Genomic DNA, 57,671 nt, shown 5'->3' with positions numbered 1-57,671 from the left:
GAGGAAAATAAAGTACAGGCTTTAGCAGGTTTCGGTAAGAAGACAGAAGAGAAAATATTAGAAGCAATCGATCAAGTAGGCTCTCGTCCAGAGCGTTTACCAATTGCGATGGTATTGCCTATTGCCGGGGAAATAGAGGAGAAATTGTCGAATATTGCTGAAGTAATTCGTTTCTCTCGCGCTGGTAGCTTACGCCGCGCGAGAGAAACAGTGAAAGATTTAGATTTTATCATTGCAACGACAGAACCAGCAGCGGTACGTGAGCATTTACTACAATTCGATAATATGATTGAAGTAATCGCAAGTGGAGATACAAAAGTTTCTGTCCGTCTTCAATATGAATATGATATTTCAATTGATTTTCGTTTAGTAAAACCAGAAGAGTTTATTACAACTCTTCACCATTTCACAGGATCAAAAGACCATAACGTAAAAATGCGTCAAATCGCAAAAGATAAAGGCGAGAAAATTAGTGAGTACGGTGTAGAAAACTTGGAAACAGGTGAAGTGAAAACATTTGAGAATGAAGAAGACTTCTTCGCTCATTTCGGTCTGCCATTTATTCCGCCAGAAGTGCGTGAAGATGGAAAAGAAATTGAATTAATTAAAGAGTATCCGAACTTAATTCAGTTTTCCGATATACAAGGTGATTTACATATGCATACAACTTGGAGTGACGGTGCTTTTTCTATTGAAGAAATGGTACAAGCGTGCCGTGCTCGTGGATATAAGTTTATGGCGATTACTGATCACTCGCAATATTTGAAAGTAGCGAATGGTTTAACGAAAGAGCGTCTTCGTGAGCAAGCGAAAGAAATTGAACGTATGAATGAAAAGTATCCAGACATTACAATTTTACGCGGAATTGAAATGGACATTTTACCAGATGCCTCGCTTGATTTTGATGATGAAGTATTAGAAGAATTAGACTATGTCATTGGAGCGATCCACTCTAGCTTCTCACAAGACCGTGAAACGATTATGAAACGTCTGCGTACTGCACTTGAGAATAAACATGTCACAATGATTGCTCATCCGACAGGACGTCTTCTCGGGCGCCGTGAGGGTTATGATGTAGATACAGATTTATTAATTGAACTCGCAAAAGAGACAAATACAGTTTTAGAATTAAATGCGAATCCGAACCGTCTAGATTTAAGCGCGAAATTATTAAAACAAGCACAAGATGCTGGTGTAAAAGTAGCGATTAATACGGATGCTCATACACTTGAAATGTTAGAAGATATGGAAACAGGTGTAGCTGCAGCACGTAAAGGTTGGATTCAAAAAGATAACGTGATTAACACGTGGGATATTGAACGTTTATTAGACTATATTAAACGTAATAAGTAACACAAGGGGGACCTGCAACATGTTAGAAAGAACGTTGCGTGTATTAGAATACAATAAAGTAAAAGAACAATTACTTGAACATACAGCCTCTTCACTTGGCCGTGATAAAGTGAAGCATTTAGTGCCGAGCACTGATTTTGAAGAAATTGTAGAAATGCAAGATACAACGGATGAAGCAGCGAAAGTCATTCGTTTAAAAGGTAGTGCACCATTAGGTGGCATTACGGATATTCGTTCAAATGTGAAGCGTGCAAAGATTGGAAGCATGTTAAGCCCGAATGAACTACTTGATATTGCGAATACGATGTATGGTAGTCGCAATATGAAACGTTTCATTGAAGATATGGTTGATAATGGTGTCGAGCTTCCGATTTTAGAAACTCATGTCGCTCAAATTGTATCTTTATATGATTTAGAAAAGAAAATTACAAATTGCATCGGTGATGGCGGTGAAGTAGTCGATAGCGCGAGTGATAAACTGCGTGGTATTCGTACTCAAATTCGTACTGCGGAAAGTCGTATTCGTGAAAAGTTAGAAAATATGACGCGTTCTTCAAACGCGCAAAAGATGCTGTCTGACTCGATTGTAACGATTCGTAACGAACGTTACGTAATCCCAGTAAAACAAGAATACCGCGGCGTATATGGTGGTATTGTTCACGATCAATCTGCTTCTGGACAAACGTTATTTATTGAACCGCAAGTCATTGTAGAATTAAATAATGCACTACAAGAAGCACGAGTGAAAGAAAAACAAGAAATTGAACGTATATTATTAATGTTAACAGAAGAAGTGGCAGTAGAAGCTGATATCGTTTTATCAAACGTAGAAGTAGTTGCAAATCTTGATTTCATCTTTGCGAAAGCTTTTTATGCGAAGCGAATTAAAGCAACGAAACCAATCGTAAATAACGAGCGTTATATGGATTTAAGACAAGCTCGTCATCCGCTAATCGATCCAGAAATTATTGTGCCAAATAACATTATGCTAGGTAAAGATTTCACGACAATTGTTATTACAGGACCGAATACAGGTGGTAAAACAGTTACGCTGAAAACAGTTGGTATTTGTGTATTAATGGCGCAATCTGGTCTTCACATTCCAGTAATGGATGAGTCAGAGATTTGTGTATTTAAAAACATCTTTGCTGATATTGGTGATGAGCAGTCGATTGAACAAAGCTTAAGTACGTTCTCCTCACATATGGTGAACATTGTAGATATTTTAGAAAAAGCTGATTTTGAAAGCTTAGTTTTATTTGATGAATTAGGTGCTGGAACAGACCCGCAAGAAGGTGCTGCACTAGCAATTTCGATTTTAGATGAAGTATGTAACCGCGGTGCTCGTGTTGTTGCTACGACGCATTACCCAGAATTAAAAGCATACGGATACAACCGTGAGCAAGTTATTAATGCGAGTGTTGAGTTTGATGTAAATACATTAAGTCCAACTTATAAATTATTAATCGGTGTACCAGGTCGCAGTAACGCCTTTGAAATTTCAAAGCGCCTTGGATTATCTGATCGCGTTATTGATCAAGCACGTAACCACATTAGTACAGATACAAATAAAATTGAAAATATGATTGCGAAGTTAGAAGAAAGCCAGAAGAACGCAGAGCGTGACTGGAACGAAGCAGAGGCACTTCGCAAACAATCTGAGAAACTTCATCGTGAGTTGCAACGTCAAATTATTGAGTTTAACGATGAGCGTGATGAAAAATTATTAAAAGCGCAAAAAGAAGGGGAAGAAAAAGTCGAAGCTGCGAAGAAAGAAGCAGAAGGTATTATTCAAGAACTTCGTCAATTGCGTAAAGCACAGCTTGTAAATGTGAAAGATCATGAGCTTATTGAAGCGAAGAGCCGTCTAGAAGGCACAGCGCCAGAGCTTGTGAAGAAACAAAAAGTAAACGTAAAAAACACTGCGCCGAAACAACAGTTACGGGCAGGTGATGAAGTAAAAGTATTAACGTTCGGTCAAAAGGGTCAATTACTTGAAAAAGTAAGTGATACAGAGTGGAGCGTACAAATCGGTATTTTGAAGATGAAAGTAAAAGAATCTAACATGGAATACATTAACACACCGAAGCAAACAGAGAAAAAAGCAGTCGCAAGTGTGAAGGGTAGAGATTACCACGTTTCATTGGAACTTGATCTTCGCGGTGAACGTTATGAAGATGCAATGATGCGCGTTGAAAAATATTTAGACGATGCCCAGCTTGCAAGTTATCCTCGTGTATCAATCATTCACGGTAAAGGAACAGGAGCGCTTCGCCAAGGTGTACAAGATTACTTGAAGAAGCACCGCGGCGTGAAGAATTACCGTTACGGTGACATGGGCGAGGGAGGCCTAGGCGTAACAGTTGTCGAATTAAAATAGCAAACAACGAAACAAAGGGGAAACCATTATATGTTTATGGACAAACTTGCAAAAGTATTGTTAGCTTGTTGTGGAATATTTTTGGTGATTGGGGTTATTTATTTAGTTGTTTTTGCGAATTGAAAAAGCGTCAATCGTGGCATAATGATATTGCCATAGATTGACGCTTTTAATATATGTGAAAAGGAATAAAACATGAAAATCAACCAATACATAAGCGAAGCAAAATCCTGCTCAAGACGTGAAACAGATCGCCTCATTAAAGCTGGACGCGTGGCTATTAACGGCGAAATATGTACGCACGGTGCACTCGTGAGCGATGGTGATGTAGTAACGATTGATGGGCAGGTTATTGCAAAAAAAGAGAAAGAGAAGGTGTATATAGCCTTTCATAAGCCGGTCGGAATTACTTGTACAGCAGCCGATCATATTGAAGATAATATTATTGATTATATCAATTATCCAGAGCGAATCTTTCCAGTTGGGCGATTAGATAAAGCATCAGAAGGACTTATCTTATTAACGAATGACGGTACGATTGCGAATCAAATTTTACATGGTGATCATGAGCACGAGAAAGAATATGTTGTCACAGTCGATAAACCTTTTACGGACTGGTTTATTAATGAGATGTCCAGCGGTGTAAAGATTAAAGATGGTATGACGAAGCCGTGTAAAGTGACGAGAGTCGATCAATCAACATTTCGTATCATTTTAACGCAAGGGATGAACAGGCAAATTCGTAGAATGAGCCGTGCTTTCGGGTTTACTGTAATAAAGCTAAAGCGAGTACGCATTATGAATATAGAGCTAAATGAGCTTGAAGTAGGAAAGTGGAGGAGCGTTACATCGGAGGAATTAGACATTCTAATAGATCAGTTATAGGGAGGAAAAGTTTTCTCCCAATATTTTTTTGTCAGAAAAAATAAAACTATTGATTTTTTAAAAAATAGCCCATATAATAAAAAACAACAAGTTTCGACAAGATATTTTATAAAAGTAATGATGAGGACATGAGTTGTATTTTACGATTCTCAGAGAGGGGAGCCTTAGGCTGTGAGCTTCCTAATACGAAAAGACAAGCTTACCACCTCTAAACTTCAAGAGTGAACTGCATGCATGATGCATTGTAATTCTTGGCGGATAAAACCGTTATCAATTTACACGAGCTATAAAATGAGCTTATTTCGTTATAAATTCATTTTATTAGAATAAGGGTGGAACCACGATTTCAACACTCGTCCCTTTGTTAGGGACGGGTGTTTTTTGCGTTCTTTTACGGGGAAGTGTGCTTGAAAGAGGATATGTGACGGATTCCTTTTCAGAATATTTTGTAAATTAATTATTTTAGGAGGTTAGTAGAAATGAAATCATCTTTAAAGTTTTCAGAGATGTTTGCAATAAGTTTAATGTTATTTGCACTGTTTTTTGGTGCAGGTAATATGATTTTTCCACCAGCGTTAGGGCAAGGTGCTGGAACGGACGTATGGATCGCGCTGTTTGGTTTTATTGTAACAGGCGTTGGACTACCTTTATTAGGCGTAATTGTTATAGCTTTAAAGGGAGATATTAATGAGCTAGCAGGACGTGTACATCCTATATTCGCACTTGTTTTTATCACTGCCATTTATTTATGTTTAGGCGTATTCGTAAGTGTGCCGCGTACAGGAACAGTAGCTTATGAGATGAGTGTTGCACCGTTTTTACCAAGTGAGATAGCAGGTCAGTCATATCCACTTGTTATCTTTACACTTATTTTCTTTGCAGTAACTTTCTATTTAGCTTTAAATCCTTCGAAATTAGTGGGGCGTATTGGTAAAGTGCTAACTCCAATATTATTAGCTGTTATTGCAATTATCGTAGGTAAAGCACTTATTACACCAATTGGAGAATTTGGTGCACCGACAGAAGTGTATAGTGCTCCTCTCTTCAAAGGATTTATTGATGGATATTTAACTTTAGATGGACTTGCAGCACTTGTATTCGGAAATGTTGTAATTCATGCGTTAAAAGAAAAAGGCATTACAAATAAAAATAGTATTGCAAAAGTAACAATCTTTGCAGGATTTATTGCAGCGCTTGGTCTACTACTTGTGTATTTAGCGCTTGCTTATCTTGGAGCTTCTAGTGTGTCACTTGGAATGGGCGCAAACGGAGGAATTATTTTAACAAATGTGGTGAATCATTTATTTGGCAGTTACGGAACTTTATTACTAGGGATCGCAATTACAGCAGCATGTTTAACAACTTCTGTAGGTATTGTTGCAGCTTGTGGTGATTACTTCTCTTCCTTATTACCAAAGCTTTCTTATCAAAAAGTCGTTTTCATTTTCTGTGTATTAGCATTTATGGTAGCAAATCTTGGGTTAACTCAGTTAAATGCATTAGCATTACCAATCTTAATCGCTATTTATCCAATTGGAATCGTACTTATCGTATTATCACTTGTTGAAAACTACGTTCGTCTTCCATTAGCGATGTATGTGGGGGGGATTGTAGGAGCATTTGCAATCAGTTTCTTTGATGGATTACACAATGCAAACCTTCAAATTGCAGCGCTAGCACCTATTTTAGATAAGATTCCATTATATAGTGTAGGAATTGGTTGGTTAGTTCCAGGCATAATCGGTATAGGATTTGGTTATATAGTTTCTAAGTTTCAAAAGCAGGAAATTGCTGTAGAAAAATAGAGAAAAGAGGCTTTCTATAATAGAAAGTCTCTTTTTTTGTAGAAAAAGCCATATATAGAGAAATTCAGATATTAAAAATTTTATACGTAATATAGTTGACAAAAAAATTATGAGTAGGCTAAGATTGACTTAGTTGTGGAAATATTGGAAGGGAAGTGAGGGATAAGGGGTTTCTATAACTATAGTGTTGTTATGGGAAGAGGTGAAAGAAGAGGCGAAGAGATAGTTTATTTTTTTTGATTTATATTGAGAATGATAATCAATAAAAAAGTTTTATAATTTTTTCTCAGTTTCTATGCCTTTGTATAAGGAATAGGGTGAGATATTATTTTTAATATTCAATGAGAATGATAATCAATAATACTTATGTTACATAAAAGAATGCTAATTAAATAATAGGTAAAAGAGATTATTTTTTTCTTATAAATTGAGAATAATTATCATTTTCAAAAAGTGAAATGAAAGATAACCAAGGAGGAAACAAGAAAAATGAAAAAGGTTTCTGTATTACCCGCTTTTATTATAACGTTCGTATGTATGCTAGCTTTTCTTGTAATGCCATACGGAAATGCTTCAGCAAAACTAGCTGATGGTACTTACGATATTAATTACGTAATTCAAAAAGCGGAAAATGATTCAGCTTCAATGGCAAATGACTATTTTGAAAAGCCAGCAAAATTAGTAGTGAAAAACGGTGAGATGAGAGTACAAGTTCCGATGAATCATAGTGCTTGGATTACAGAATTTAAAGCACCAGAGAACGGGGATTTTGTTGATGCGAAAGTTGTTAGTAAAGATGAATCGGCAGATAAAAGAACAGTAGAGTTTAAAGTAGATGATTTATCCAAACCGGCAGCTGTAAAAATTCATGTTGTTGTACCAAATGCAAACTATGACCACCACTACACAATTCGTTTTGCTTTTGATGCAAATGTAAAAGCTGTAGGTGGCGATAACGGCATAGCTGCTACTACAAAAAATAATGATCAAGCGAAAACAGATACACAAGTAAAAGAAGAGAAAACAAAAGTAGAGAGTAAGGAAACAGCTAAAGAAGTGAACAAAGAAACAAAAAATGAAAATGGAAAAGCTGAAAAAACAGATAATCCAAAAACAGGCGATGAAGCACGTATTGGATTGTTTGCAGTGTTAATTCTTATTTCAGGTGCTTTCTTAATTCGTAAAGTGAAGTTGAGTAAATAAATCTTTTGAAGGGTGATGAATATATGTTTAAACAATTTAAAATGATTATTGCCGTATTTGCTGTTTTATTTACGTTTATCGCAACACTAGGTTTACAAGATGCAAAGGCTGCTACAAAACTAGCTGATGGAAAATATAATATTGCTTTTACTGTATGGAAAGGCGATAAAGATGAATCGTCTAGAATGAATAGTTATTTTGAAAGCCCAGCAACATTAACAGTTAAAAATGGAAAACAATATGTTTCATTTAAAGTGAAAGATAGTGCTTCTATTAAAAGTTTCCAAGTAGAAAAAGGTGGTCAATTTGTAGAAACAACCGTGTTAAGTGAAAACAAAAAAGATAATACTAGAGTTGTAGAATTTGAAGTTGCTGACTTGTCAAAAAAACTAAATGGCAAGGTGAAAATTAATATTCCAATTATTAATTATAATGCTTCGTATGATATTCGCTTTGTATTTGATGGGAATAGTATTAAATAATTTTCAAAAGGGAGAGTCGTTCCATTGAACAGGTATACAAAAATTATTGTTGCTATGTTTTTAATGATATTTACATTCGTATCAACATTACAACCACTTGCAGTTCAAGCAGCTACCAAGTTGGCTGACGGTGAATATTCAATTGGCTTCAAAGTTTTAAAAGATACATCAGATGAAGAATCAATGATGAATCAATATTCAGTAAGCCCGGGAACTTTAAAAGTGAAGGATGGGAAAAAGAAAGTATCCTTTACATTAACAAATAGTTCATGGATTACGAAGTTTGAAACAGAAAAAGCAGGTAAGCTAGTTGCGACAAATGTAATTAGTGAAGATAAAGAAAAAGATACAAGAGTAGTAGAATTTGATGTAGAAGATGTAGAGAAGGTATTAAATGCAAAAGTAAAAGTAGATATTGATTTTTTAAATTATCATCATGAGTACGACGTTCGTATTGCATTTGATCAAAATAGCATTACACCAATTCATGTAGAAAAACCAAATGAAAAAGAGGACCCAGCTAATAAGCCAGATCCAAATGAAACTACCGATCCAGGTCAGAAGCCCGACCAAAAGCCTGACCCAGATCAACAACCAAATTCTAACACAATTACAGATGGTGCGTACAGCATTCCATTTAAAGTGTTAAAAGATCAAACAGATGAAGAATCTAAGATGAATACTTACATGGTAAATCCAGGAGTATTAAAAGTAGAAAACGGTAAGAAAAAAGCAATTGTAACACTAAAAAGTAGCTCATTAATTAAAAATTTCCAAACGGAAAAAGATGGCGTATTTGTTGATGCAAAAGTAGTGAGTGAGGATAAGGAAAAAGATACAAGAGTAGTAGAGTTTGAAGTAAACGATTTATCTAAAAAACTAAATACAAAAGTATTTATCGAAATGGCATCAAGAAATTATAAGCAAACGCATGATGTACAACTTTTATTTGAACAAGATAAACTTGAACAAATTAAAAATGAAGAGAAAAAACCAGAAGTAGAAAAACCGGAAGCAGAAAAACCAGATGAAAATAAAAAACCAGATGCTGAAACAATTAAAGATGGTGAATACAGCATCAATTTTAAAGCGTTAAAAGATCAAACAGACGAAATTTCAATGATGAACACATATACAAAAAGTCCAGGTGTGCTAAAAGTAAAAGATGGTAAGAAGTATGTATCATTTACGTTAACGAACAGTTCTTGGATTACAAAATTTGAATTTGAGAAAAATGGTTCGTTTGTTGATGCAAATGTAATAAGTGAAGATAAAAAAGCTGATACACGCGTAGTGGAAGTAGAAGTGCCAGATTTATCGAAAAAGTTAAATGCAAAAGTAAAAGTAGATATCGATTCAATGAATTATCACCATTTTTACGATATTCAATTTGCATTTGATAAAGGTAGCATTAAGCCGTTAGATAACCAAGGTGGAAACGACAATCAAGGCGGAAACAACAACCAAGGTGGAAATAACAACCAAGGCGGAAACAACAACCAAGGTGGAAACGACAATCAAGGCGGAAATAACAACCAAGGCGGAAACAACAACCAAGGTGGAAACGACAATCAAGGTGGAAACAATAACCAAGATAATAACACAACAATTGATCCAAAAGCTCTTAAAGATGGTGAATACAGCATTGGCTTTAAAGTGTTAAAAGATCAAACAGATGAAATCTCAATGATGAACACATACACAAAAAGCCCAGGTGTATTAAAAGTAAAAGATGGTAAGAAATACGTATCGTTTACATTAACAAATAGTACATGGATTACGAAATTTGAATTTGAGAAGAATGGTTCTTTCGTTAATGCAAAAGTGTTAAGTGAAAATAAAGAACAAAATACAAGAGTAGTAGAAGTAGAAGTAAACGATTTGTCTAAAAAATTAAATGCAAAAGTAAAAGTAGATATTGATTCAATGAATTATCACCATTTCTACGATGTTCAATTTGTATTTGATCAAGACAGTATTAAAGCTTTAGGGAACCAAGGTGGAAACGACAACCAAGGCGGAAACGACAACCAAGGCGGAAACGACAACCAAGGCGGAAACGACAACCAAGGTGGAAACGACAACCAAGGTGGAAACAACAACCAAGGTGGAAACAACAACCAAGGTGGAAATAATAACCCGAGAGTAATAGTTGATCCGAAAAATTTAGTAGATGGCCAATATGATATTACATTTAAAGTATTAAAAGATAAAACAGATGAAATTTCAAAGATGCATGACTATGTTGTAAATCCAGCGAAATTAATCGTAAAAGATGGTAAAAAATACATTGAGATGACGCTGAAAAATAGTGCGTGGATTACGAAATTCCAAACGGAAAACAAGGAACTATTCGCTGATGCGAAAGTAGTAAGCGAAGATAAAAATGCAAATACGCGAGTAGTACAGTTTGAAGTAGAAGATCTATTTAAAAAATTAAACGCAAAAGTAAAGGTAGACATCGATGAGATGAACTATCATCATTTCTACGATGTACAAATTCAATTTGATACAAATAATATCGGCGCGTTAGGAACTATTAAAGAGGAACCGAAGAATGAACCGGAAAATCCAGTGACTACACCGAAAGTAGATAATGTAAAAACAGTAGGTACTCCTGATTTTAACCGAAATGCAGATGGTCAGAAGAAAAAAGAAGATACAAAAAATGATTCAAAAAAAGAGAAAAACTCAAAAACTGCAGATACAGCACAACTTGGTTTATATATGGTGTTACTGCTAGGTTCACTTGCTTTACTAGTTCGTAAATATAGAGCAGGTAGATTGTAATTTTTGGAGTCTTGATGCATGTTCGCGTGCATCAAGACTTGTTTCATATTGTATGGAAGGGAGTGGTGATTGAGAGTGAAGAAAATCGTAAGTGTACTAATGGCTATCATTTTGTTAATGAGTATAGCCGGGTGCTCGTCACCAAAAAAAGAAACAGCAAAGCAGGTAAAGAGTGAGAGTAAAGAGCGCGTTGTTGCAACAACAGTGGCTGTTACTGAAATTATGGATGCGTTAGAAGTAGATTTAGTCGGTGTTCCAACAAGTTCTAAAACTTTACCGAAGCGATATAAAGGTTTACCTGAAGTTGGGAATCCAATGAGTCCAGATATGGAAAAGGTAAAGTCATTAAAGCCTTCAGAAGTGTTATCTGTGACAACACTTGAATACGAATTAAAGCCGGTTTTTGATGGTGTGGGTATGAAAGCAAACTTTTTAGATTTAACGAGTTTAAAAAATATGCAAAGTTCTATTAGCGATTTAGGTAAGAAATATGGACGTGAAAAACAGGCTGAAGCAGTAGTAACTAAGTTAGATAAAAAGGTTGCTAGCATTCAAAAGGAAGTAAAAGGAAAGAAAGAACCGACAGTGCTTATTTTATTAGGTGTGCCGGGAAGTTATTTAGTAGCAACAGAGCATTCTTATATTGGAGATTTAGTAAAACAATTAGGTGGTAAAAATATTGTGCAAGGTGAACAAGTAGAATATTTAGCTTCTAATACAGAGTATTTAAAGAAAGCTGATCCAGATATTATTTTACGAGCAGCTCATGGTATGCCTGATGAGGTTGTAAAAATGTTTGATAAAGAATTTAAAACAAATGATATTTGGAAACACTTTGCTGCGGTTAAAAATAACCGTGTTTATGATTTAGAAGAGCGTTTATTTGGAACGACAGGCAATTTAGCAGCAATTGAAGCTTTAGATGAATTGAAAAAAATGATGTATCCGTGATGCATTTTAATATAAAGGAAGAGTAGAATGAATAAAAAAACTTGGAGTTTCCTCATTGTTACTGCATTGCTCATTGTTATGACATCATTGTCAGCGATGAAAGGGAGTTTAGAAGTAGGTATTGTTGAACTTGTACAAGGGATATTTATAGGTGGAAATGAAGATGTTGAAGTCATTAAAGATTTACGTTTCCCTCGTATTATTATTGCGCTGTTCACTGGAGCGGCTCTTGCTGTTTCAGGGGTGCTTTTTCAAGCTGTTATGAAGAATCCACTCGCTGATGCTGGGGTAATCGGTATATCTTCAGGAGCAAGTTTTATGACACTCGTTATTATTACTTTGTTCCCGCAATTCTTTTTCTGGACCCCCGTATTCGCCTTTTTAGGTGGTGCGCTTGCGTGTTATCTCGTTTATTCGTTTTCATGGAAGTCAGGGTTAAGCCCACTTCGCATTATTTTAATTGGTATTGCCATTAATGCGATGTTTACTGGATTAAATGAATCATTCGTTACGATTTGTGGGTATTTTATTAAAAGTATTAAGCAAACGACGACTTCTAACATAACAATGAAGACGTGGGGCGATGTAGAAATAATGGTGACTTATGGAACGATTGGTCTTATTCTTGCTCTGTTCGTAGGAGCTTGGTGTAACTTATTATCGCTACAAGATAAGACTGCGAAAAACTTAGGCTTGCACGTGACGAGAGTTCGTCTTATTATTTCTGCCATTGCAGTACTCTTAGCGGCAGTATCAACAGCGATTGCAGGTGTTATTGCTTTTGTAGGATTACTAGTTCCGCATATTTCAAGACAATTGGTCGGTTCAGACCATAAAGTATTAATTCCATTTTCTGCTCTTGCAGGGGCGTTATTAATTTTGACGGCGGATACGATTGGAAGGTTAATTGTGCCACCTAATGAAATTCCAGCAGCAACAATTATGGCGGTTATTGGTGGTCCATTCTTAATATTCTTGCTTAGAAAGAGTGATAAAGTTCATGGAAATTAAAAATGTAACCTTTTCATATGATAACGTAACAAATCGTTTAAAGTCTGTTAGTAGTGAAATAGAAATTGGGAAAATTACAACAATCATTGGCCCGAATGGATGCGGGAAATCAACATTACTTAGTGTCATGTCTAGAAATCACGTTCCTAGCAGTGGAGAAGTAATACTTGATGGGAAAGCGATTAGTGAATATAAACCGAAAGAGTTTGCTAGAAAGCTAGCAGTTGTCCACCAACAAAATGAGGCTCCAGCAGATATTACAGTGGAAAAGCTAATAAGCTTTGGGCGTATGCCATATAAAAATATTTTCTCTCCGCAAACAGATGAAGATAGAGAAGCGATAGAGCGTGCACTAGTATGTACGAATTTACAAAGTAAGCGTGATAAGCCAATCTATGCTTTATCCGGTGGAGAGAGGCAGCGAGTTTGGATCGCAATGACATTAGCTCAAAATACACCAATGCTTTTCTTAGATGAACCGACAACCTATTTAGATATTTACTATCAGCTAGAAATATTAGAATTAGTGAAAGAGTTAAATGAAGTGTATGGATTAACGATTGTAATGGTATTACATGATATTAATCAAGCCATTCGTTATAGCGACCATATTATCGTTATGAAAGATGGAGAGATCATTACGAAAGGTAATCCTAATGATGTAATAACAGAAGAGATGGTTAAAGCAATATATGGTGTAGATGTCATTGTAAAACAGGATGAAGATACTGGATTGTATATGGTACCTATGGGAATCTAAAGGCTGAGTATAATCCGTTTTGAGGTGATAATTTGAATAGCAAGAACGGACGGAAAAAGAATTCTTTTTTTCAACGCATACTTACAATTGCGTTTTTAGGAATCTTTTTCTATTCAATGTATGAGTTGGGTGGGATTTTCATGGATTATTATGAAAATCGTAAAGTAATGGCTGAGGCACAACATATTTATAAAAGAAGTCCAATGGAAGAAAAATCGGAAGACGGAGAGGTACGTAAACAGTTTCAGGATCTCCAGAAAATTAATCCAGAGATAGTCGGATGGATTACGATGGATGATACACAAATTAATTATCCAATCGTTCAAGCAAAAGATAATGATTACTATTTATTTCGTAATTATAAAGGTGAAGATATGAGAGCGGGAAGCATTTTTATGGACCATCGTAATGATGTGAAATCTCAAAATCGAAATACGATTTTATATGGCCATCGTATGAAAGACGGTTCTATGTTTGGTAGTTTAAAAAAAATGTTGGATGAAGACTTTTTCATGTCCCATCGTAAATTATATTACGATACATTATTTGAAGGATACGACGTTGAAGTTTTTTCAGTATATACGACAACAACGGACTTTTATTACATTGAAACGGATTTTGAAAATGATGCAGTATATACATCGTTCTTAAAGGAAGTTCAAGAAAAATCACTGTACAAAACGGATACGGAATTGACGGCTAATGATGAAATCGTAACACTTTCTACTTGTGACTATGCGCTTGATCCAGAGGCTGGAAGGCTAGTTATACACGCAAAGTTAGTAAAAAGAAATTAAAGAAAAAAGTATAGAATATGAGAAGTGATAGATAACGCTTCTCATATTCTATACTTTAAAAAAGAACTGTTTTTACTGTGCTGCAGCCATTGGCATACGTACAACTTTTACATCATAGTAAGCAATTTTATTATCAAGAATATATTCTGGCATTCCACCTTGATGTGAGTGAGCATCTTTAAATGCGGCGCTCTTTGTCCAACCTTGGAAATCTTCTTTTGCATTCCATCGAGTGCTAATTGTTACCTCATCATAATCAACTGTATTTTGCGTTAAAAGAACTTCTAGACCTAAAAAGCCTGGCATCGTTTCAACTTTACCTACTTTATTAAAACGCTCAATTAATTTATGTCCATTTCCCTTTGTAATTTTAGCTGTATTTGTAACAATAATCATGTTTATTCCTCCTATAAATGTAGCTATATTTTCAAGAACTCATATACATTAAATGATAATGAAAATCATTATCATTGTCAATGGTAAATGTGAAATATATAATTTTTTTCTATTATTTTGGACAGTGAGATTTCCATTTCAAAACGTAGTAAATATGTGGCGGTTAAGTGCGAGAATGAGCGAGTTGTACTAGCAAAGCAATAATATGGTATAGTGAAACGAGGCTGTTTTTTCAGGCTCGTTTTTTAAATGCTTCCTATAGAGAAAGCATGCAAATGGAAAGGAAGTTATTATATGCGATCAGAAGTAACTATAAAAATAAAACCGAAATTTATAAAAGAAATTAAAAGTGGATATCCACTTATTTTAAAAGATGCAATTCAAAATTTAAACGATGTTCGTGAAGAAGGGACAATCATCAAAGTAGTAGATGAGAAGAACAACTTTGTCGGAAAAGGTTATTATGGAAAACAAAATAAAGGATACGGCTGGATTTTAACGAGAAAAGAGAGTGAACAAATTAATCAATCTTTCTTTGAAAGTAAAATCAAATCTGCCTTACATAAACGAAAACAATTTTATAAATCAAGTGATACGACAGCATTCCGCGCCCTAAACGGTGAAGGTGATGGTCTTGGCGGACTAATTATCGATTATTATGACGGCTACTACGTAGTAAGTTGGTATAGTGAAGGGATTTATACTTTCAGAGATGAGATTATAGCAGCTCTGCAAAAAGTAGCAAACTTTAAAGGCATTTATGAGAAGAAGCGTTTTGATACGAAAGGGAAATATATTGAGGGTGATGATTTCGTAGCAGGAGAGCGCGGTGAGTTCCCGCTTATCGTAAAAGAGAACGGTGTGAACTTCGCTGTTTATTTAAATGACGGGGCAATGGTTGGTGTATTTTTAGATCAACGTAACGTTCGAAAACAAATTCGTGATAAATATGCAAAGGGAAGAACAGTGTTAAATATGTTCTCTTATACAGGTGCTTTCTCTGTATTTGCAGCGCTTGGCGGAGCGAGTAAAACGACGAGTGTTGACCTTGCAAATCGTAGTTTAAGTAAAACGATTGAGCAGTTTAGTGTCAATGAAGTTGATTATGAAGCACAAGATATTATTGTAGAAGATGTATTTCTTTACTTCAAATATGCAGCTAAGAAAAAGATGAAATTTGATATGGTCGTACTTGATCCTCCAAGCTTCGCCCGATCAAAAAAATATACATTTAGTGCAGCAAAAGATTATAAAAATTTATTGAAAGAAACAATTGCTATTACAGAAAATAACGGTATTATCGTTGCTTCTACAAATTGTAGTGCATTCGATATGAAAAAGTTTAAAGGCTTTATCGATACAGCCTTTAAAGAAATGAATGGCAAATATAAAATATTAGAAGAACATTCTTTACCAGAAGATTTCCGTACCATTGATCAATTTAAAGAAGGAGACTATTTAAAAGTAGTTTTCATCGAGAAAATTAAAGGTTAATAAAGAAAAAGGAGCTCGAGTTTACTTGAGCTCCTTTTCTTATTGAACGATATTTTGTACTCTACCGACTTGCCCGCCCTGCAATCGCACTTTAATGCCATGTGGATGGGAAGGGGAGTTTGTTAAAATATCTTTTACAATGCCACGTGTTAATTTGCCTGTTCGTTGATCTTGTTTTAATACAATATCAACTTCAAGACCGGGTGCGATATTAGAACGTTTTTGTCCGTTCATTTACACACCTGTACGTCTACGTTGGTTGTTTGTCTTCTTTGTTTGTTGGTTTTGTAATTTTTTCGTTTCTTGGTTTTGATTTTTTGTATTTTGACCATTTCCATTTCCTTGCTTTTTCTTAGCAAGTTGTTCACGCATTAAATCAGCTAAGCTTACTTTTTTGTTTTCTGACATGATAAGTCTCCTTTATATAAAGTTAATTATGAACAATCGTAGTGAATTTCATCATATCATTGTTAAGGAAGGAAGGGAAGTTGGTTTGAAAATTCATATAACTGTTTCCAGCATTCATTCGTTGCGATACAATTGATATGTTAATGTTTGTAAAAAAAGGGGATAGACATATGTCACATCATATTTTATTAGTTGAAGATGATATTTCAATTCAAGAGATGGTGGAAAAATATTTATTAAAGGAAGGCTTTCAAGTTACGATGGCGTCTGACGGGGAAGCAGGGGTGCAAACCTTTTTTAAATCATCTTTTGATTTAGTGATCCTTGATATAATGATGCCGAAGTTAGACGGATTAGAGGTTGTACGTATTATTCGTGAAAAAAGTGCTGTTCCGATTTTAATGATGTCGGCAAAAGATACAGATGTTGATAAAGCTGTTGGCTTAGGACTTGGAGCAGATGATTACATTTGTAAGCCATTTTCTATGATTGAATTGGCTGCACGTGTAAAAGCAGGGATTCGGCGGTCTACGAAATACTCGGCTACAGAAACAACAGAAAAGATGATTCAGATTGGCGATTTAACAATCGATCCAATTAATTTTACTGTAGAAAAAAACGGGAACCCTCTCAAGCTCACTTTAAAAGAATTTGAGATTTTAAAACTGTTCGTAAAAAATCAAAATCGTGTATTTACAAAAGCGCAAATATATACGTTAGTTTGGAATGAAGAGTATTACGGTGATGATAACGTTATTAATGTTCATATGAGAAGATTGCGTGAGAAAATTGAAAGTGATCCATCTAATCCAGAATATATTAAAACGTTATGGGGCATCGGCTATAAGTTGGAAGTGATGTAATATGGTCAATTTGTTAATAGGTATTATTTTTATATTGTTATGTGTCATTTATATGCAATATAAAATGAGAAAAAATAGTAGTAAAAATTTACGATACACATATGAAAAGTTAGAAAGTATTGTAAATGACAAAACAGGCGAGACGTTACTCGTTATGACAGATGATCTAGAATTGCAAAAATTATTAGTGGCAATTAATCAATTATTAGATGCAAAACAGAAAACGAATGCAGATCATGCCAAAGTAGAAATTTCGATGAGAAAAATGCTTTCAAATATTTCGCATGACTTGAAAACACCACTAACAGTTATTCTTGGATATACAGAAATGTTAAATAAGGATAAAACGATAAGTGAAGAAGAACAACAAATATTACTTGAAAAAGTGCATACGAAAACATTAGAAGTGATGGAGCTAATTCATAAGTTTTTTGATTTGGCAAAATTAGAATCTGGTGACAAAGCAATTGAAATGACAAAAGTAAATATGAATGAAGTTTGCCGCGAGAAGATTTTATCTTTTTATGATTTAGTGACGACGAAAGGTTTTCAGGTTCATATTGATATACCAGAAAGAAATATATACGCACTTGGAAATGTAGAAGTATTAGGCAGAGTATTGAATAATTTAATATCAAATGCAATTACATATGGAGATGATGGAAAGACACTCGGTATGACTTTAAGAGATGATGAAACGAGTGTGTATATAGACGTATGGGATAAAGGAAAAGGAATTGATGAATCTCATATTGATAAAGTGTTTGAGCGAATGTACACACTTGAAGATTCAAGAAATAGATCGTACCAAGGAAGCGGTCTAGGATTAACGATTACGAAACGGCTTGTGGAAGCGATGGACGGAGAAATACATCTTTCTAGTAAGCCCTATGAAAAAACAATTTTTACAGTTGTATTAAAAAAGATGCTGTTTTAGCTTGTAGAGAAGTAAATTCTACAAGCTTTTTTTCAGCGTAAGGAATTTGTAAGGAACGGGTAAGAAAAAAGAGATTTCTGTTGTCTATTATAGAAATATAGAGTATTGCGAAAGGGGAAAGTAACATGACATATATAGTAAAAACAAACCAGTTAACGAAAGTGTTTAAAGGGAAAGAAGTTATTTCCGGTGTTAACATGCATGTGAAAAAAGGAGAAATTTATGGTTTTTTAGGACCAAACGGTGCTGGTAAAACAACGATTATGAAAATGATTACAAATTTAATAAAACCGACGAGTGGTGATATAGAAATTTTCGGTGAGAAATTAACAGATACATCGTATGAAGTATTAAAAAGAATGGGGACAATTATTGAATACCCAATCTTTTATGATAAATTAACGGCGAAAGAAAACTTAGACCTGCATTGTGAATATATGGGCTACTACGATAAAAATGCAATTGACCATGCTTTACATTTAGTGAAACTACAAGGGGTAGATAATAAAAAAGTAAAAGATTTTTCATTAGGAATGAAACAACGACTCGGTATTGCAAGGGCAATCGTGACAAAGCCAGAATTGCTCATTTTAGATGAACCAATTAACGGTTTAGATCCAATTGGCATTAAAGAGTTACGAGACTTATTTAAAATGCTCTGCAAAGAATACGGTATTACATTATTAGTTTCTAGTCATATTTTAGGTGAGATGGAATTAATGGCCGATACAATTGGTGTGATTCAAAATGGAAAACTAATAAAAGAAGTTTCAATGAAGAGTATTAACGGAAAGCAAACAGAGTACATTGAAATCACTGTTCCTGATGTGAAACGTGCAGCTTATATTTTAGAAGATAAACTTGGTATAAAAAACTACAAAATAATGAGTGGAACCATGATTCGTGTGTATGATACGTCAGTGTCTCAGCAGGCCATTTCAAAAGCACTTATTATGAACGATGTGGAAATTGAAAGTATTAATAAGAAACATAGTTCCTTAGAAGAATATTTCTTAAATGTAATGGATGGAGAAGGTATTCATGCTTAATGGACTGTGGCTGAACCTGGTAAGTGGATTTATCGTAATGCTAATAAGTGGAATTTTATATTATAGAAAACCAGAGCGGAAATGGTTGTTAATTCTACTAGTGATAGGAATGTTAAGCTTCGTTACTGCTGGAATTAGAATGTTAGCAGCATAAAGACAGTTATATAAAGAATGGAGGAGTGGTTTGTATGCTTAGATTAATGAAGCTCGAATGGAAGAAACATAAATTATCTAGTTACTTTAAAGGGGTAGCAATTTGTATAATAGCAATTTTCGCTGCAGTAAGCCTTATGGCGTTGGGAATTAAAGCCGAGGGAGACGTGCTCTTCTTTGACTTCACGCAACAAATGGTTTTAATAAACACTTTTATTAGGATAACATTCATTATTTTTAGTTCGGTCATTTTATCACGGTTAGTAATAGACGAGTATAAGAACAAAACAATGCAACTATCGTTTATGTACCCGCTGCAAAGGAAAATGCTAATGAGGGCGAAATTAACAATTGTTTTTTGTTTTTGTTTTGTGAGCACGATTATCGCTACTTTCATTATTAGTTTGCTCGTTTATTTTGTGAGTCCAATGATGGGACTGATTGAAACACCTGCTACGATAGGCGAAATAATAGCTATCGTTCCAGCTACTATTATAAGTGCATTTATGATATCTGGTATAAGTTTAATTCCTTTATTTTTTGGAATGAGAAAGAAATCGACACCTACAACGATTACTTCCGCAGTAATAATTGGTATGCTGATTAGTGGTAACGTTGGGGCTGGAAACGGTCAAGTAAGTATGTTTGATTTTATAGCTATCCCAATTGTGCTCTGTTTATTAGGGATTTTCATTAGTTATCTATCTTATCGTAAAATCGACAAGGTTGATGTGGCATGAAGTAAGCTTAAAACAACAACGAACTGGGGTATGAATGGTGAAAAAGATAATAGTAATTGCAATTTTACTTATTACAATTGCTAGTGTGGTTTTGGGGGTTAAGGTGTTTCAGGGGAAAGGAGGACTATCATGTTACGTCTTATGAAGCTAGAATTGAAAAAGTTTAAGCTTGGCTGGTACGTAAAAGGGGCAGTTATTGCAAATATTACTATACTGGCATTAATGATCTTTACGAGCATCGTTGCTCAAGTAGAAGGTGATCCGGAAATAAGAGATCCGCAGATGATGTTGTTAACGGCTAGTACATTAGTAAGAGCAACATTTATTGTTTTTGGTAGTGTGTTAATCGCAAGGTTAATAATTGGTGAATATAAAAATAAAACAATAATACTTATGTTTTCTTATCCTATTAATCGGAGAAAAATGATGATTAGTAAGTTGGTCATTACAGCGACATTAACATTTATAACAGTTATTGTATCTAACATTTTAATAGTAGGAGTTTTCTTTGGGATAGATAGCTATTTTTCAATTCTTCCTAATCCATTTACAGTAGATCAATTAGTGCAAGAAGGAATAAATCTTGTTCCTTTAGCCATTGCAACTGCGGGAATAAGTTTAATCCCGCTATATTTCGGAATGCGTAAACGTTCAGTGCCAACTACAATTGTTTCATCTATTATTGTTGTGTCAATCGCAATTAATAACCAGCCAATATTTCCGATAGCGACTTTTCTACCTCTTCAATTCACATTTGCAGCGATCGGTATGGTGATTGCTTATTTTGGGATTAAAAATATTGAGAGTGAAGATGCATTATAAAGTTTCACATGAAACAAGTTACAGAAAAAGACAAGATATGTAAACATCTTGTCTTTTTTGTCGTTACATTTTAGGAGCTTCCATTCCAGCCGCAGCCCATTCTTCTTTTGCGGGACCATATACGCCAGGAACTGTTAAGCCGGCTTGTCGCATTAAAACCGTCATTTGCCCGCGGTGGTGATTTTGATGATTAATGAGTGTCATTAAAAATATAGAATTCGGCATAGGGCGACCAAAGAAGTCATTAATAGTAGCTAAGTCTTTATCAGTCCATTTACTTTGAAGTGTTTCAACAAAAGCTGCGTTTACTTTACGGTATTCATCTGCAATTGTTTTTGCAGAAGTTGGAACAGGATAATCTTTCGTTTCTCCTTCAAACTTTAGCCCTGTGCCAGATAGTATCACAGGAATTGCCGTCACGATATGCCAAGCAACTCTTCCTAAAGTCCAATGTTCAGGTGCAATTTCCTGTGATAAAGATGCATCGGTTAATGAATCAAGCATTTTCTGAGTAGACTCTGCTTCGTATGTCCATGATTGTAAAAAGCCTTCAATTGTTTGGTACATTATTGTTATCCCCCTCTACTTATGTTCATAGATTAAGTTCGAGAAGAAATGACAAGTTCCCTTTATGTTTTAATGATGGTATTTAAAATTTTATATATAAATTTTATGATGCTATTGAGTGTATATAGAATTATATTAATTTAGGGAGATATTATGAAAAGATTGATTTTAGGAATCATAATTTTATTTTTAATGGTAGGATGTAGCAATGAAACCTATAAAAAAGCAATGGATCAAGGGAAATTGGCGTTAGCGAGTAAAGAATATGACACGGCAGTAGCATCATTTGAGCTAGCATTAGAAGAGAAAAAGGATGATAAAGAAGCAAAGGTATTAAAAGACCAAACTACTAAGATGATAAGTTCGATAAAAGAGAAATCGAGTGGAAATATAGAACAAGCAATAGGTTTGTTTCAAGAAGTAGAAAAGATGAAAGATGGTTCCGCAATCCTTCAAAGTCAAGCGAAAGAACAAAAAGATTCGCTCATAGAGCATAAAGAGTTAAAAGGTCAATATATAGGTCAATTGGAAAAGGCAGAGAAGTTAAAGAATGATAAAAAGTATGAAGAGGCTAAAGGGATAGTAAATAAAATTGTTAACGATACTGGCCAAAATCAACAATTTATTTCGGAAAATCAACGGGCCGAAGAGCTGAATAAGCAAATCGATGGCTTACTAACTCAACAAGCAGAAGTTAAGCAAAAAGAGGCTGATATTGGAAAGTTAAAGGGGTCTTGGATGTCATCAGAAAGTACAGACAGGCCAGTTGGGTTGGAAATAGAATCTATTAATAGTGAGAAAACAGGCGGAGAATTTATGGAACATAATATTTTTGGGAAAGGGACTACTATAGGAGACTTTCGAATATTAAGTGTGGACCAAGGGATTATTTCTGTAGAGCTTGTATTTTTAGTGGGGGAAATAAAGCATAAGGCTGATTTGAAAATTGAGGAGAACACATTAACTGTACATCATGAGTTTATGGGGAGTACTAAATCTGTGAAATTAGTGAGATCAGAGTAATTTATCCGGCTATTCGTCGAACAGTAAAACTTCCACCTCAAGATTCGGCTGGAGCAAAGAAGTTAGGTGGGAGATCCACTGCTCATAAAAGTCCGATTGGTGTGGGCTAATAATCAGCGGGGATGAAGAACCCCCCACTAATTAAAGTTTCACTTTATTTAGTATATAAAAAGGAGGCTTCTAAAACGAAGCCTCCTTTTTAATTAACCTTCTTCCCACTCTTCCTCATCAACCATAAGAAATAAGGTGCTCCAAGTACAGCAACGACAAGTCCAGAAGGAATTTCTTTCGGATATGCAATTGTTCGTCCGAGTAAATCAGCAATGGAAAGAAGGATTGCTCCAAATAGTGCGGAGCAAACGAATAATCTTTGATGATTCATACCAACGACGATTCGTGCTAAGTGTGGCGCAACAAGACCTAGAAAGGCAATTGTACCGACAGCTGCGATATTTACAGATGCAAGTAGTGTTGCTAACACAATGAGGGCAAGGCGCGTTTTATTTACTGGTTGCCCGAGTCCCGTTGCTAAATCGTCTCCAAGTACGAGAACATCAAGTTGTTTTATTAAGAAAAAGATAATGAATACAAGAATTAGCGATGGATATAGAATGATATTTTCTAAGTGATTCCATCCTCTTGCATACGTGCTACCTGATAGCCATGTTAAAGCAGCAGCAACGTTCAAATTTGCTCTAACGATAAAGATTTGAATAATCGCTGAACCGAGAGCTGAAATACCAATTCCTATTAAAGCAAGGGCTGTTGGGCTAAATCCTGATTTCCATGAGAAGAAGAGAACAATTCCAACTGCAAGTAGTCCGCCGATAAATGCACCAATTGGTAGGAAGAAACCAGGAAGTGCGGGAAAGACATACATAATAGTTAAAGCACCAACACCAGCTCCCGATGAAATACCAATAATAGAAGGATCGGCGAGTGGGTTTCGTAATATACCTTGGAAAACAAGCCCACTTATTGCAAGGCATGCGCCAGCAATAGCAGCAACGAGCATTCTTGGTAAACGAAGGTTCATCATCATATTTTTATCAAATTGTGTTAATTGTCCTGATATAACATTTGTAATACTTTCGATATAAGCGTTACTACCGATTGTAACACCAAGAGTAATTGTCACAATGCAAAGTGTGATAGAGACAATGATTACCTTTTTATAAGAGTAATAGCGAGAACTAGCTCCAGCTGCATTCGCTCCGTTATCATTCATATATTGTTTCGATTTCATCATTCGATAGACTAAGTAAATAAGCCAAGGTGATCCAATCATTGCCGTGACTGCTCCGACAGGAAGTTCAGCCCCAGTTGGATCTATTAGTCTACCAACGACATCAGCTCCAAGTAATAGTACAGCTCCCCATAAGAAAGAAGAGAGAAGGAGAGTAAAGTGTTGACGGTAGCCAATAAGACGCATTAAATGTGGTGCAACTAAGCCAACAAATCCAATTGGTCCAACAACAGTTACAATTACTGCTGTTAAAAAGATCGCAGCAATGAAGGCGATAAGACGTGTTACTGCTGTTTTTTCACCAAGAGAAACAGCGACATCATCACCAAGTAAGAGAATGTTGAGTTTACGAGACATAAATAGTAAAACTAGGAAAGAAATAATGATAAATGGAAAAGCAAATTGAACGCCATCCCAGTTATTTTGAATAAGAGATCCAGCTCCCCATAAAAATAAACCAGCTGTTTCATTTTCATAGAAAAGCTGCATCGTTCCAGTAAAGGCAGAAAGCATTAATGTAACGACCATACCAGCTAGTGCCATTCTAAGTGGGGTTCCCTTTTTTCCACCAGAAATACGGTATACAAATAAAGCGGTAATAGCACCGCCGATAAATGTGAAAAGAAGTGAATTAATTTGCAGACCTTTTGGTAAAAAAATTGTAGCCGCTACTAGAAAGAAATATGCGCCAGAGTGAATACCCATTGTACTGGATTCAGCAAGTGGATTTTTCGTTAATGTTTGTAAAATGACCCCAGATGCAGCAAGAGCACCTCCAGCTAAAATGGCAATTACGGCCCTAGGTAATCGAAGCATAATTAAAGTTTGATGCTCTAGTGATTGGTTCGGTGAGATAAGAGCATCAATAATCATACTATAGGAAATGTTTGCTTGACCTTGTCCGATATGAATAAAGAAAAGGAGGAGCAAGAGAGCTGCTCCTCCTCCGAATACAAGACTTGCTCGAAGTGTATGTTGTAGGCTATTCATTGTGTAATCACTTCTTCGCTGTCATTACATCTGCTACTTGTGTTGCTAAAGATGTTGCAGACTCAGGACCACCGAAAATCCAAGTGTCGCCTTTTAATTTATACATTTTGTTTTCTTTTTTGAACTTTAATTCTTCCCAAGCAGGGTTGCCTTTTAGTTGAGTGTCAAAAATGTTATCTTCATCCGCTACAATGTAAATGAAGTTTGAATCTTGTACACTTTGTAATGATTCTACAGTTGTTTGTTTGAAACCATCTGGCTCAGATTTTCCTGCTTCAAAAGTATTTGTTAAACCTAATTTTTTTGTAACTTGTAAAGCTAAAGAATTGTCAGTTAAGATACGGAATGTTGGTACGTTTTTAGCAGTAAATGCTTGTGCCATTGCGATGTTTTTATCTTTTAAGTCTGCTTTCTCAATTTTTGCTTTTGCATCAGCGAAGGCTTTATCCATATCAGCTAATACTTTTTTACCTTCTTCTTCTTTTCCAACTGCTTTTGCAATTTGTTTAAATGTTTCTGTCATTTCAGCAAAGTGATCGTTATTGCTTGTTGATGGATCAAACATAACTGTTGGTGCAATTTGCTCTAATTCATTTTTAATTGCTTTACTACGGAATGAAGCTGTGATAATTAAATCTGGTTTTAAACGGCTAATTTCTTCTAAGTTTGGTTGTTGACGTGTCCCTACATCTACAACATCTTTACTTGGTTTTGTTTTTGTATTTACCCATTTATTATAATTCTTAATGTCTGCCATCCCTACTGGCTGAACACCAAGTGCTAATAAGTCTTCTGAATATACCCACTCAAGTACAACTACTTTTTTCGCTGGTTTATCTAACTTTGTTTCCCCTTCAGCGTGTTTAATTGTTATAGCTTGATTTTTATTGTCCGCTTTTGTTTCCTTTTTCTCCTCTTTTTGCTGTCCGCATCCAACAGCGAATAGAAGAACTACTATGAAAATACTGAGAATTTTCTTCATCTTCTGCCCCCAAATTAAGTGTTTTTTGTAACTAGCACCATAAGTGAAAATGGTTATCAATTACAACACCCAAATCATACTATGAGGATAATTTAAGTGTCAATATTTTTTTAAAATTTTGAATAAAAATAACAAGTTATACGGATTTTTATATATTATAGTTGCTATTTATGAAGAAACAGCCTCTTTACTAAAAAGATTGGCGAATGTGGAAAGTTTAAATGGGAACTTGTCTGTGTACGAAAGCGTAATGTGTATGGTTAATAATCTGTGGAGATGGGGCGAAAGTACAAGCAAAAGGAGAGTGAATCGCATGTAATAATTACTAGAATGTATGGAGGAAATCTGTGTTTTATCCCCCACTAGGCTAAGTATTTCTTTGTTATTTAGATAGGTGTTTTTTGATTCGGTGATTGCGCTAAAAAGATCGAATGTAAAGGAAGTGATCAACATGTCTTCATGGAGCAATAACATAAATGGATATTGTGGGTGTAATAATCAAAATGGTGTACATGTTGATTCATGCTGTTTTAGTTGCGATGGGACAGTTCCTAAGGTTGGTCCAACCGGTCCGACGGGAGCGACAGGAATAACAGGAGCAACAGGCTCAACGGGAGCGACAGGAGTAACAGGCGACACAGGGGCAACGGGAGCGACAGGAGTAACAGGAGCGACGGGAGTAACAGGCGATACAGGTCCAACGGGAGCGACAGGAATAACAGGGGCAACGGGAGCGACAGGAATAACAGGGGCAACGGGAGCGACAGGAATAACAGGAGCAACAGGCCCAACGGGAGTGACAGGAATAACAGGGGCAACGGGTCCAACAGGAGCAACAGGTGGCACAGGCCCAACGGGGGCGACAGGAGTAACAGGCGACACAGGGGCAACGGGAGCGACAGGCCCAACAGGAGCAACAGGCACAAGTATAACGGCAACATACGCATTTGCAAATAATACGTCGGGAACAGCAATATCGGTACTACTAGGTGGAACAAATGTCCCGCTTCCAAACAATCAGAATATCGGTCCAGGTATTACAGTGTCTGGGGGGAACACAGTATTTACGGTTGCAAATGCAGGGAACTATTATATTTCATATACAATTAATATAACCGCTTCATTATTAGTTAGTTCACGAATTACAATTAATGGGGCACCGCTTGCTGGGACTATTAATTCTCCTGCATTAGCAACGACATCATTTAGTGCGACAATTATTACGACCCTTGCGGCGGGGAGTGCAATTAGTTTGCAATTATTTGGTTTGTTAGCTGTTGCGACATTATCAACAACTACCCCAGGAGCGGTATTAACGATTATAAGATTAAGTTAATGACAAACTCTCTTACTCTTTTAAGATTAGGAGAGTTTCTACATATAATAAGAAGTTAATGAAGTAAAGCATAGTTATAAAAAGTCAGAATATTATGATTGTAACGCTATGGTGACTATAATATAATGAAAATAACCATCATGAATGAACATTCATTTATCCCGCATTAACGGGCAGTAAGATCCCGCCTCAAAATTCAGCGAAAGTAAAGAAGTTAGCTGGGTGATTAACTGCCCGTAAAATCCCGATTGGTGTGGGCTAATAATCAGTGGGGCTGAAAAATCCCCACTGATTAAAGTTTCACTTTATTTTTTATGTATTTGAAGGGGGAATGAAGGTGGAAAAAACATGGTTGAAAAGTTATCCAGAGGAAATTCCTAGTACGATTTCTTATGATATTCAGCCACTTCATGGATATGTAGAACAGATGGCTTCTCGCTACCCAGAAAAGAAAGCGCTTCACTTTTTAGGGAAGGATATTACGTTTTCGGACTTCCATGATAAGGTGAAGAGGTTTGCAAATTATCTTCAAAAGCTCGGTGTGGAAAAGGGTGATCGAGTTGCTATTATGTTGCCGAATTGTCCGCAAGCTGTAATTGGTTATTACGGTACATTACTTGCGGGAGGTATCGTAGTACAAACCAATCCACTGTATACAGAAAGGGAATTAGAATATCAGCTTCATGACTCGGGAGCAAAAGTAATTCTTTGTCTCGATTTAGTGTTTCCAAGAGTAACGAATGTTCAATCTGCTACAAAAATTGAGCATATTATCGTAACTCGTATTGCAGACTTTTTACCATTCCCTAAAAATCTATTGTATCCATTTGTGCAGAAAAAACAGTCGAATTTAGTTGTGAAAGTATCAGAGAGTGAAACGATTCATCTTTGGAATTCAGTAGAAAAAGAAGTGAATACGAATGTTGAGGTGCCTTGTGATCCTGAAAATGATCTAGCTCTTTTACAGTACACAGGAGGAACAACCGGATTTCCAAAAGGAGTTATGTTAACGCATAAAAACCTCGTTTCTAACACTTTGATGGGAGTGCATTGGCTATATAATTGTAACGAAGGTGAAGAAGTCGTCCTTGGGGTTCTTCCATTTTTCCATGTGTATGGTATGACAGCTGTTATGAATTTAAGTATTATGCAAGGATACAAAATGGTCCTTATTCCAAAGTTTGATATGAAAATGGTTTTTGAAGCGATTAAGAAGCATAAAGTGACATTGTTTCCAGGGGCTCCAACTATTTATATCGCTCTTTTAAATAGCCCGCTTTTAAAAGAATACGATATTTCTTCTATTCGTGCTTGTATTAGTGGATCAGCACCACTGCCAGTAGAAGTACAGGAAAAGTTCGAAAAAGTTACAGGTGGTAAACTAGTAGAGGGATATGGTTTAACAGAATCATCTCCGGTTACACATAGTAATTTTTTATGGGAAAAGCGAGTGCCGGGTAGCATTGGAGTTCCGTGGCCAGATACAGAGGCAATCATTATGTCACTTGAAACTGGTGAGGCATTACCACCAGGAGAAATAGGGGAAATTGTAGTGAAAGGTCCTCAAATTATGAAAGGATACTGGAATAAGCCAGAGGAAACAGCGGCTGTATTGCAAGATGGCTGGCTCCATACAGGTGACGTTGGATACATGGATGAAGATGGATTCTTCTATGTAAAAGATCGCAAGAAAGATATGATTGTCGCGAGTGGATTTAATGTGTATCCTCGTGAAGTTGAAGAAGTATTATATGAGCATGAAAAAGTGCAAGAAGTAGTGACAATTGGAGTTCCAGATCCGTACAGAGGAGAGACAGTTAAAGCATTTGTTGTGTTAAAAGAAGGTACGGAGTGCTCTGAGGAAGAATTAAATCAGTTTGCACGTAAATATTTAGCGGCTTATAAAGTGCCGAAAGTATATGAGTTTAGAGATGAATTGCCGAAAACGACAGTAGGGAAAATTTTACGCCGTGTTTTAATGGATGAAGAGAAGAGAAAGAATGAGGATGAGCAAACGGGCTAAGGCCCTTTCTTTTTGAAAAAATAGGATTGACACTTTTCTAAATAGTCAGTATTATAAGAATATGAATGACTATTCATTCAGTCATCTTCTTGAAGGGGACAGTAAAGTGAAGAAAAATAGACCGAAATACAATCAAATTATTGATGCGGCAGTCATTGTGATTGCGGAGAATGGGTACCACCAAGCGCAAGTTTCTAAAATCGCAAAGCAAGCTGGGGTAGCTGATGGCACGATTTATTTATATTTTAAAAATAAAGAAGATATATTAATATCCTTATTCCAAGAGAAGATGGGAGATTTTGTCGAAACAATTCGTCAAAAAACAGCAGGAATTGAAAGCGCTGTATCGAAGTTATTCATGTTGGTAGAAACGCACTTCTTGCTGTTGTCACAAAATGATCCCCTTGCTATCGTTACGCAATTAGAGCTCAGGCAGTCCAATCAAGACTTGCGCCTTAAAATAAATGAAGTATTAAAAGGCTACTTACAAGTTATGGATGAGATTTTAGAGACTGGTATAAAACAAGGTGAATTTCAAGCAGATTTAAATGTTCGCGTGGCAAGACAAATGATCTTTGGAACAGTAGATGAAGTTGTGACCAATTGGGTAATGAGCGATCATAAGTATGATCTGGTCGCACTTTCAAAAACGGTACATGGGCTACTCATTGCAGCTTGTGGTTATCGTCAATAATGGGAGGGATCATGTTGAAATTCCTATCTGTAAGAGTTGAAGATCATATCGCGGTGGCGACGTTAAATCATGCACCAGCAAATGCGATGTCTTCACAAGTTATGCATGACGTTACTGAATTAATTGATCAAGTGGAAAAGGATGATAACATTCGTGTTGTTGTTATTCACGGTGAAGGACGTTTCTTCTCAGCAGGAGCAGATATTAAAGAATTTACATCTGTTACTGAAGCGAAGCAAGCAACAGAATTAGCACAGCTTGGACAAGTTACGTTTGAGCGTGTTGAAAAATGTTCAAAACCAGTTATTGCGGCAATTCATGGAGCGGCACTGGGCGGCGGCCTTGAGTTTGCTATGTCTTGCCACATGCGCTTTGCAACTGAAAGTGCAAAACTTGGTTTACCTGAATTAACACTTGGATTAATTCCTGGCTTTGCAGGTACACAGCGCTTACCACGTTATGTTGGGAAAGCAAAAGCTTGTGAAATGATGTTAACAAGTACACCAATTACTGGTGCAGAAGCATTGAAATGGGGACTTGTTAACGGATTGTTCTCTGAAGAATCACTTTTAGATGATACGCTTAAAGTCGCAAAACAAATTGCTGGAAAAAGTCCAGCAACAACTCGTGCTGTACTAGAGTTATTGCAAACGACCAAATCGTCTCATTACTATGAAGGTGTACAACGTGAATCACAAATTTTTGGTGAAGTATTTACGAGTGAAGATGGAAGAGAAGGTGTAGCTGCATTTTTAGAAAAGCGTAAACCTTCATTTAGTGGCAGGTAGTTCAATTATTTTTTTAATATAAATTAACAGAAAATTAAAATTGATAGAATCTTTCTGAAAAACAAGGGGGTAAATGGAATGAACATCTACGTACTCATGAAACGAACATTTGATACAGAAGAAAAAATCGTAATTAAAAACGGTGCAATTTACGATGGCGAAGCGGAATTCATCATCAACCCTTACGATGAATATGCAATTGAAGAAGCAATTCAAGTAAGAGACGCACAAGGTGGAGAAGTTACAGTTGTAACAGTCGGTGGCGAAGATAGTGAGAAAGAACTTCGTACTGCATTAGCGATGGGCTGTGATAAAGCGGTATTAATTAATATTGAAGATGATGTAGAAAATGGTGACCAGTTCACGACAGCAAAAGTGCTTGCTGAATATTTAAAAGATAAAGATGCAGATCTAATTTTAGGTGGAAACGTTGCAATTGATGGTGCATCTGGACAAGTAGGTCCACGCGTAGCTGAAGCGTTAAATATTCCGTATGTAACGACAATTACAAAACTTGAAATTGACGGTACAAATGTGAAGATTGAGCGTGATGTTGAAGGTGATACAGAAGTGATTGCAACTTCATTACCAGTGTTAGTAACAGCACAGCAAGGTTTAAATGAACCTCGTTATCCATCGCTTCCAGGTATTATGAAAGCGAAGAAAAAGCCACTAGAAGAATTAGAATTAGATGATTTAGATTTAGAAGAAGATGATGTGGAAGCAAAGACAAAAACAATTGAAATCTATTTGCCTCCTAAGAAAGATGCAGGAAAAGTGTTACAAGGCGAGCTGCAAGATCAAGTAAAAGAACTTGTATCGTTGCTCCATACAGAAGCGAAAGTAATCTAATAAAATACGAAATTATATATGCAGGAGGGAAAATCTATGGCTCGTAAAGTATTAGTAATGGGTGAAGTTCGTGATGGATCGCTACGTAACGTTTCGTTTGAAGCGGTAGCAGCAGCAAAAACAATTGCAGAAGGCGGTGAAGTAGTAGGTCTTCTAGTTGGAGACAGCGTTGCCTCTTTTGCAAATGAATTGATTCATTACGGTGCAGATCGCGTTGTGACAGTTGAAAATGATAAATTAAAATCATATACATCTGATGGTTATGCACAAGCGTTTTTAGCTGTACATGCTGAAGAAAATCCAGAAGGTATTGTCTTTGGACATACAGCACTTGGTAAAGATTTATCACCAAAATTAGCAGCGAAGCTTGAAGCTGGTTTAGTTTCTGACGTAACTGCTTTAGAGGTTGAAGGTGGAAATGTTATCTTCACTCGTCCGATTTACTCTGGTAAAGCATTCGAGAAGAAGATTGTAACAGACGGCATCTTATTTGCGACAGTGCGTCCAAATAACATTGCAACTCTGGAAAAAGATGAGTCTCGCAGCGGTGACGTATCTTCTATTACAGTTGATGTGAAAGATTTACGTACAATCATTCAGGATGTTGTCCGTAAAACAGCAGAAGGTGTTGATCTTTCTGAAGCGAAAGTTATTATCGCTGGCGGACGCGGTGTGAAGAGTGAAGAAGGATTTAAACCATTAAAAGAGTTAGCTGACGTACTAGGCGGCGCTGTTGGGGCATCTCGTGGTGCTTGTGACGCTGAATACTGTGAGTACTCATTACAAATTGGTCAAACTGGTAAAGTTGTTACGCCAGACTTATACATTGCATGTGGTATTTCTGGTGCGATTCAGCATTTAGCAGGTATGTCTAACTCAAAAATAATCGTTGCGATTAATAAAGATCCAGAAGCAAGTATCTTCAAAGTAGCTGACTACGGTATTGTCGGTGACTTGTTCGAAGTTGTACCTCTTTTAACAGAAGAGTTTAAAAAGTTAAAAGTACATTCATGATTTAAGTACCCTTGAGTTCCAAGTGAAGTACCCCTATATATAGAAAAAGGTGAGAGATCCCCTGTCTCTCATCTTTTTAGTATTTAATCCGTATTTTTATATAGTATAAAGGAACATTTTTTTGTTACAATACATAACGATACATATTATTCGCCACGTATATAAGTTAATGATATACTCTTGGTAGAATATACTTGAAGGAGGAAATAAAATGGCAATTGTAAACGCAAATGACCAAAGCTTCGCAGCTGAAACTAGCGAAGGTGTTGTATTATTAGATTTCTGGGCACCTTGGTGTGGACCTTGTAAAATGATCGCTCCTGTATTAGAGGAAATCGATGCAGAATTAGGCGAAAAAGTAAAAGTAGTAAAAGTAGATGTTGATGAAAACCAAGAAACTGCTCGTCAATTCGAAGTAATGAGTATTCCAGCTCTTTTCGTATTAAAAGACGGTAAAGTAGTTGATCAAGCGTTAGGTTACAAACCGAAAGAAGCGTTAGTAGAATTAGTTTCTAAACACTTCTAAAATAAAAAAAGCTACCAAATGGTAGCTTTTTTTATTTTCTTTTTTAGATCCTTTCCGTTACAATAAAGGAACGTATGTTGGGTGTTTTGGCATAGTATGTTTTCAAGTGAAAATAAAAATGCTAAGCATGTAGAAATGGAGGGAGACGAGTGCACGAACATTTGAAAGAAAAGTTGGCTATTTTACCAGATCAACCTGGTTGTTATTTAATGAAAGATAAGCAAGGAACGGTTATATATGTCGGAAAGGCAAAAGTGCTTAAAAATCGTGTGCGCTCGTACTTTACTGGTTCACATGATGGGAAAACACTGCGGCTTGTAGGAGAAATTGTTGATTTTGAATATATTGTAACCTCTTCGAATTTAGAAGCACTTATTTTAGAGTTAAATCTAATTAAAAAATATGATCCGAAATATAATATTCAATTAAAAGATGATAAAACATATCCTTTTATTAAAATTACAGCGGAGAAACAACCGCGCTTACTCATTACTCGAAATGTAAAAAAGGATAAAGGAAAGTATTTTGGTCCTTATCCAAATGCACAATCTGCTCATGAAACGAAAAAACTGCTAGATCGTATGTATCCACTTCGGAAATGCACGAATATGCCAGATAAAGTTTGTTTGTATTATCATATGGGTCAATGTCTAGCGCCTTGTGTGAAAGAAGTGACGGAAGAACAAAATAAAGAAATTGTAGATGAAATTATTAAGTTTTTAAATGGTGGGCATAAAGAAGTTCGTTCAGAATTAGAAATAAAAATGTATGAGGCCTCAGAGAAACTAGAGTTTGAACGTGCAAAAGAGTTGCGTGATCAAATTGCTCATATTGATGCGATTATGGAAAAACAAAAGATGATTATGAGTGACTTAGTGGATCGCGATGTGTTTGGATATGCAGTGGATAAAGGATGGATGTGTGTTCAAGTTTTCTTCGTTCGAAAAGGCAAGCTAATTGAACGTGATGTTTCTATGTTTCCGATTTACGATGAACCAGAAGAGGGCTTTTTAACGTTTATCGGCCAATTTTATGAAAACAGTAGTCATTTTAAGCCGAAGGAAATTGTCGTTCCAGGAAGTATAGACTCGGAATTAGTAGAGCGCTTTTTAGAAGTGGAAGCGACACAGCCGAAACGTGGTAAGAAAAAAGACCTTGTAGAATTAGCAAATAAAAACGCAAAAATTGCTCTTGAAGAGAAGTTTTACTTAATCGAACGTGATGAAGAACGAACGATTAAAGCGGTAGATCATTTAGGGAAGCAGCTTGGAATTGAAACACCGTATCGTATTGAAGCGTTTGATAACTCAAATATTCAAGGAACAAATCCCGTTTCTGCAATGATTGCTTTTATCGATGGGAAACCAGCGAAGAAAGAATATAGGAAATATAAAATTAAAACGGTTCAAGGGCCAGATGATTATGAGTCTATGAGGGAAGTTGTGAGACGCCGTTATACAAGGGCGCTTAAAGAAAATTTACCTTTACCGGATTTGATTATTATTGATGGCGGAAAAGGCCACTTGGCGGCTGCAAGTGATATTTTAGAGAATGAGCTCGGATTATATATTCCGATGGCAGGTCTTGTAAAAGATGACAAACATAAAACCTCCCATTTAATTATTGGAGATCCCCCGGAACCTGTGGTGCTTGAGAGAAATAGCCAAGAATTTTATTTATTGCAGCGTATTCAAGACGAGGTGCATCGATTTGCGATTACATTCCATCGTCAATTACACGGGAAATCTGTCATTCAATCAGCATTGGATGACATTCCAGGAATCGGTGATAAACGGAAAAAGGTATTGTTAAAACATTTTGGTTCATTAAAGAAGATGAAAGAAGCTTCTGTAGCAGAATTTGTCGAAGCAGGTATGCCAAAAAATGTTGCAGAGACGATTTATACGTATTTAACAGATAAGAAGACGTTGTAGTTTACAATGTCTTCTATTTTTTGTTATAATTTCTGAATATTTAAAATAAATTGACGTGAATGAAAATACAAAAAAGTCAACTAAACTGATATGTCTAGTTGACTGTAGGTAATGCTTACACTTCAATGAGATCTTTTATATCCCATTTCACAAGAAATGTAATAGAGTCAGAACGTTTTTTCTTTTCTTCATATGACTCTGCAACGACGTTCCGTTGCTTTTGAATTTGTTCAGCGATGAATCCAGCTTCTAGTTGATAAGAAGAATGCCTTTTTTGTTTTTGACGTTCTGCAATGAGTGTGCCTTTAAGTTGGAACTGCATTTCACGACGCTTATGTTCAATAATGCTTAAAGTGCCCCAGCCAGCCTTTTCAAAGAACTGAATGACTTCTTCAATTGTTTCTAGCGGATATTTTCTTGCAAGGTTTCTACCAGACCAGTATAAAATACCATCTAAATCGTTGCCGATTAAATCAGGTAGTAATTCTTCACGTAGCAATTCATAAGCGAAGGCGTTCAATGAAACATCTTCTAAAGATGTTATATCGATTGTATTTTTACTCACAATATTCCCCTCTTTCTATAGGGATTATTATATAACATTTTTCATTTATAAAAACAGATTTTTCTTTAGGGAAATCTCAATATCTGAGAAGAAAAAAAGAATTGGCAAATTATATGCAAATTATGTATACGTTTTCTTGACGCTTCGACAAAAATAGGGGTAAAATGAACTTGTTATCAAATTATGCTGAAATATTTCGAATAATTTTTTCAGTTTTTCTTATGCCAATAGTGAAAAAACATTATTGTTATAAATTAATCTGAAAACAGCAGTCAAACATTCAAGGGGGTAATGGGGACATGAAAGGCCGCGAGTATACGTTTCGTAAGTGGCACTCATTAATGGGGGTCATCCCGGTTGGTGTCTTTTTGACGCAACATCTAATTGTAAACAACTTTGCAACAAGAGGAGCAGAGGCTTTTAACAAAGCTGCAGGCTTTATGGAGCTCCTTCCATTCCGGTATGCGCTAGAAATTTTCATCATCTTTTTACCGATACTGTACCATGCTATATATGGCTTATATATTGCATTTACAGCTAAGAACAATGCGGTTTCTTACGGTTATTTCCGTAACTGGATGTTCGTCTTCCAAAGAATTTCAGGTATCGTTACGCTGATTTTCATTTCTTGGCACGTCTGGGAAACTCGTATTCAAGCAATGTTAGGTAAAGAGGTAAACTATGATATGATGGCAGATATTTTAAACAATCCAGCTATGTTTGCATTCTACTTAGTTGGTGTTGTTTCAACAATTTTCCACTTTGCAAATGGACTATGGACATTCTGCATCAGCTGGGGAATTACAGTATCTCCACGTTCACAAAGAATCTCTACTTATGTAACATTAGCTATTTTCTTAGGTCTATCTTATGTAGGTGTGAGTGCATTATTAGCGTTCATCGATCCACAGCTAGCAAATCAGTAAGGAGTGGGAGAGCATGAAAGGGAAACTTATAGTAGTCGGCGGTGGCTTGGCTGGCTTAATGGCAACGATTAAAGCGGCAGAAGCAGGAGTGAATGTTGAACTGTTTTCTTTAGTACCAGTAAAACGTTCACATTCTGTATGTGCTCAGGGCGGAATTAACGGTGCCGTAAATACGAAAGGTGAAGGGGATTCTCCGTGGATCCACTTTGACGATACAATTTATGGTGGGGACTTCTTAGCGAACCAACCACCAGTTAAAGCAATGTGTGAAGCAGCACCTGGTATCATTCATTTAATGGACCGTATGGGTGTTATGTTCAACCGTACGGAAGAAGGACTTCTTGATTTCCGTCGATTTGGTGGAACACAACATCACCGTACAGCATTCGCTGGTGCAACAACTGGACAGCAATTACTTTACGCATTAGATGAGCAAGTACGTCGTCATGAAGTAGCAGGACTTGTAACGAAATATGAAGGTTGGGATTTCTTACGAGCTGTTGTTGATGATGAAGGTGTGTGCCGAGGAATCGTTGCACAAGACTTACAAACTATGGAGATTAAAAGTTTCGGAGCTGATGCCGTGATTATGGCAACAGGGGGCCCTGGTATCATTTTCGGAAAATCAACAAACTCCATTATTAATACAGGTACAGCAGCGTCTGCTGTATATCAGCAAGGCGCATATTATGCAAATGGTGAGTTCATTCAAATTCACCCAACGGCAATTCCAGGAGACGATAAATTACGTCTTATGAGTGAATCTGCACGTGGTGAAGGTGGACGTGTTTGGACATATAAAGATGGTAAGCCATGGTACTTCTTAGAAGAAAAATATCCGGCTTACGGAAACCTTGTACCTCGTGATATCGCAACGCGTGAAATCTTTGATGTTTGCGTAGAGCAAAAACTAGGTATTAACGGTGAAAACATGGTGTACTTAGATCTTTCTCATAAAGATCCGAAAGAACTAGATATTAAACTTGGTGGAATCATTGAAATCTATGAGAAATTTACAGGTGATGATCCTCGTAAACTACCAATGAAAATCTTCCCAGCTGTTCACTATTCAATGGGCGGACTATGGGTTGACTATAAGCAAATGACGAGTATTCCAGGTTTATTTGCAGCAGGTGAGTGTGATTATTCTATGCACGGTGGTAACCGCCTTGGTGCAAACTCACTATTATCAGCAATTTATGGTGGTATGGTAGCAGGACCAAACGCAATTGAATATATGAAAGGTCTTTCTAAATCATCAGATGCTGTTTCGTCTACTGTATATGAGCAAAATGAATTAATCGAAACAGAGAAATTTAACAATATTTTAACGATGGATGGTAATGAAAATGCATATGTTCTTCATAAAGAGCTTGGAGAATGGATGACAGATAACGTTACAGTAGTTCGTGAAAATAAAAAGTTATTAGAAACAGATGCGAAAATTGAAGAGTTAATGGCTCGTTACAAACGTATTAACATTAACGATACAGCGAGATGGAGTAACCAAGGTGCTTCATTTACACGTCAACTTGCAAATATGTTTGAGTTAGCACGTGTTATTACAATTGGCGCATATAACCGTAATGAGAGCCGCGGGGCGCATTACAAACCTGAATTCCCAAATCGTGATGATGCAAACTTCTTAAAAACTACGATGGCAAAATTTGAAGGAGAAGGAAATGCACCAGCATTCCATTACGAAGACGTTGATGTTTCATTAATTAAACCACGTAAACGTGATTATTCTTCAAAACATGATGTAGCTGCTAAGGGTGAAGAGAAGGGGGATAAACAACATGTCTGAGAAAACAATCCGCCTCATCATTACGAGACAAGATGGACCAGATGCACAAGCGTTTGACCAAGAGTTTGAAATTCCATATCGTCCGAATATGAATATTATTTCGGCGCTTATGGAAATTCGTCGTAATCCTGTTGATTCAAAAGGGAATCAAACAACTCCGATTGCATGGGATATGAACTGCTTAGAGGAAGTATGCGGAGCATGTTCAATGGTTATTAACGGAAAGCCACGTCAATCATGTACGGCTCTTATTGATCAATTAGAACAGCCAATTCGCTTAAAGCCGATGAAGACATTCCCAGTTGTACGTGATTTACAAGTTGACCGCAGTCGCATGTTTAATGCTCTAAAACGCGTTAAAGCTTGGATTCCAATTGATGGTACGTATGACCTAGGTCCAGGACCAAGAATGCCTGAGAAAAAGCGTCAATGGGCTTATGAGCTTTCAAAATGTATGACATGTGGTGTTTGCTTAGAATCATGTCCAAACGTAAACAGTAAGTCTGACTTTATTGGACCAGCGCCGTTATCACAAGCTCGCTTATTCAACTCACATCCAACGGGTGAAATGCATAAAGCAGATCGCTTACGTGCAATTATGGGAGATGGAGGACTAGCGAACTGTGGTAACTCTCAAAACTGTGTGCAATCATGTCCGAAGGGTATTCCTTTAACAACTTCAATTGCGGCATTAAACCGTGATACAACAATTCAATCGTTCAAAGATTTCTTTGGTAGCGATAATAACTATTAATAAATATTGCCTCTTCATCTTGAAGGGGCAATATTTATAACTGTATTTTTCAGTTTATTCTGTTTTTTTGAGAGGAAGAGGAGATAACGTTGAAGAGAATTTCTTATATTGAAGACTTCGAGAAATGGGAAAGTGGTTTTTTATTTTACAATCCTGTAAAGGTTCGTTTTGGTGAAGTAGATATGTTTGGACATGTAAATAATGTCGTTGCTTTTACTTATTTTGAAGAAGCTCGTATCGCGTTGTTTAAAGAACTTGGATTTATGCAAGAGTGGACACATACATCATCAGACACGATGATCGTTGTTGCGGATTTACAATGTAATTTTATTAAGCAAATATATTATGATGAACAGTTGAAGGTGTATGTAAAGGCAGGATCGGTTGGGAATTCTTCTTTGGATTTACATTATATGGTGAAGAATGCAGAAGGAGAGGTTTGTTTAGTAGGTCGTGGAATGATGGTTCAAGCGTCGAAAAAAACAGGAAGAGGCGAACCATGGCCTGAAGAATGGAAGAAGAAATTACTACAATGATAGAGTGAAAGAAAAATAAGAGAGCAATTTGCTCTCTTATTTTTTGTCTTCCATTGCTTCTTCTAATGTTAAGTGATGTTTATATAGGTATGTAGCGTATGGATTACCAACGTAGCGTAAGTGCCATGGTTCATATGCATATTCTGTTGTATCTGTTTTATCTTCTAAGTAACGAATGACAAAGCCGAATTTATGAGCGTGTTCCGCGACCCAGTTTCCTTCTGCTGTCTCTCCGAAGATAGGCTCTAATTGAAATTTAGCTGTTTTTGAACTAATATCCATTGCTAAACCCGTTTGGTGTTCACTTGTACCAGGAATTGCGCTTACTGAATTAGCTTCAGCTTTTCCTTGACGTCTAACGTATGTATCATGCAACGATTTTTGACGTTTGTATGAACGATAACCAGATACAGCTGTAAGATCAATCCCTTCTTTTTTTGCAGCTTTGAACATGTTTTCAAGTGCTTCTGCAGCATCTTTGCGTAGTAGCGTTTTTTCTTTATCTTTTGGACTAGTGAATGGTACGTTTGGTCTTGTTAAGTCTTCAGGAGTGTATCCATCTGGTAGTTTTCGATGTTTATTAATTAAGACAAGATTAGATTTTGGATTTGTTACAACTGAAAAGTCATTGTCTATTTTCTTTGCATTATGATCAGCTTTTGGAAAAGCAGGAATCTCTTCTTTTGGGTGGTTATTATGTTTTTGACTTTCGACAGCTTTCGCTTCATTATGTAGTGGTGATTTAGAACCAAAGTAAGCGAAAGATGTGATACCGATTACAATAGTAGTGGCAGAAATAATTATTATCTTTTTCATAATGCCTTGTAATCACAGTCCCTTCTTAATAAAATATGTATCTTTTTTTATTATAAGTCTAGTTTGTTGGAAAAGAAATATAAGAGTCATAACGTAATAGAAATGCAAAGAAAATGTCAGAAAATGTGTGAATTTGTAGTATTTTTTTATATAATTCATTTCTTATCTTTCATGAATTGCATTTTTTATGTAATATATATACATAAGAAGATGTAGCGATTATCGAGAATAAAGAACTTCTTGTATAGACTAGGAGTGAATGGGAATGGATTTTGCAACAATTATTGGACTTATTTTAGGATTTTTAGCAGTGGTAGTAGGGATGGTCGTCAAGGGCGCTGACGTAACAGCCTTATTAAATCCTGCCGCAGCATTAATTATTTTTATCGGTACATTTGCTGCAGTATGTATTGCATTTCCGATGAATCAACTAAAAAGGGTTCCAAAACTATTTAAAGTTCTTTTTGGTTCAAATAAAAAGGATTTAAGTTATGAACAGTTGCTAGAATTATTTGTTCATTGGACATCTGAAAGTAGAAAATACGGTATTTTGTCTTTAGAGCAACAATTGGACAAAATTCAAGATGAATTTCTTTTGCGCGGTATGAAATTTGTGATTGATGGCGTATCCGCAGAAGATTTAGAGCAAATTTTGGAATCTGAATTAGAGGCAATTGAAGAAAGACATGCAAAGGGAGCTGCTATTTTTTCACAAGCTGGTACGTATGCACCGACATTAGGAGTTTTAGGTGCTGTTATCGGTCTTGTAGCTGCGCTTGGTAACTTAACTGATATTGAAAAGTTAGGTCATGCTATTTCGGGTGCATTTATTGCAACGATTTTTGGTATTTTTTCAGGGTATGTATTATGGCATCCATTTGCAAATAAGTTAAAGCAAAAATCTTCAGCTGAAATTGAGAAAAAACGTTTAATCATTGATTGTTTATTAATGTTACAAGAAGGTACATATCCGTTTATTATGAAGAACCGCATTTTAGGTGCACTTTCTGCAACTGAGCGTAAAAAGCTAGAAAAAGGAGCAGAAAAAAATGCGGAGTAAGAAAAATAGAAGAGGCAAAAAGAAAAAACATGATGAGCATATCGATGAAACGTGGTTAATCCCATATTCTGATATGTTAACGTTGTTATTTGCATTGTTTATCGTTTTATTCGCAATGAGTAGTATAGATGCTGCGAAGTTTAAACAGATGGCAGTTGCTTTTCGAAGTGAATTAGCCGGGGGAACAGGTAACAAAGAATTTTTAAGTGATCAAAAGCCAAATGATGAAAAAGAATTATCGGCAAGTAGCCTTGAGGCAGAACAAGCAAAAAAACAAGAAGAAGCTAGAGCTAAAGAAAAAAAAGAGATGGATGAATTGAAAGCATTACAAAAAAAGATTGATCAATATATTAATGAAAAACAATTATCCTCTTCTTTTCAAACTAAATTAACTGAAAAGGGATTAATGGTGACAATATTAGAAAATATACTGTTTGATTCGGGGAAAGCAGATGTGAAATTAGAATCTTTAGGGATTGCAAAAGAAATGTCTAGCTTACTTGTTTCAGCGTCACCTCGTGAAATTACAGTATCCGGTCATACGGATAATGTCCCTATTGCCAATGCACAGTTTGCGTCGAATTGGGAATTAAGTACGCAGCGGGCAGTTAATTTTATGCAAGTATTACTGCAAAATAAAGAATTACAACCAGAAAAATTTAGTGCGATTGGTTACGGAGAATACCGTTCGATTGCTCCAAACGATACACAAGAAGGAAAGGCAAAGAATAGACGTGTGGAAGTATTTATCTTGCCTTTAACAGAGAAAGCAAAATAAAGAGGATGGCGAATGCCATCCTCTTTATTTTACTTCAAATGATTTTAAGTTGTCGCGACGGATTTTATCTTTTTCTGCATCTGATTTTTTGAAATCATAATCATATAAAGCGCCTTCCCAATCGCCATACATTGGATTCGGGAAAATAATGAATTTCTCACCAAATTGTACTTTTGAATCTTCTACTGTTTGGTTACGATCTTTTACAGATTTTCCATCAAAACCTGTGAAATCAGATAAGTTATCACCGAAGAATAAGACAATATCATGAGTTTGAGAAACGAGTTCACGGCGTTTTTCTTTTCCTTTTTCTTTCGGATCTTGTAGTAATATATGTTCTTTCGTTGCTTGAGGAGCACCTACACGCTCAAGATTTTTAATTGTTGCATCTAGTTGGTTCGTTTTACGATTTGAGATATAGTAAATATCTACACCTTTAGACTCTGTATATTTTAAGAAATCAATTGCGCCTGGAAGGGCTTCAGCCTCAGCTTTGTTAATCCAATCATCCCATTTGTAAGGATAACCTTTGCCTGTTTTTACGCTCATTGCTTGATGAGGACTGTTATCTAAAACAGTTTCGTCTAAATCAAGTACGATAGCAGGTTTTTTCTCTGTCCCTTTTGCAAGAACTGCATCAAGTTTTAATTGACCAATGTTGTACCCTTGGTAGTAAAGTGCTTTCGTTTCACCGGCTGTTTGATACCATAAATCAGCCATTAATTGTTGTTCTGTTAATTTTACTTTCTCTTCTTTCGCCACTGTTTTCTCTGGTGTTCCTGAACATGCTACAAGTGATGTAGATAGAACCGCTACAGATAATAAAGTGGTAATGCCCCTCTTCATCTTCATATGTATCCTCCTTGATGTTAGAAAATCATTTTATATTATATATTAAAATATAATATTTTTATATGAACATTTGCATATTGTCTTTTATATATATAGTAGTATGTCCTATATTAGAAAGATGAGCAAAATAATAACAGTTGTTTTGACAAGTTTAATTGTCGTAATGACAATTATAATTGACAAAGAGCGCTTTATTATTTACAATTTTAACTAAATAGAACAAATGATGGATTAATGACGGTGTTTACATATAAGAGGATGAAGTGTAGCGCTATATTTTGTCTTGAATAAACATAGTCTTTGAAAGAGAGTACGAATGATACTAAAGGGGAGGCTTTAAACTTTGAGTTTACAAATTCAAAACTTAACGAAACAATTTGGGGAATCAAAAGCTGTTAACGGTTTACAAATTTCGTTACCAAAAGGTGAAGTACTAGGGTTACTTGGACGAAATGGTGCAGGGAAAACAACAACAATCAAAATGCTTCTCGGATTATTAACGCCTAATGAAGGTTCGATTACGTGGGATGGAAAAGCATTTGGGAATAGTGGCGTAACAATTGGGTATTTACCAGAAGAAAGAGGTTTATATACAAAAAGTAGAGTAATAGACCAGCTGCGATATTTTGGTAGATTAGAAGGGATGTCGAAGAAAGAAGTAGATCACGCTATTGATCACTGGTTAGAGCGTTTAGCGATACCAGAATATAAATTTAAAACGGCTGGAGAGCTTTCAAAAGGGAATCAGCAAAAAATCCAATTAATTGCTGCTCTTCTTCATAATCCGGAACTTCTCATTTTAGATGAACCATTCAGTGGCCTTGATCCAGTTAATGCCGGGATGTTAGCTAGTATTATTGAAGAACAAGTACAGAGCGGAAAGACGATTATTTTATCAAGTCATCGTATGGAACAAGTAGAGGCTTTTTGCCAACATGTATGTATTTTGAAAAAAGGTGAAGCAGTCGTAAAAGGACAGCTAAGTGATATTAAGAAAGAATACGGTTTCCGTAATTTAACGATTGAAGATACAGTAGAGAATGAAAAGGGATTAGAAGCTATACATGTATCGTATGAAAAACAACAAGGCCTTCTTTATGTGAAAGTACAAGGCGATGCGGAAGCTCTCGAGATTTTGCAACAGTTGCAAGAGCAAGGTGTTAGCTTACGACAATTTAAAATGTTAGAGCCGACGTTAAACGAAATCTTTGTAGAGAGGGCGAAATAACGATGCGTAAATTTTCTCACGTATTTTCATTTTATTTTAGGGAAGCGTTTTTATCTAAAAAATCATTAATTACGAGTGCGATTTTATTTTTAGTTGTGTTTGGGATTTTTGCATTTAATCATTTTACTTCAGGCGATGATAAAAATAAGGATAAAGATAAAATTGCAGTTGTAGTAGAGAGTTCCACATATAAAGTACAAAAAGATGAGCTAAATAAGCTATTGCCATCAGCAAAAATAACACTGGGTTCAAAGGATGATTTTGATAAACTGCATAAGCAAGTAGAAGATGGCGATTTAGATGGTCTATTCCATGTGACGGAAAAGGGTGGGGCTCCATCGATTACATATATGTATAATGGATTTCCAAGCCAAGCAACTTCCGCAATTATGGCAGGATATTTAAAGCAACAATATACGATGGTGACGATTGCAAAAAATAATGTTTCACCAGAAATTGCACAGCAATTACAAACAGAAATTCAAGTAAAGCAAGAAGCGATAAAAGATCGTACATCTTCTTTCGGAATTGCCTATTTCTTTACATTTGCTTTATATATGTTTATTGTAGCGTTCGGAAATACAATCGCAATGAATATTGCATCTGAAAAGGCGTCACGTGTAATGGAAGTAATGCTTCCGAAAGTGAAGCCTCTTACGATGATGTATGCGAAAATTTTAGCGGTTGTTTCAACGGCGTTATTGCAACTTGTCATATTGGCGTGTGGTTATCTTATTCCATATTTGTTGGGTTGGGTTGATTTAGAAAGTGCCTCACTATTTGGTATTCCAATTGACTTTACGAAATTAGATGCAAAGGTTATCAGCATGTTTCTTGTTTATTTCATTACGGGATATTTACTATATGCGATGATGTATGCTGCTGCTGGAGCTGTCGTGTCTAAGACGGAGGATTTACAAGCTGTATCTTTCCCGGTAATGATTTTAATTATGGCTGCATTCTTCATTAGTATTAAATCATTAAGTGATCCGAATAGTACTATCGTTGTTGTAAGTTCTTACGTTCCATTTTTTACACCGATGGTTACCTTCTCACGTATTGTAGCTGGTGAAGCAGGTATGCTAGAAATTACGATAACATTAGCGGTCTTATTGGCGACAATTGCGGTATTAAATGCTGTTACAAGCCGCATTTACGTAAACGGCGTAATGAATTACTCAGATAAAGTTAAATTTAAAGATTTAGCGAAATTTATAAAGCGTCAATAATGAGAGAAAAGCATGATTTCCTATTGAAATCATGCTTTTTCTTTATGTATAAATTAAAAATAGTATATAATAATAAGAGTTGTCTTTTAATAGAATGAATAAAAAGGAGGGTGTGCAGATGGGGATTAGTAGTCGTTTTACAGTAGGTGTTCATATGCTGACATTACTTGCGATAGATCGAAACTCTCGCTGTACCTCTGAATGGATTGCCGGTAGTGTGAATACAAATCCAGTTGTGATTCGTCGCATTACAGGAATGTTGAAGAGAGCAGGACTTGTTGATGTACAAGCTGGTAAAGGTGGTACGACACTTGCTCGAGATTTAGAAGAAATTACATTACTTGATGTATATAAAGCAGTGGAAGTTGTAGAAGAAGGACAGCTATTTTCCTTCCATGAAAATCCCAACATTGAATGTCCAGTAGGAGCTAATATTCAATCAGTATTAGAAATTATTTTAATGCAAGCGCAAGAAGCGATGGAAAACGTACTTGCAAATGTAACGGTAGATCAATTAGTTACAAATTTAAAGTCTAAAATGAAAGAATAAAAAAGCGAGCTTCCTCATAATGAGGGCTCGCCTTTTTTTATTCAGAAATATTGAAAATTCTATTTTTCAGTATTTAAAATGAATTTACCTACGATAGCTGCGAAGATACCACCAAGAATTGGTGCTACGATGAATACCCATAGTTGAGAAAGTGCTTCTCCACCAACAAATAAAGCTGGTGCGATACTACGAGCTGGGTTAACAGATGTTCCAGTTAACGGAATTCCTAATAAGTGAATTAAAACTAATGTGAAACCAATTACTAGTCCCGCTAAAGAAGAACTGCCTTTTTTACCTGTTACAGCGACGATAACTAAAATGAATACGAAAGTTAAAATGAACTCAACTAAAAATGCTCCAGATAAACCAAGAGTTCCGAAACCATTTTGTCCTAAATTATCTAAAGGTGTTTTAGCAGATTTTAAAATTGTTACTAACGTTGCAGTTCCTAATAAACCACCTAAAATTTGAGCTAATACATAATAACAAAGTTCCATAGCGTTCATTCGTTTGTTGATGAACATAGCTATTGATACTGCTGGGTTAATGTGACATCCAGAAATTGTTCCGATGCTATATGCCATAGCTACAATAGATAGACCGAAAGCCATAGCGATTCCTAATGTTCCAATTCCTTCAATTCCGCCGCCAGTGACAGCTACTCCAGTTCCGAATAATACAAGTACAAATGTACCAATAAATTCAGCGATTGCTTTTTTTAACATAATTTACCTCCTATTAATGCGCATGAAACGTATTATAACATAAGTTTTAGTATAAACAGCCAATGAAGTACTATTCTGATAAGGCGAAATAGGGGGACAATAAAAAAGGGTATGGTTCATCTCTATAGAACCATACCCTTTTTTTATGCTGATTTTTTCTGTTTAACGACTGGAACAGAACGGTTTAAAATACTATTTGCAACCATTCCTAACATAATAATAATCATTCCAATGAGGGAAAGTCCTCCAGGGAATGAACCATTTAAGAAAATGATTTCGCCAAGCACGGTAAATACCATCGTTCCAGCTTGTGTTGCTTCAACTGCCCCGAGTAAGGCGAGGTTATCTTTTGCTAAGTCAGTAGCAAAGAAAAATGTCATCGTTGCAATAACGCCGGAACATAATGCTAATAAAAGCCCTTGAAGCATTTGGCTGGATGTTGGAATGCCAGTAGTAGAAAATCCATATACACCAAGCAAAATTGTTATAGGAAGACTTCCAATGGCCATTCCTAATACACGTTGGAACGTATCAAGGCGTCCGCCAACAAGTTCCATCATTTTTCGGTTACCGAACGGATATAAGAAAGCGGCTAATACGACAGGTAAAAAACCTGAAATGAACTGAGTCATTGTAATATGGCCTGCTGCAGTTGCTTGCATACAAATTACACCAAGTAAAATAAATAATGCAACATATAAGCTACGAAGTGGAATTTTTCCACGTACAAGTTTCGTACCTGATTTTGTTTCTATTTTCACGAAAAATAGTGGTGATAGTAGTAAACCAGCTAAAATCGTAACTTGCCAAGTTCCAGCAACGAGCCAAGCTGGAGAAAAGACAGCTGCGAAACTTAATAAAGAATAAAAACCAATACCTGCAACGGAACCCCATCCGATCCATGCTAATGGATGTTTTTTTAATTCTTCCCATAATCCCCTAAAGTTTTTGCGAAATAAAACGATAAGGAATAAAATAGGAAGAGCAAATAAAAAACGGAAGGAAGCTGTCCAAGCCCAGCTCGTTCCAGATACATTCATTGCTCTATTAATAATAAAGGTTGCAGAAAAAAAGGCAGATGATAAAAGACCTAATAAAATTGCGCGCATAAAGTATAGCACTCCTTTCGGAAATAAATAATTATGTATAGTATGATATACTTTAATTAAATAAAAGTAAACTATTTTATACTTTAAGGTGGTTTTATATATGAAAGAAAATGAAGATATACAAACGAAAGAAGTCATTCAACAAGTTGGACAGTTATTGAGACAAATTCGAAATGAACAGAAATTAAGTTTAGAAGAATTAGCTCATAAAACAGGAGTAAGTAAATTAACATTAGGAAAAATTGAAAGAGGGGAAACAAATCCGACGCTAGCTGTCATTTGGAAAATAACGAAAGGGTTATCAATTCCTTTATCCAGATTGATGGTTGTTGGAGAACCTGTAGCTGTTGCGCGCTGTGGAGAAGGATTTGCAGTAGATGAAGGACAAGCGTGGCATTTAGAAACGATGTTCCGTTATACGAAAGAAACAGGGATGGAAATGCACCGTGCTTGTTTACGATCAAATAGTATATATGAACCAGAAGCTCATCATGAAGGTGCGATTGAGCTTGTAACAGTAATGAAAGGGAAAGTATCGATTCAAGTAGAAAGCGATGTATACGAATTAAATGAGTTTGACTCTATTCAATTTGAAGCGAATAAGAAGCATGTTTATAAAAATGAAGAAGAAGAAGTGGCGGTATTACATTTAACGATGAAATATTCTTCATGAAAAAATCACCTATAGAATTCTATAGGTGATTTGCTCTTCTTAAGTATATGAAATGATACCATTAGTACGAACGTGGCATAAGTAATAAACAAATGAAATAAACTAAAAATCCTGTCCCAAAACATAAAACAGCAATAACCCAAATGATACGAATAAGAGTAGAGCTAATATCAAAATATTCTCCTAAACCACCACATATACCAAATAGCATTTTATCAGTTTCGGATTTACATAACTTTTTTGACATATTCCAATCAACTCCTTTTTATATCAAACTGCATACTTTTATTCTATATGGAAATTTATGAGAAGACTATGGGGTTGTATTACATTTTTTTTTTGAGAGACGATCATATTAATTGTCTTAATTTTCAGTGGATATTAAACTTGTAGTTATGAGGTGATTTTTAATAAAGGGTGGGGAAATAGGGATGACAGTATATTGGTTGACTAATGTAATGCTTGAATCAAGGTATACATATGAAGAAGAGAGAATTTCGCGAACAGAAACAGAATTATGTAGTTTACTCATTGAAGATGGACGAATTAAAAAAATTATAGAAGGGGTTGTTCAAGAAGAAGATATAGTAATGCTTGATGCTAAGCACTTATTGATGTTGCCAGCTTTCGAAGAGATGCACATTCACATTGATAAAACATATTATAGTGGCCCCTGGAAAGCTTGTAAGCCAGCAGAAAGTATTTTTACACGTTTTAATGAAGAAGAAAAAATTTTACTAAAGCAATTAGCAACTGCTCAAGATAGAGCGGAAAATATGCTAGAGTTACTACTGCGAAATGGTGCAACGAATATTAGAACGCATTGTAATGTTGATCCGATTATTGGACTTGGTAATTTGGAGGCGACGTTAGCGGCATTAGAAACATATAAAAATCGAGTGTCTAGTAGAATTGTTGCGTTTCCGCAACATGGATTATTGCGCAGTAATTCTGTGCAACTCGTGAAAGAGGCGATGCGTATGGGTGCTCATCTAGTCGGAGGAGTAGATCCAGCTACAGTGGATAATGATATTGAAAAATCATTACATACAATTATGGATATCGCAGTAGAATTTAATGCGGATGTTGATATTCATTTACACGATGAGAATAATCTTGGAACGTTTACGATGAAGAGATTGGCAAGTTTAACAGAAGAAGCAGGGTGGCGAGGGCGTGTAACAATTAGTCATGCACTTGGACTTGGTGGTGTTACTGATAAAGAGGCTGAAGAAGTGGCAGAAAGACTCGCAGCTGTAAATATTGATATTACTTCAACAGTACCAATTGGTAAACAAGTAATTCCAATTCCGTTATTAGATAAAAAAGGTGTTAAAGTTTCATTAGGAAATGATAGCATTACAGATCATTGGTCACCGTTTGGAACAGGTGATATGCTTCAAAAGGCAAATCGATTAGCAGAGCGTTTTGGATGGAGTGACGAAAGGTCTTTAGGAAAAGCAATTCGCTTTATTACGGGAGGAAAAGAAACGTTAAATAATGAAGGGAAGCGGGTATGGCCGAATGTAGGGGATGAAGCGAGCTTTGTTTTGACAAATGCGACATGCGCTGCTGAAGCGGTAGCACGCCAAACAGAAAAAAGTTTAGTTGTGTATAAAGGAAATATTGTTGTTGGAAGCTTAAATGAGCTGGAATTAAATAATCTTGTGTAGAAGAATCGTTTAAATACCTTGGGGAGGGTTCTAATTGTGAATATAGAACTCTTCTTTTTTATTCTTACAATATATTTTTTATAGGAAAGCTAGAAGGGATGGACATTTTGGACAATCAACATAACCAAAATCATATTATGGGAACTTTGCAATGGTTTATATTTCTATTAGCAAATTCAATCGCACTACCAATTGTCGTTGGTGGATTATTTCATCTTACGACGGAAGAAATATTTTATTTAATGCAGCGTACGTTTTTTGTAGTTGGTATATCTTCTTTCTTACAAGGATGGATTGGGCATAGACTTCCAATTGCGGATGGACCAGCTGGATCTTGGGTTGGTGTATTTACAGTACTTGCTTATGCAACTGCCGGACAAGATCAATTGCATAGTACACTGCAAATTTTAGAGTTAGGAATGATAATCTCCGGTGTTATTTTAATAGGATTAGGAGTAACTGGTTTTATAGGACGTATTTTATTTTTATTTACGCCAGTTGTGACAGGGACGTTTTTACTTTTATTATGTTTACAATTAAGTGGTGTATTTTTAAAAGGAATGCTAGGAATTACAGCTACTATTTCTCAAATCGATGGATTTACAGCGATAATTGCGTTTAGTATATTTTTGTTCGTTATTATACTGTCTAATTTTGGAAGAGGTTTTATCAAAAGTTATGCAGTTTTAATAGGATTAATTAGCGGGTGGATTATTTTTCTCATTGCAGGAAAAGTGACGGTTCCATCTCAAGTAACTCATTTTGTACAACTTCCACAAATGTTTGCTTGGGGACTTCCAAAATGGAATACTGGTATGGCAGTATCCAGTTTCGTTATGGTATGTATTTTAGTTTCAAATACAGTGGCAGCTATTATAGCGATTAATCAAGCTACCATTCATAAAGCAACTATTGAACAAAAACAGTTGAAGGATGGTACGTGGGTTGGAGGGATTTCGCATATCATTTCCTCCGTATTTTCAACTGTAGGTATCGTTCCGTTACCAGCAACGGCAGGATTTATACGCTTAACAAAACAAAAATATATACGATCGTTCTTAATGGCATGTGCGTTACTAGTCGTAATGTCTCTTTTTCCAAGTATTATTCGTTACTTAGCATCTTTACCATCGGCTGTCGCATCGGCTGTTTTAATGGCTTCGTTCGTACAATTAATTGGAATTGGATTTAATAATATAAAACAAGTGCCGATGAGTGAAAGGAATGTAACGATTTTAGGAGTGGCAGTATTATTTGGAAGTGGCGTTATGTTTTTACCGTCTGGAGCACTCCAATCCTTGCCGTCTGTTATGCAATATATATTCGGTAATGGTTTATTTGTAGGTACGGTTGTAAGTATATTGCTAGAACAAATATGGCGCGCTGGAAAGTAAGTGGATAAAAAGAGTGTACGCACTGTATAAAAGTCTAAAATAACATAGGAAATAAAGCCCATTTTCATTCACCACCTGCACATTTCGTTCATACAATATCTTGACTAAATAAACACCCAACTTACACATACACAGCTCTGGCTTAAGCAAGGAGGGTTATACCAGTTGAAGGAAAAAGCGTATCAATCTAAACCTTTACTCACAAAGAGAGAAAGAGAAGTATTTGAATTACTGGTTCAAGATAAAACAACGAAGGAAATTGCAGGTGAACTTTTTATAAGTGAAAAGACAGTTCGCAACCACATCTCAAACGCAATGCAAAAGCTAGGGGTTAAAGGACGTTCACAAGCAGTTGTGGAGCTTCTTCGTATGGGAGAGCTCGAACTATAAGAAAGCAGCCGACTTTTATACAAAGAGTCGGCTATTTTTTTGTTTGCTTCACTTGCTATATGAATGATAAGAACACTCCATACATAAATAGGTAATAAGGAGGGGATAAGTTGAAAAGGATACTGTTAGTTTCAACAAGTGCTCATGATATGAATGGACACCCGACTGGTTTGTGGCTTGAAGAGCTCGCAGCTCCTTATCATTTATTTAAAAAGGCTAAGTTTGATGTTGATATTGTGTCAATAAAAGGCGGGAGAGTACCTATAGATAGAGTGTCTATTCCGAATGGTATACCTCGTGAATTCAAGCATGTAGCTTCTTTATTGCAAAATACGAGGCCGATTTCAAATGTTCATTTCTCGGATTATGATGCGGTTTTATTTGGTGGTGGCCACGGGGCGATTGTAGATTTTCCAGGTAATCCATATGTAGCAAATTTAATTGAGAATATGTATAACGATAACCGGATTGTAGCGGCTGTTTGTCACGGAGTAAGTTCCTTTGTCGGTGTGAAAAATAAGGATAGCTCGTTTTTTGTTGCCGGTAAGCGTATAACAGGTTATACAAACGATGAAGAAAAAGCTGTACATTTAGAAAAGCGCGTTCCGTTTTTGTTAGAAAGTAAGTTGAAAGAAGAAGGAGCTTTGTTTTATGTAGCTCCCAATTTTACGCCGCATGTGGTAGTAGATGGGCATTTAATTACAGGACAAAATCCACAGTCTAGCGTGGAAATAGGTAAGGCTATAAAAAGGGCTGTAAATAAATTATAGAAAAGGTGCTCGCTACTCATAAAGGTAGCGGGCATTTTTTCTATAGTGTAAATGAACCCTTAAACTAAAAAGATGTATTGAGTATAGTGACTTCATTTATAATTAATCGTGAATTTGCTATACTATTTTGTATGGACAAAAGGGGAGGCTCTTTTAAATGAGAAAAGTCGCATGTGCAAATACTTATATTAATAAAATCAAGCCCGTTATTAGAAAGGCGAGTTTTAGCCAATTGAAAATAGATGAAATTGCGAAATATATGGATATTAGTAAAGCTACTTTATATAAACGTTTTTCTTCGAAAGATGAAATTATTGAGGCGGTAGTAGAGGATTTCATGAACTATCTACTCGAAGGTGATGCGGATAATCAAGATGAAAGTATGTCATTTACAGAACGGTTCCAAAAGACATTTATCCATTCTTTAAAATGTGTGACATATATTTCGGATGTTTTTTTGCAAGATTTGAAAGAAGCATATCCGCATTTGTCGGATCAATTAGTCGCTGCACAACAAAATCGTAATCATAATTTGCAAATGTTTTTTGAAGCGGGTATGGAACAAGGCTACTTTAATAAGATGAACGCACAATTATTTATGGTGCAAGATGATGTGATGTTAAGACGTATTATAGATCATTCTTTTTGTATTCAGTACGATATTACGTTAAAGAAAGCGATACTTGATTTTTATCAATTGAAGAAGTATCAACTTTTTAAACCAGAGTATATAGATGCAATTGATGATTCGGAAATTGAAAAAGAAGTTATTGCTATTTTGCAAATGATTTCGTAAAAAAGCAGATTTCCCTTAATAGAGGGAAATCTGCTTTTTTAGTACATATTATTTTTGCAACTGTTTTAATACTAATTCGGCTACTGGACCACCTGAAGCTGGGTTTTGACCAGTGATAACACGATTATCTTCTAAAGCATAAGCTTCCCACGGTTGCGCGGCTTTTTCGTAAAGTCCTCCATTTTTAATGAGTTCATCTTCTGTTAAAAATGGAACGAATTGATCTAATTCAGCTAATTTTTCTTCTTCATTTGAAAAGCCTGTTACCTTCTTACCACTAATTAAACGATCCCCATTACTTAATGTAATATGAAATAAACCAGCAGCTCCATGACAAACGGAAGAAACAATTCCGCCGTTTTCATAAATGTTGCGGCAAATATTTTGAAGTTGTTTATTTTCTGGGAAGTCCCAAATAACCCCGTGACCACCTGCGTAATAAATAACAGCGTAGTCTTCTGGATTCACTTCACTCGGTTTCATTGTAGAACCGAGGCGATTCATAAACTCTTTCTTTTGATACCATTCCCAATCGACGCTCTCCGCCATTGCTAAACTATGTGGATCAATTGGTGTATAACCGCCTTGTGGGCTGACATAATCGACTTCGTAACCCGCTTCTTCTACTTTTTTTACGAAATGTACAGCTTCACCAAGCCAAAGTCCGGTAGCCCTATTTAAATTTGGATATTTTTCTACACTTGTTAATACAACTAACATTTTTTTCTTCATCATAATCCTCCTATAATGTCTCTTCTATATAAAAGTTCTGTATTCGTTTCGTTTTATTAAGTTAAAAAATGCAAATTTGAATAATCATGCCAGTCCTTCTCATATCGGATTCGAAATTAGTGTATAATAAATTTCGAACAAAGTAAACTAAAAAGACTAAATTAGTTTAGTTTGTATATTTTTCGTTGACAAACTGTAATGCTGAAACTATGATAGTTCCATGAATATCGAACAACATTCTTGTTTCGTGTCGAATTCAATTTACCCCGCTATTTTCCGGGCAGTAAGACCCCCACCTCAAAATTCAGCGGAAGCAAAGAAGTTAGGTGGGGGATCAACTGCCCGTAAAAGTCCGATTGATGAGGGCTGGTTAAAGTTTCACTTTATCGCGCGATAAGGTAGTACCTTTTATACATTTAATGAAGTTGTTTAGTGGTGATACAACATTTAAATAACTTCATTTTTCATCTATAGTTTGACAATTTTAAAATTGCAATCAGGAGAGTGTTACACATGGGGAAAGATATAAGTAACCATTCGAAATGGTTTGTTTTTACATTATGTTTTATTGTTTTGTTAGGACCGATGAACGCTGTGTTATTTAATGTAGCGCTAGAGGATATTGCCAATGATTTATCAATTAGTCAATCGAAAGTAAGTTGGGTTGTAGTGGGGTATTCTTTAGTTGTCGGTATTGGTTCGATGATATATGGAAAACTGGCTGATCGTTACAGTGTAAAAAGGCTATTAATTATTTCTATTATCATATTTGTAGCTGGTTCTATTGTTGGGTTTGTGAATCAATCTTATGAGATTATCATTTTCGCAAGGTTAGTGCAGGCGAGCGGGGGAGCAGCGTTTATTGCGCTCAGTATGATTGCGGTGGCAAAATTAGTTGCTCCAGCTAAAAAACCGGGTGCGTTAGCAATGATTAGTTCTTCTATTGCATTAGCGGTTGGTATTGGACCTTTAGTTGGTGGGGCAATTACAAATACGTTAGGGTGGCCGTATTTATTTTTATTTATGGTTATTTCAATGATTGGTATTTTCTTGCTCGTAAAATTTATGCCAGAAGAGGCGCAACATACCGATGAAGTGTTTCGCTTTGATTTCATTGGAGCAGTTTTATTATTTGTATTGATTACGACCATTTTATTAGGAGTGAATATTAATAGTTGGCTTTTTGTGTTATCTGTTGCTTTCCTATTTTTATTCAGGGCTCATATGAAGAGAACAGAGTCGCCGTTTATTGATATTGAGTTGTTTACAAATAAACCATTACTTCGTTTAATAGCGGTCGGATTTATCATTAATGTGGCGTTATGTGCTAGTTTATTATTATTACCATTACTGTTAGGAAGAGGACACGGATTGTCTCCATTCGTTATTGGAATTGTATTGTTTGTTGCATCTCTCTTTGGTATTGTATCTAGTGTTATTACCGGAAAGATTATTCCTTCGTTTGGGAATGTGAGGATGATGTATGTAGCGTCTGTAGTTATGATCATGGGCTTTTTAATTTTAGGGATTATTCCGAATGGGAACTTACTCTTTATTTTATTTGCGGTTATTTTAACATTTATGAGTTATTCGGCAATTCAAGTATCATTAAACACATTTATACCCAAAACATTAAATCCAGCTAAAGTTGGAGTTGGTCTTGGTTTATATAATTTAATTAACTTTTTCGGTATGGCATTTGGACCAGCTGTAGCGAGCAAAATTATGGAATCTACAAATAGTTATCGATTGAATTTTATTTTGCTCGTCATTTTAATTTCTGCTCATTTCTTCTTATTAATGGGAATGTCTTCTTTTCAAAAAAAGATGGAGCAATGAATATGCACCTTATATAGAAGAAACCGACTTTCTTATAGAAGGTCGGTTATTTTTCTGTCTTGCAAATTACGAAAAAAAGGAGCAAAATAAAAAAGGTCCTAGTCTATACATGGGCAAATGAAAATTTTCATACAGAAGCATTTGAAGTGAGCGAACTTAAAGTGTGTAAAATATAATGATAAACATAAAAGATGATGAATGAGAAAACGGGTGATGAAGTTGAATAGAGCAATCGGTGTTATCGATTCAGGAGTTGGCGGTTTAACAGTAGCGAAGGAATTAATTCGTCAGTTGCCGAAAGAGCGTATCATATATTTAGGAGATACAGCACGTTGTCCTTATGGTCCGCGTTCTCGAGAAGAAGTGCGTCAATTTACGTGGGAAATGACGGAGCATTTACTAGATTTAAATATTAAAATGTTAGTTATTGCGTGTAATACAGCAACTGCAGTTGTATTAGAAGAGATGCAAAAACAATTACCAATTCCAGTAGTAGGAGTTATTCACCCAGGATCACGTACAGCTTTAAAAGTGACAAACACGTATCATGTTGGGATTATTGGAACGATTGGAACCGTGAAAAGTGGTGCATACGAAGAGGCGTTAAAGTCTATTAATAACCGTGTTATGGTAGAAAGTTTAGCTTGTCCACCTTTCGTTGAACTTGTAGAGAGTGGGAATTTCGAAAGTGAAATGGCGTACGAAGTTGTAAGAGAAACGCTGCAACCACTGAAAAGTACCGATATTGATACCCTTATATTAGGGTGTACACATTATCCGATTTTAGGACCTGTTATTAAAAAAGTAATGGGAGATAAAGTACAACTAATTAGTTCTGGTGATGAAACAGCACGTGAAGTAAGTACAATCTTATATCATAGTAAAATGTTGAATGAAGGAGAAGAACAAAGCGATCATCTCTTCTTAACAACAGGAAAAATAGGCTTGTTTAAAGAAATTGCATCAAAATGGTTCGGTCAACCGATTGAAAATGTGAAGCATATTCATTTAGAAAAAGAATAATAGTAGAATTCATATAAGTAAGCTCCTGAGAAATCAGGAGTTTTTGTTTATCCCGCTATTTTCCGGGCAGTAAGACTCCCACCTCAAAATTCAGCGGAAGAAAAGAAGTTATGTGGGGGATGAACAAAACTCCCACTGATTAAAGTTTCACTATATAAGAGGCACAGCTTGTTCTAAAATGTGAAACGGCTC

57 protein-coding genes and 1 other annotated feature (1 of these 58 cut by a window edge) are annotated in these 57,671 nt (G+C 35.9%); of the genes, 44 read left to right on the top strand and 13 right to left on the bottom strand.

The window, feature by feature from the left end; all coding sequences use genetic code 11:
• From polX to srtB, 11 genes are all read left to right on the top strand, one after another.
• Positions 1-1,353 carry the 3' portion of a DNA polymerase/3'-5' exonuclease PolX gene (gene polX / locus DN403_RS13520; RefSeq protein WP_000867523.1) on the top strand. Its footprint begins 366 nt before the window's first position, so only the last 1,353 of its 1,719 coding nucleotides appear in the window; its start codon lies off the left edge, out of view; the stop codon is at positions 1,351-1,353.
• A gap of 19 nt (positions 1,354-1,372) precedes the next feature.
• Positions 1,373-3,733 (top strand): endonuclease MutS2, encoded by a 2,361-nt coding sequence (locus tag DN403_RS13515; protein ID WP_000893725.1) that lies wholly within the window; start codon positions 1,373-1,375, stop codon positions 3,731-3,733.
• Positions 3,734-3,928: 195 nt separating this feature from the next.
• A complete protein-coding gene (locus DN403_RS13510) occupies positions 3,929-4,618 on the top strand; it encodes a 23S rRNA pseudouridine(2604) synthase RluF (protein WP_000700744.1) in 690 nt (229 codons plus the stop codon).
• A gap of 108 nt (positions 4,619-4,726) precedes the next feature.
• Positions 4,727-4,982, top strand: a binding site (T-box leader).
• A 115-nt stretch (positions 4,983-5,097) separates the two neighbouring features.
• Positions 5,098-6,423: a branched-chain amino acid transport system II carrier protein BrnQ6 gene (brnQ6, locus tag DN403_RS13505; protein WP_000842652.1), complete on the top strand. Its 1,326-nt coding sequence runs from the start codon at positions 5,098-5,100 to the stop codon at positions 6,421-6,423.
• Positions 6,424-6,912: 489 nt separating this feature from the next.
• Positions 6,913-7,626, top strand: coding sequence for a heme uptake protein IsdC (isdC, locus tag DN403_RS13500; RefSeq protein ID WP_000757957.1), 714 nt, complete (start codon positions 6,913-6,915; stop codon positions 7,624-7,626).
• A 23-nt stretch (positions 7,627-7,649) separates the two neighbouring features.
• Positions 7,650-8,108 (top strand): NEAT domain-containing protein, encoded by a 459-nt coding sequence (locus DN403_RS13495; protein WP_000476166.1) that lies wholly within the window; start codon positions 7,650-7,652, stop codon positions 8,106-8,108.
• Positions 8,109-8,132: 24 nt separating this feature from the next.
• The gene (locus DN403_RS13490) at positions 8,133-10,898 is read left to right on the top strand and encodes an NEAT domain-containing protein (protein WP_149185533.1); all 2,766 of its coding nucleotides are present in this window, start codon (positions 8,133-8,135) and stop codon (positions 10,896-10,898) included.
• Positions 10,899-10,967: 69 nt separating this feature from the next.
• Positions 10,968-11,849, top strand: coding sequence for a heme ABC transporter substrate-binding protein IsdE (isdE, locus tag DN403_RS13485; protein WP_001264109.1), 882 nt, complete (start codon positions 10,968-10,970; stop codon positions 11,847-11,849).
• Between the two features lie 27 nt (positions 11,850-11,876).
• Complete coding sequence (locus DN403_RS13480) at positions 11,877-12,860, top strand: FecCD family ABC transporter permease (RefSeq protein ID WP_001036829.1); 984 nt, start codon at positions 11,877-11,879, stop codon at positions 12,858-12,860.
• A complete protein-coding gene (locus tag DN403_RS13475; protein WP_000403765.1) occupies positions 12,850-13,620 on the top strand; it encodes an ABC transporter ATP-binding protein in 771 nt (256 codons plus the stop codon). Before DN403_RS13480 ends, DN403_RS13475 begins: the two co-directional genes overlap by 11 nt.
• A 32-nt stretch (positions 13,621-13,652) precedes the next feature.
• Positions 13,653-14,417, top strand: a complete 765-nt coding sequence (gene srtB, locus DN403_RS13470; protein WP_002162479.1) for a class B sortase — start codon at positions 13,653-13,655, stop codon at positions 14,415-14,417.
• Positions 14,418-14,489: 72 nt separating this feature from the next.
• Here srtB and isdG read toward each other — a convergent pair whose 3' ends face one another.
• The gene (gene isdG, locus DN403_RS13465) at positions 14,490-14,813 is read right to left on the bottom strand and encodes a heme oxygenase (RefSeq protein WP_000587818.1); all 324 of its coding nucleotides are present in this window, start codon (positions 14,811-14,813) and stop codon (positions 14,490-14,492) included.
• A 294-nt stretch (positions 14,814-15,107) separates the two neighbouring features.
• Here isdG and DN403_RS13460 point away from each other — a divergent pair, with 294 nt between their 5' ends.
• Complete coding sequence (locus DN403_RS13460) at positions 15,108-16,307, top strand: class I SAM-dependent rRNA methyltransferase (RefSeq protein ID WP_001255945.1); 1,200 nt, start codon at positions 15,108-15,110, stop codon at positions 16,305-16,307.
• A 39-nt stretch (positions 16,308-16,346) separates the two neighbouring features.
• On the opposite strand, the gene DN403_RS13455 is transcribed toward DN403_RS13460, so the two are convergent.
• Complete coding sequence (locus DN403_RS13455) at positions 16,347-16,541, bottom strand: YwbE family protein (RefSeq protein ID WP_133963700.1); 195 nt, start codon at positions 16,539-16,541, stop codon at positions 16,347-16,349.
• Complete coding sequence (locus tag DN403_RS31135) at positions 16,542-16,715, bottom strand: hypothetical protein (protein WP_017763636.1); 174 nt, start codon at positions 16,713-16,715, stop codon at positions 16,542-16,544. It lies immediately after the preceding gene.
• A 170-nt stretch (positions 16,716-16,885) separates the two neighbouring features.
• On the opposite strand from DN403_RS31135, the gene DN403_RS13450 reads away from it, so the two are divergent.
• The 6 genes from DN403_RS13450 (at position 16,886) to DN403_RS13430 (ending at position 21,279) form a co-directional block, all read left to right on the top strand.
• Complete coding sequence (locus tag DN403_RS13450) at positions 16,886-17,578, top strand: response regulator transcription factor (RefSeq protein WP_000018046.1); 693 nt, start codon at positions 16,886-16,888, stop codon at positions 17,576-17,578.
• A 1-nt stretch (position 17,579) separates the two neighbouring features.
• Positions 17,580-18,515, top strand: coding sequence for a HAMP domain-containing histidine kinase (locus tag DN403_RS13445; protein WP_000247674.1), 936 nt, complete (start codon positions 17,580-17,582; stop codon positions 18,513-18,515).
• 125 nt (positions 18,516-18,640) lie between these two features.
• Positions 18,641-19,564 carry an ABC transporter ATP-binding protein gene (locus DN403_RS13440; protein ID WP_000221121.1) on the top strand — a complete coding sequence of 308 codons (924 nt, stop codon included), beginning with the start codon at positions 18,641-18,643 and terminating at the stop codon, positions 19,562-19,564.
• Positions 19,557-19,718, top strand: coding sequence for a hypothetical protein (locus tag DN403_RS31130; RefSeq protein WP_000931814.1), 162 nt, complete (start codon positions 19,557-19,559; stop codon positions 19,716-19,718). Before DN403_RS13440 ends, DN403_RS31130 begins: the two co-directional genes overlap by 8 nt.
• A 34-nt stretch (positions 19,719-19,752) precedes the next feature.
• Positions 19,753-20,457 (top strand): ABC transporter permease, encoded by a 705-nt coding sequence (locus tag DN403_RS13435; RefSeq protein ID WP_000945208.1) that lies wholly within the window; start codon positions 19,753-19,755, stop codon positions 20,455-20,457.
• 129 nt (positions 20,458-20,586) lie between these two features.
• Entirely contained in the window at positions 20,587-21,279 is a 693-nt protein-coding gene (locus DN403_RS13430; protein ID WP_000945187.1) for an ABC transporter permease, read from the top strand.
• Between the two features lie 63 nt (positions 21,280-21,342).
• On the opposite strand, the gene DN403_RS13425 is transcribed toward DN403_RS13430, so the two are convergent.
• On the bottom strand, positions 21,343-21,846 hold the full coding sequence (locus DN403_RS13425) for a DinB family protein (protein WP_000284975.1): 504 nt from the start codon (positions 21,844-21,846) through the stop codon (positions 21,343-21,345).
• A gap of 153 nt (positions 21,847-21,999) precedes the next feature.
• Here DN403_RS13425 and DN403_RS13420 point away from each other — a divergent pair, with 153 nt between their 5' ends.
• Complete coding sequence (locus tag DN403_RS13420) at positions 22,000-22,869, top strand: tetratricopeptide repeat protein (protein ID WP_017763634.1); 870 nt, start codon at positions 22,000-22,002, stop codon at positions 22,867-22,869.
• Between the two features lie 199 nt (positions 22,870-23,068).
• Here DN403_RS13420 and fhuB read toward each other — a convergent pair whose 3' ends face one another.
• Both fhuB and DN403_RS13410 read right to left on the bottom strand, forming a co-directional pair.
• A complete protein-coding gene (fhuB, locus tag DN403_RS13415) occupies positions 23,069-25,105 on the bottom strand; it encodes a Fe(3+)-hydroxamate ABC transporter permease FhuB (protein ID WP_017763633.1) in 2,037 nt (678 codons plus the stop codon).
• A gap of 7 nt (positions 25,106-25,112) precedes the next feature.
• The gene (locus DN403_RS13410; protein WP_000722824.1) at positions 25,113-26,087 is read right to left on the bottom strand and encodes an ABC transporter substrate-binding protein; all 975 of its coding nucleotides are present in this window, start codon (positions 26,085-26,087) and stop codon (positions 25,113-25,115) included.
• Positions 26,088-26,538: 451 nt separating this feature from the next.
• Here DN403_RS13410 and DN403_RS13405 point away from each other — a divergent pair, with 451 nt between their 5' ends.
• From DN403_RS13405 to uvrC, 8 genes are all read left to right on the top strand, one after another.
• A complete protein-coding gene (locus DN403_RS13405) occupies positions 26,539-27,423 on the top strand; it encodes a BclA C-terminal domain-containing protein (protein WP_142287879.1) in 885 nt (294 codons plus the stop codon).
• 337 nt (positions 27,424-27,760) lie between these two features.
• The gene (locus DN403_RS13400) at positions 27,761-29,446 is read left to right on the top strand and encodes a long-chain-fatty-acid--CoA ligase (RefSeq protein ID WP_000416317.1); all 1,686 of its coding nucleotides are present in this window, start codon (positions 27,761-27,763) and stop codon (positions 29,444-29,446) included.
• Between the two features lie 106 nt (positions 29,447-29,552).
• Positions 29,553-30,140 carry a TetR/AcrR family transcriptional regulator gene (locus tag DN403_RS13395; protein WP_000742213.1) on the top strand — a complete coding sequence of 196 codons (588 nt, stop codon included), beginning with the start codon at positions 29,553-29,555 and terminating at the stop codon, positions 30,138-30,140.
• 11 nt (positions 30,141-30,151) lie between these two features.
• The gene (locus tag DN403_RS13390) at positions 30,152-30,928 is read left to right on the top strand and encodes an enoyl-CoA hydratase (RefSeq protein WP_000911292.1); all 777 of its coding nucleotides are present in this window, start codon (positions 30,152-30,154) and stop codon (positions 30,926-30,928) included.
• A gap of 78 nt (positions 30,929-31,006) precedes the next feature.
• A complete protein-coding gene (etfB, locus tag DN403_RS13385) occupies positions 31,007-31,780 on the top strand; it encodes an electron transfer flavoprotein subunit beta (protein WP_001029028.1) in 774 nt (257 codons plus the stop codon).
• 36 nt (positions 31,781-31,816) lie between these two features.
• The gene (gene etfA / locus DN403_RS13380) at positions 31,817-32,794 is read left to right on the top strand and encodes an electron transfer flavoprotein subunit alpha (RefSeq protein WP_000101957.1); all 978 of its coding nucleotides are present in this window, start codon (positions 31,817-31,819) and stop codon (positions 32,792-32,794) included.
• Positions 32,795-33,005: 211 nt separating this feature from the next.
• Positions 33,006-33,320 (top strand): thioredoxin, encoded by a 315-nt coding sequence (gene trxA, locus DN403_RS13375; RefSeq protein ID WP_001018943.1) that lies wholly within the window; start codon positions 33,006-33,008, stop codon positions 33,318-33,320.
• 149 nt (positions 33,321-33,469) lie between these two features.
• Positions 33,470-35,254: an excinuclease ABC subunit C gene (uvrC, locus tag DN403_RS13370; protein WP_000544294.1), complete on the top strand. Its 1,785-nt coding sequence runs from the start codon at positions 33,470-33,472 to the stop codon at positions 35,252-35,254.
• A 115-nt stretch (positions 35,255-35,369) separates the two neighbouring features.
• Here uvrC and DN403_RS13365 read toward each other — a convergent pair whose 3' ends face one another.
• A complete protein-coding gene (locus DN403_RS13365; protein ID WP_000042214.1) occupies positions 35,370-35,819 on the bottom strand; it encodes a YslB family protein in 450 nt (149 codons plus the stop codon).
• A 299-nt stretch (positions 35,820-36,118) separates the two neighbouring features.
• Here DN403_RS13365 and sdhC point away from each other — a divergent pair, with 299 nt between their 5' ends.
• The 4 genes from sdhC to DN403_RS13345 all read left to right on the top strand — a co-directional run bounded on the left by sdhC (position 36,119) and on the right by DN403_RS13345 (position 39,842).
• Complete coding sequence (sdhC, locus tag DN403_RS13360) at positions 36,119-36,745, top strand: succinate dehydrogenase cytochrome B558 (protein WP_000678354.1); 627 nt, start codon at positions 36,119-36,121, stop codon at positions 36,743-36,745.
• A gap of 13 nt (positions 36,746-36,758) precedes the next feature.
• A complete protein-coding gene (sdhA, locus tag DN403_RS13355) occupies positions 36,759-38,552 on the top strand; it encodes a succinate dehydrogenase flavoprotein subunit (RefSeq protein WP_000676742.1) in 1,794 nt (597 codons plus the stop codon).
• A complete protein-coding gene (gene sdhB, locus DN403_RS13350; protein ID WP_001291827.1) occupies positions 38,545-39,306 on the top strand; it encodes a succinate dehydrogenase iron-sulfur subunit in 762 nt (253 codons plus the stop codon). The genes sdhA and sdhB overlap by 8 nt, the downstream gene beginning before the upstream one ends.
• A gap of 89 nt (positions 39,307-39,395) precedes the next feature.
• Positions 39,396-39,842: an acyl-CoA thioesterase gene (locus DN403_RS13345; RefSeq protein ID WP_000822726.1), complete on the top strand. Its 447-nt coding sequence runs from the start codon at positions 39,396-39,398 to the stop codon at positions 39,840-39,842.
• A 36-nt stretch (positions 39,843-39,878) separates the two neighbouring features.
• Here DN403_RS13345 and DN403_RS13340 read toward each other — a convergent pair whose 3' ends face one another.
• Positions 39,879-40,658 (bottom strand): M15 family metallopeptidase, encoded by a 780-nt coding sequence (locus tag DN403_RS13340; RefSeq protein ID WP_000720194.1) that lies wholly within the window; start codon positions 40,656-40,658, stop codon positions 39,879-39,881.
• A 265-nt stretch (positions 40,659-40,923) separates the two neighbouring features.
• On the opposite strand from DN403_RS13340, the gene motA reads away from it, so the two are divergent.
• Complete coding sequence (gene motA / locus DN403_RS13335) at positions 40,924-41,718, top strand: flagellar motor stator protein MotA (RefSeq protein WP_000344851.1); 795 nt, start codon at positions 40,924-40,926, stop codon at positions 41,716-41,718.
• On the top strand, positions 41,708-42,496 hold the full coding sequence (motB, locus tag DN403_RS13330) for a flagellar motor protein MotB (protein ID WP_001256733.1): 789 nt from the start codon (positions 41,708-41,710) through the stop codon (positions 42,494-42,496). Before motA ends, motB begins: the two co-directional genes overlap by 11 nt.
• A 24-nt stretch (positions 42,497-42,520) precedes the next feature.
• On the opposite strand, the gene DN403_RS13325 is transcribed toward motB, so the two are convergent.
• The gene (locus tag DN403_RS13325) at positions 42,521-43,348 is read right to left on the bottom strand and encodes a 5'-nucleotidase, lipoprotein e(P4) family (protein WP_000782773.1); all 828 of its coding nucleotides are present in this window, start codon (positions 43,346-43,348) and stop codon (positions 42,521-42,523) included.
• Between the two features lie 343 nt (positions 43,349-43,691).
• Between DN403_RS13325 and DN403_RS13320 the strand changes: the two genes are divergently transcribed.
• From DN403_RS13320 to DN403_RS13310, 3 genes are all read left to right on the top strand, one after another.
• Positions 43,692-44,576, top strand: coding sequence for an ABC transporter ATP-binding protein (locus DN403_RS13320; protein ID WP_000058118.1), 885 nt, complete (start codon positions 43,692-43,694; stop codon positions 44,574-44,576).
• 2 nt (positions 44,577-44,578) lie between these two features.
• On the top strand, positions 44,579-45,805 hold the full coding sequence (locus DN403_RS13315) for an ABC transporter permease (RefSeq protein ID WP_001224985.1): 1,227 nt from the start codon (positions 44,579-44,581) through the stop codon (positions 45,803-45,805).
• 118 nt (positions 45,806-45,923) lie between these two features.
• Positions 45,924-46,355, top strand: coding sequence for an Rrf2 family transcriptional regulator (locus DN403_RS13310; protein WP_000512998.1), 432 nt, complete (start codon positions 45,924-45,926; stop codon positions 46,353-46,355).
• 59 nt (positions 46,356-46,414) lie between these two features.
• On the opposite strand, the gene DN403_RS13305 is transcribed toward DN403_RS13310, so the two are convergent.
• Both DN403_RS13305 and DN403_RS13300 read right to left on the bottom strand, forming a co-directional pair.
• A complete protein-coding gene (locus DN403_RS13305) occupies positions 46,415-47,080 on the bottom strand; it encodes an aquaporin (RefSeq protein WP_000913211.1) in 666 nt (221 codons plus the stop codon).
• Positions 47,081-47,223: 143 nt separating this feature from the next.
• Positions 47,224-48,189 carry a DMT family transporter gene (locus tag DN403_RS13300; protein ID WP_001201632.1) on the bottom strand — a complete coding sequence of 322 codons (966 nt, stop codon included), beginning with the start codon at positions 48,187-48,189 and terminating at the stop codon, positions 47,224-47,226.
• A 100-nt stretch (positions 48,190-48,289) separates the two neighbouring features.
• Between DN403_RS13300 and DN403_RS13295 the strand changes: the two genes are divergently transcribed.
• Complete coding sequence (locus DN403_RS13295; protein WP_000661915.1) at positions 48,290-48,862, top strand: helix-turn-helix domain-containing protein; 573 nt, start codon at positions 48,290-48,292, stop codon at positions 48,860-48,862.
• A gap of 61 nt (positions 48,863-48,923) precedes the next feature.
• Here the strand turns inward: DN403_RS13295 and DN403_RS13290 are convergent, their stop codons facing one another.
• Positions 48,924-49,109, bottom strand: coding sequence for a PspC domain-containing protein (locus DN403_RS13290; protein WP_000038411.1), 186 nt, complete (start codon positions 49,107-49,109; stop codon positions 48,924-48,926).
• A gap of 184 nt (positions 49,110-49,293) precedes the next feature.
• On the opposite strand from DN403_RS13290, the gene DN403_RS13285 reads away from it, so the two are divergent.
• The 5 genes from DN403_RS13285 to DN403_RS13265 all read left to right on the top strand — a co-directional run bounded on the left by DN403_RS13285 (position 49,294) and on the right by DN403_RS13265 (position 53,885).
• Positions 49,294-50,535, top strand: a complete 1,242-nt coding sequence (locus DN403_RS13285) for an amidohydrolase family protein (RefSeq protein ID WP_149185532.1) — start codon at positions 49,294-49,296, stop codon at positions 50,533-50,535.
• 98 nt (positions 50,536-50,633) lie between these two features.
• Positions 50,634-51,929, top strand: a complete 1,296-nt coding sequence (locus DN403_RS13280) for a purine/pyrimidine permease (protein WP_003257696.1) — start codon at positions 50,634-50,636, stop codon at positions 51,927-51,929.
• Between the two features lie 165 nt (positions 51,930-52,094).
• Complete coding sequence (gerE, locus tag DN403_RS13275; protein WP_000659484.1) at positions 52,095-52,319, top strand: spore germination transcription factor GerE; 225 nt, start codon at positions 52,095-52,097, stop codon at positions 52,317-52,319.
• A 149-nt stretch (positions 52,320-52,468) separates the two neighbouring features.
• Positions 52,469-53,089 carry a type 1 glutamine amidotransferase domain-containing protein gene (locus tag DN403_RS13270; RefSeq protein WP_044784586.1) on the top strand — a complete coding sequence of 207 codons (621 nt, stop codon included), beginning with the start codon at positions 52,469-52,471 and terminating at the stop codon, positions 53,087-53,089.
• Positions 53,090-53,246: 157 nt separating this feature from the next.
• Positions 53,247-53,885 carry a TetR/AcrR family transcriptional regulator gene (locus DN403_RS13265; RefSeq protein WP_001233010.1) on the top strand — a complete coding sequence of 213 codons (639 nt, stop codon included), beginning with the start codon at positions 53,247-53,249 and terminating at the stop codon, positions 53,883-53,885.
• Between the two features lie 48 nt (positions 53,886-53,933).
• Here DN403_RS13265 and DN403_RS13260 read toward each other — a convergent pair whose 3' ends face one another.
• Complete coding sequence (locus tag DN403_RS13260; protein WP_000728522.1) at positions 53,934-54,617, bottom strand: type 1 glutamine amidotransferase domain-containing protein; 684 nt, start codon at positions 54,615-54,617, stop codon at positions 53,934-53,936.
• A 513-nt stretch (positions 54,618-55,130) separates the two neighbouring features.
• Between DN403_RS13260 and DN403_RS13255 the strand changes: the two genes are divergently transcribed.
• A complete protein-coding gene (locus DN403_RS13255; RefSeq protein ID WP_000513862.1) occupies positions 55,131-56,456 on the top strand; it encodes an MFS transporter in 1,326 nt (441 codons plus the stop codon).
• Positions 56,457-56,669: 213 nt separating this feature from the next.
• Positions 56,670-57,479 (top strand): glutamate racemase, encoded by an 810-nt coding sequence (gene racE, locus DN403_RS13250; protein WP_000774005.1) that lies wholly within the window; start codon positions 56,670-56,672, stop codon positions 57,477-57,479.
• Positions 57,480-57,671 lie beyond the last annotated feature (192 nt).

This window comes from Bacillus sp. AY2-1 (assembly GCF_008368965.1).
Lineage (GTDB): Bacteria > Bacillota > Bacilli > Bacillales > Bacillaceae_G > Bacillus_A > Bacillus_A thuringiensis_S.
This window is presented reverse-complemented; position numbering and strand designations above follow the sequence as displayed.

What these genes read in the sequence shown, in the direction of transcription:
- DN403_RS13515 (WP_000893725.1), top strand. Translation starts at nt 1,373, where the DNA reads ATGTTAGAAAGAACGTTGCGTGTATTAGAATACAATAAAGTAAAAGAA.
- DN403_RS13510 (WP_000700744.1), top strand. Translation starts at nt 3,929, where the DNA reads ATGAAAATCAACCAATACATAAGCGAAGCAAAATCCTGCTCAAGACGT.
- brnQ6 (WP_000842652.1), top strand. Translation starts at nt 5,098, where the DNA reads ATGAAATCATCTTTAAAGTTTTCAGAGATGTTTGCAATAAGTTTAATG.
- isdC (WP_000757957.1), top strand. Translation starts at nt 6,913, where the DNA reads ATGAAAAAGGTTTCTGTATTACCCGCTTTTATTATAACGTTCGTATGT.
- DN403_RS13495 (WP_000476166.1), top strand. Translation starts at nt 7,650, where the DNA reads ATGTTTAAACAATTTAAAATGATTATTGCCGTATTTGCTGTTTTATTT.
- DN403_RS13480 (WP_001036829.1), top strand. Translation starts at nt 11,877, where the DNA reads ATGAATAAAAAAACTTGGAGTTTCCTCATTGTTACTGCATTGCTCATT.
- DN403_RS13475 (WP_000403765.1), top strand. Translation starts at nt 12,850, where the DNA reads ATGGAAATTAAAAATGTAACCTTTTCATATGATAACGTAACAAATCGT.
- isdG (WP_000587818.1), bottom strand. Translation starts at nt 14,813, where the DNA reads ATGATTATTGTTACAAATACAGCTAAAATTACAAAGGGAAATGGACAT.
- DN403_RS13460 (WP_001255945.1), top strand. Translation starts at nt 15,108, where the DNA reads ATGCGATCAGAAGTAACTATAAAAATAAAACCGAAATTTATAAAAGAA.
- DN403_RS13455 (WP_133963700.1), bottom strand. Translation starts at nt 16,541, where the DNA reads ATGAACGGACAAAAACGTTCTAATATCGCACCCGGTCTTGAAGTTGAT.
- DN403_RS31135 (WP_017763636.1), bottom strand. Translation starts at nt 16,715, where the DNA reads ATGTCAGAAAACAAAAAAGTAAGCTTAGCTGATTTAATGCGTGAACAA.
- DN403_RS13450 (WP_000018046.1), top strand. Translation starts at nt 16,886, where the DNA reads ATGTCACATCATATTTTATTAGTTGAAGATGATATTTCAATTCAAGAG.
- DN403_RS13445 (WP_000247674.1), top strand. Translation starts at nt 17,580, where the DNA reads ATGGTCAATTTGTTAATAGGTATTATTTTTATATTGTTATGTGTCATT.
- DN403_RS13440 (WP_000221121.1), top strand. Translation starts at nt 18,641, where the DNA reads ATGACATATATAGTAAAAACAAACCAGTTAACGAAAGTGTTTAAAGGG.
- DN403_RS31130 (WP_000931814.1), top strand. Translation starts at nt 19,557, where the DNA reads ATGCTTAATGGACTGTGGCTGAACCTGGTAAGTGGATTTATCGTAATG.
- DN403_RS13435 (WP_000945208.1), top strand. Translation starts at nt 19,753, where the DNA reads ATGCTTAGATTAATGAAGCTCGAATGGAAGAAACATAAATTATCTAGT.
- DN403_RS13430 (WP_000945187.1), top strand. Translation starts at nt 20,587, where the DNA reads ATGTTACGTCTTATGAAGCTAGAATTGAAAAAGTTTAAGCTTGGCTGG.
- DN403_RS13425 (WP_000284975.1), bottom strand. Translation starts at nt 21,846, where the DNA reads ATGTACCAAACAATTGAAGGCTTTTTACAATCATGGACATACGAAGCA.
- DN403_RS13420 (WP_017763634.1), top strand. Translation starts at nt 22,000, where the DNA reads ATGAAAAGATTGATTTTAGGAATCATAATTTTATTTTTAATGGTAGGA.
- fhuB (WP_017763633.1), bottom strand. Translation starts at nt 25,105, where the DNA reads ATGAATAGCCTACAACATACACTTCGAGCAAGTCTTGTATTCGGAGGA.
- DN403_RS13410 (WP_000722824.1), bottom strand. Translation starts at nt 26,087, where the DNA reads ATGAAGAAAATTCTCAGTATTTTCATAGTAGTTCTTCTATTCGCTGTT.
- DN403_RS13405 (WP_142287879.1), top strand. Translation starts at nt 26,539, where the DNA reads ATGTCTTCATGGAGCAATAACATAAATGGATATTGTGGGTGTAATAAT.
- DN403_RS13390 (WP_000911292.1), top strand. Translation starts at nt 30,152, where the DNA reads ATGTTGAAATTCCTATCTGTAAGAGTTGAAGATCATATCGCGGTGGCG.
- etfB (WP_001029028.1), top strand. Translation starts at nt 31,007, where the DNA reads ATGAACATCTACGTACTCATGAAACGAACATTTGATACAGAAGAAAAA.
- etfA (WP_000101957.1), top strand. Translation starts at nt 31,817, where the DNA reads ATGGCTCGTAAAGTATTAGTAATGGGTGAAGTTCGTGATGGATCGCTA.
- trxA (WP_001018943.1), top strand. Translation starts at nt 33,006, where the DNA reads ATGGCAATTGTAAACGCAAATGACCAAAGCTTCGCAGCTGAAACTAGC.
- sdhC (WP_000678354.1), top strand. Translation starts at nt 36,119, where the DNA reads ATGAAAGGCCGCGAGTATACGTTTCGTAAGTGGCACTCATTAATGGGG.
- sdhA (WP_000676742.1), top strand. Translation starts at nt 36,759, where the DNA reads ATGAAAGGGAAACTTATAGTAGTCGGCGGTGGCTTGGCTGGCTTAATG.
- sdhB (WP_001291827.1), top strand. Translation starts at nt 38,545, where the DNA reads ATGTCTGAGAAAACAATCCGCCTCATCATTACGAGACAAGATGGACCA.
- DN403_RS13340 (WP_000720194.1), bottom strand. Translation starts at nt 40,658, where the DNA reads ATGAAAAAGATAATAATTATTTCTGCCACTACTATTGTAATCGGTATC.
- motA (WP_000344851.1), top strand. Translation starts at nt 40,924, where the DNA reads ATGGATTTTGCAACAATTATTGGACTTATTTTAGGATTTTTAGCAGTG.
- motB (WP_001256733.1), top strand. Translation starts at nt 41,708, where the DNA reads ATGCGGAGTAAGAAAAATAGAAGAGGCAAAAAGAAAAAACATGATGAG.
- DN403_RS13325 (WP_000782773.1), bottom strand. Translation starts at nt 43,348, where the DNA reads ATGAAGATGAAGAGGGGCATTACCACTTTATTATCTGTAGCGGTTCTA.
- DN403_RS13315 (WP_001224985.1), top strand. Translation starts at nt 44,579, where the DNA reads ATGCGTAAATTTTCTCACGTATTTTCATTTTATTTTAGGGAAGCGTTT.
- DN403_RS13310 (WP_000512998.1), top strand. Translation starts at nt 45,924, where the DNA reads ATGGGGATTAGTAGTCGTTTTACAGTAGGTGTTCATATGCTGACATTA.
- DN403_RS13305 (WP_000913211.1), bottom strand. Translation starts at nt 47,080, where the DNA reads ATGTTAAAAAAAGCAATCGCTGAATTTATTGGTACATTTGTACTTGTA.
- DN403_RS13300 (WP_001201632.1), bottom strand. Translation starts at nt 48,189, where the DNA reads ATGCGCGCAATTTTATTAGGTCTTTTATCATCTGCCTTTTTTTCTGCA.
- DN403_RS13295 (WP_000661915.1), top strand. Translation starts at nt 48,290, where the DNA reads ATGAAAGAAAATGAAGATATACAAACGAAAGAAGTCATTCAACAAGTT.
- DN403_RS13290 (WP_000038411.1), bottom strand. Translation starts at nt 49,109, where the DNA reads ATGTCAAAAAAGTTATGTAAATCCGAAACTGATAAAATGCTATTTGGT.
- DN403_RS13285 (WP_149185532.1), top strand. Translation starts at nt 49,294, where the DNA reads ATGACAGTATATTGGTTGACTAATGTAATGCTTGAATCAAGGTATACA.
- DN403_RS13280 (WP_003257696.1), top strand. Translation starts at nt 50,634, where the DNA reads ATGGACATTTTGGACAATCAACATAACCAAAATCATATTATGGGAACT.
- DN403_RS13270 (WP_044784586.1), top strand. Translation starts at nt 52,469, where the DNA reads ATGAATGGACACCCGACTGGTTTGTGGCTTGAAGAGCTCGCAGCTCCT.
- DN403_RS13265 (WP_001233010.1), top strand. Translation starts at nt 53,247, where the DNA reads ATGAGAAAAGTCGCATGTGCAAATACTTATATTAATAAAATCAAGCCC.
- DN403_RS13260 (WP_000728522.1), bottom strand. Translation starts at nt 54,617, where the DNA reads ATGAAGAAAAAAATGTTAGTTGTATTAACAAGTGTAGAAAAATATCCA.
- DN403_RS13255 (WP_000513862.1), top strand. Translation starts at nt 55,131, where the DNA reads ATGGGGAAAGATATAAGTAACCATTCGAAATGGTTTGTTTTTACATTA.
- racE (WP_000774005.1), top strand. Translation starts at nt 56,670, where the DNA reads ATGAAGTTGAATAGAGCAATCGGTGTTATCGATTCAGGAGTTGGCGGT.